Here is a 41,964-nt window from a genome sequence, read left to right on the forward strand (position 1 = left end):
GGCCGGCCAGATGTTCGACGCGCTGGTGCCCAACATCCGCAAGACGTCGGACCTGGTACAGGAAATCACGGCGGCGTCGGAGGAGCAGAGTTCCGGCGTACGGCAGATCAACAGCGCGGTGATCCAGCTGAGCGAGACCACGCAGCTCAACGCGGCCAGCTCGGAGGAACTGGCCGCGACGTCGGAAGAGATGAGCGCCCAGGCCGAGCAGTTGGGCGCCCTGATGGCGGTGTTCAAGCAGTACGCGGTCGACGAGGCCCCGCGCGGCACGCGCTCGACGCGTCCGACGATGCTGCGGCCGGGCGTCGCCTCGGCGCGCGCCGCCCGCCCGCGCAACCTCGGCCTGGTCGCCGACGGTTCGCCGGACGAGACCAAGTTCACCCGGTTCTAGGCTGGCGGCGGGGCGCTAGGCGAGCAGGGCGACTTGATGCAAGCCCGGCCGCAGCCCCTGCCGCGGCGCCTGCGCGGCCGGCGTCAGCTGGAACACGCTGACGGTGCCGAGCAGGCTGGCGGCCTGCTCCTGCAGCGATTGCGCGGCGGCCGCCGCCTCCTCCACCAGCGCGGCGTTCTGCTGCGTGACTTCATCCATTTGCGCGACGGCCTGGTTGATCTGGTCGATGCCCAGCGTCTGTTCGCGGCTGGCGTCGCTGATCTCGGCCATGATGCCGCTGACGCGCTCCACGCTGGCGACGATGTCGGACATGGTGGCGCCGGCCTGCCGCACCAGGCGGCTGCCGGTATCGACCTTCTCCAGCGAATCGCCGATCAGCGCCTTGACCTGGCGCGCCGCGTCGGCGCTGCGCTGGGCCAGGCTGCGCACCTCGGTGGCCACCACGGCAAAGCCGCGTCCCTGCTCGCCGGCGCGCGCCGCCTCGACCGCCGCGTTCAGCGCCAGGATATTGGTCTGGAACGCGATGCCGTCGATGACACCGATGATGTCGACGATCCTGTCGGAGCTGTGCTTGATGTCGTCCATGGTGCTGACCACCTGGCCGACCACGCCGCCGCCCTGCGCCGCCACCTCCGACGCGGATGCCGCCAGCTCGTTGGCGCGGCGCGCGTTGTCGGCGTTTTGCCGCACGGTGGCGGTCAGCTGTTCCATCGAGGAGGCGGTTTCCTCCAGCGAGGCGGCCTGCTGCTCGGTGCGCGCGGACAGGTCCAGGTTGCCGGCGGCGATCTGGCTGGACGCGGTGGCGATGCTGTCGGTGCCGCTGCGCACCTGGCCGACGATGCCCACCAGGTCCTGGTTCATGGTGCGCAGCGCCTGCAGCAGCTGGCCGGTTTCGTCGTTGCTGCGCACGGCGATGTCGCGGGTCAGGTCGCCGGCGGCGACGCTGCGCGCCACGCTGACGGCGTGCGCCAGCGGCCGCGTGATGGCGCGCACCAGCCACCAGCCGATGCCGCCCGCGAGCAGCAGGCCGAGCGCGATGACGCCGGTGGCCAGCGCGCGCCGCACGCCGTAGTTGTCCTGCGACTGTTGATACTCGGCCTTGGCGACGTCGAGCTGCAGCGCGATCAGGTCGTTGAGCGGCGCGCGCAGGCTGTCGTACATGGGCAGCATGGTGCCGCGCACCAGCTGGTCGGCCAGTTCCGGCTGGCCGTGCTCCAGCGCAGCCAGCGTGGTGGCGATGGCCTGCGTCTCGAAAGCGGCGCGGCGCGCCACGAACAGCGCGGCCAGTTCCTTTTCGCGCGGCGTCAGGTAGGTGGCCGCGTAGGCGGTCCAGTTGTCGCGCTCGCGCTGCAGCGTCTCGCGGATCGCCGCCAGCTGCGGCGGCGCGCCGGCCTTGGCGGCCAGCGCGATCTGCAATTGCGCCCGCACCAGCGAGCGCGCCACCTGGTCGAGCTGGCCCAGCGCGACCAGGCGGTCGTCGTACACGGTCTTCAGCGAAGCGTTGACCTGCGCCATGCCAGACAGGCCGTAGACGCCGATGGCGACAAGCTGCAGCGACAGCAAGGCGAGAACAAAAATCAAACGGGCGCGGATGCTGAGATTGCGTAGCATGGTTTCCTTCAAAGGCTAATTTCCGACTGGAAATAAACGCCTGAGTGTAGGACCGGCCCTATCGACAGGATATTAACTAGTGACTGACTTCAGCAAAAAATTTGCGGCATCAAGGCTTGACGAACTTGAGCGTCATGCGGTCGCTCTCGCCGATGGCCTGGTATTTGGCGCGGTCTTCATCCTTGTTGGCGTAGGTCGGCGGCAGCGCCCACACGCCGCCCTTGTGGTCGGCGTTGTCCTTGGGATTGGCGTTGATTTCCGACTTGGCCGCCAGCTTGAAGCCGGCCGCTTCGGCCAGGCCGATCACGTATTTCTCGTGCATGTAGCCGGAGCTGGCGTCGGCGTCCTGGGTTTTGCCTGCCGGCAGGCGGTGCTCTTCCACGCCAAGTATGCCGCCCGGCTTCAGGCTGGTGTAGAGGCTGGCGAACAGCGTCTTCATATTGTCGGGCCCGGTTTCCATCCAGTTGTGGACGTTGCGGAAGGTGACCACCATGTCGACGCTGCCGGCCGGCGCGAACTCGTATTTGCGCGGCGGCGAGAACACGCCCAGCGCCACCTTGTTGTAGACGGCCGGATTGGCGTTCAGGCGCGCCATGAAGCGCTCGGCCGCCTTGCGCTCGTTGGCGTCGGGCGAGGCCAGGTCGTTGCCGCCGGTGATCAGCTTGCCGTGGTCGCGCAGGTAGGGCGCCAGGATCTCGGTGTACCAGCCGCCGCCCGGCGCCAGCTCCACCACCGTCATGGTCGGCTTGATGCCGAAGAAGGCCAGCGTCTCGTACGGATGGCGGTAGACGTCGCGCGCGACGTTGGCCGGCGTGCGCGACGGCGCGGCGATGGCGGCCTTCAGCGCGGCGTCTTCGGCGGCGACAGCGGCGCCGGCGCCAAGCAGCATGGTGGTGGCCAGCGCGGCCAGTATGGTTCGTTTCATGCAAAGTCTCCTGAAGGTTCGTGGGCTCGGGGCGACGCGGGGACGGTCGCCCTGCCGGATCATCTGTCAAGCTTGCAGGGAGGTCAAGCTAATTGGCTGCGGACACCGGCCGGACACTTTGCGGACACTTGCCGGACAGATGAGCGGACACTTCGATCCGTTCCGCTCTGCTTTGGTCTTGCATATCAGTCACTTGCATAATGATTTCGGTGGCACGTATTTTGCTCTTATTGCCTCTTCGGGCGGCTGGCCCGCAATCCTGTTGGAGATACTATGGAACGACGTGCATTCCTCAATGTGAGTAGTCTGGCGCTGGGCACGATGCTGCTGCCCGCCTTCGGCCGCGCGATCGCGGCGGAAGAGTTGTTGAAGCCGGTCGCCCTGCAGTTCAAGAAAATGCTGGCCGATACCGCGATGACGGCGGCGACCCAGGCCGGCGCCTCCTATTGCGACGTGCGCGTGGGCCGCTACCTGAACCAGTTCATCACCACCCGCGACCTGAACGTTGAGAACGTCACCAACACGGAATCGGCCGGTGTCGGCGTGCGCGTGATCGCCGGCGGCGCCTACGGCTTTGCCGCCACCAACGACATGACGCCGGACGGCGTGGCCGGCGCCGCGCGCCAGGCGGTCGCCATCGCCAAGGCCAACGCCAAGCTGCAGACCGAGCCGGTGATCCTGGCGCCGGTCAAGGGCGTCGGCGAAGTGGCGTGGGCCACGCCCATCGTCAAGGACTGGCGCACCGTCGCCATCAAGGAGAAGGCCGAACTGCTGATCGCCGCCAACAAGGCCGGCATGGAAGGCGGCGCCAGCTTCATGCAGTCGCTGCTGTTCCAGGTCAACCAGCAGAAGTACTTCGCCTCCACCGACGGCTCCTACATCGACCAGGACGTGCACCGCCTGTGGATGCCGGTGTTCGCCACCGCCGTCGACCAGAAGACCAACAAGTTCCGCTCGCGCCAGGGGCTGTCGTCGCCGGTCGGCATGGGCTATGAATACCTCGACGCCCGCCCCGAGCACAAGATCAAGGCCGCCGGCGGCGTGACCACGCTGTACACCAAGTCCTACGACCTGATCGAGGATGCGCGCGCGGCCGGCAAGCAGGCCAAGCAAAAGCTGACCGCCAAGTCGGTCGAGCCGGGCAAGTACGACCTGGTGCTGTCGCCGGAACACCTGTGGCTGACCATCCACGAATCGGTCGGCCACCCGACCGAACTCGATCGCGTGCTGGGCTACGAGGCCAACTACGCCGGCACCAGCTTCGCCACGCTGGACAAATGGCAGAGCAAGAAATTCAAGTACGGCTCCGACCTGGTCAACATCGTCGCCGACAAGACCACCCCGGGTTCGCTGGCCAACGTCGGCTACGACGACGAGGGCGTCAAGTGCAAGCGCTGGGACATCATCAAGGACGGCATCCTGGTCAACTACCAGGCCACGCGCGACCAGGCGCACATCATCGGCGAGAAGGAATCGCACGGCTGCTCGTACGCGGACAACTGGGCCAACGTGCAGTTCCAGCGCATGCCCAATGTCTCGCTGCAGGCGGGCAAGAAGAAGATGACGCCGGACGAAATGGTCAAGGACGTCAAGAAGGGCATCTACATCGTCGGCGACGGCTCCTTCTCGATCGACCAGCAGCGCTACAACTTCCAGTTCGGCGGCCAGCTGTTCTATGAAATCAAGAACGGCAAGATCGGCGCCATGCTGGAAGACGTGGCCTATCAGTCGAACACCCAGGAGTTCTGGAATGCCTGCGTCGGCATCTGCGACGAGCGCGATTGGCGCATGGGCGGTTCCTTCTTTGACGGCAAAGGCCAGCCGCCGCAAGTGTCCGTGGTATCGCACGGCGCTTCGACGACGCGCTTCAACGGCATCAACGTCATCAACACCGCGCGCAAGATCGCCTAAGCCCTGGAGACCACGAGATGAAGAATTTGAGTCAAGATGAAGCAAAACGTATCTGCGACAAGGTGCTGTCCTATTCCAAGGGCGATCAGTGCGAAGTGAACATCACCGGCAGCCGCAAGGGCAATATCCGCTATGCGCGCAACGCCGTGTCGACCGCCGGCCTGATCGAGGACATGCAGCTGGCGGTGTCGGTCGCCTTCGGCAAGAAGCAGGGCGTCGCCACCATCAACGAGTTTGACGACAAGTCGCTGGAAAAGGCCGTGCGCCGCGCCGAGGACCTGGCGCGCCTGGCGCCGGAAAACCCGGAGTTCATGCCGACGCCGACCAAGCAGGAATACAAGGCCAGCGACACCTTCTCGCAGAAGACCGCCGACATCGATCCTGAATTCCGCGCGCAGGTGGCGGCCTACAGCATCGAGAACAGCAAAAAGAACAAGCTGGTGGCGGCGGGCTTCTTCACCGACAGCTCGCAGTTCACCGCCATCGCCAACTCGAACGGCGTGTTCGGCTTCCAGCGCGACACGGGCCTGGACTTCACCGTCACCGTGCGCACCGAAGACGGCCGCGGTTCCGGCTGGGCCAAGCGCAGCGTCGGCGACGTCAGCAAGTTCGACCCGCGCGAAGCGTCCAACGTGGCGATTGAAAAAGCGCTGCGCTCGGTGGACGCCAAGGCGCTGGAACCGGGCCGCTACACCGTGATCCTGGAGCCGGCGGCGACCTCGGACGTCCTGGCCTATATGTTCAACGGCTTCGACGCGCGCCAGGCCGACGAGGGCCGCAGCTTCCTGTCGAAGAAGGGCGGCGGCAACCGCATGGGCGAGAAGCTGTTCGACGAGCAGGTCAACGTCTGGACCGACCCGTGGGACAAGGACGTCGCCGTGCTGCCGTGGGATGCGCAAAACATGCTGGCGCGCGAACGCCAGGACATCATCAAGGGCGGCAAGATCGCCAACCTGGACTACTCGATGTACTGGGCCAGGAAGCAGGGCAAGCGCGCCATCGGCTCGCCGGGCAACATCATCATGGCCGGCACCAACAAGTCGACCGAGGAGCTGATCGCCAATACCAAGAAGGGCGTGCTGGTCACCCGCACCTGGTACATCCGCATGGTCGATCCGCAATCGGTGCTGCTGACCGGCCTGACCCGCGACGGCACGTTCTACATCGAGAACGGCAAGATCAAGCATCCGATCAAGAACTTCCGCTTCAACGAAAGCCCGGTGACGATGTTGAACAACATCGAGGAACTGGGCAAGCCGGAGATCCTGTCGGGCGACGAGTCGCAGTACCAGCTGCTGATCCCGGCGATGCGGGTGCGCGACTTTAACTTCACGTCGCTGTCGGACGCGGTGTAAAGTAACCCCCGTCGTTCCCGCGCAGGCGGGAACCCATGCTGAGCCTCCTGGCCGGCGAAGTATGGATTCCCGCCTGCGCGGGAATGACGGCGCAAAGGCCTGCTGTATTTCAGGAGACGCAAGTGGAACGACGTTCATTTCTGAAGGTAGGCGCGGCCGCCGGCGGCAGCTTGCTGATACCGGTATTCGGCAACGCCATCGCAGCTGAAGAGCTGATGAATCCCATGGCGGTGCAGTTCAAGAAGTCCCTGGCCGACGCCGCGATGAACGCGGCCACCAAGGCCGGCGCCAGCTACTGCGACGTGCGCATCGGCCGCTACATGAACCAGTTCATCACCACGCGCGACCTGAACGTGGAAAACATCGTCAACACCGAATCGTCCGGCGTCGGCGTGCGCGTGATCGCCGGCGGCGCCTACGGCCTCTGCTCGACCAACGTCATGACCTTGGACTCGGTGGCCGCCGCCGCGCAGCAGGCCGTCGCCATCGCCCGCGCCAACGCCAAACTGCAGACCGAACCGGTGCAGCTGGCGCCGGTCAAGGGCGTGGGCGTCGTGGCCTGGGCCACGCCGTTCAAGAAGGATTGGCGCACCGTGCCGATCAAGGAAAAAGCCGAGATGCTGATCGCCGCCAACAAGGCCGGCATGGAGGCGGGCGCCAGTTTCATGTCGTCCAACCTGTTCCAGGTCAACCAGCAGAAGTACTTCGCCTCCACCGACGGCTCCTACATCGACCAGGACATCCACCGCCTGTGGGCGCCGCTGACGGCCACCGCGGTCGACAAGGCCAGCAACCGCTTCCGCACGCGCGACGGCCTGTCGTCGCCGGCCAGCATGGGCTATGAATTCTTCGACGCCCTTGCGGCCAACAAGGTCAAGGCCGCCGGCGGCGTGACCACGCTGTACAAGGGCGCCTACGATTTGATCGAGGACGCGCGCGCGGCCGGCCGCCAGGCCAAGGAAAAGCTGACGGCGAAAACCGTCGAGCCGGGCAAGTACGACCTGGTGCTGTCGCCGGAGCACCTGTTCCTGACCATCCACGAATCGGTAGGCCACGCCACCGAGCTGGATCGCGTTCTGGGCTACGAGGCCAACTACGCCGGCACCAGTTTCGCCACGCTGGATAAATGGCAGAGCAAGAAATTCAACTACGGTTCGGAGCTGGTCAACATCGTCGCCGACAAGACCACGCCGGGATCGCTGGGCTGCGTGGGCTACGACGACGAAGGCGTGGCATCGAAGCGCTGGGACCTGATCCGCAACGGCATCCTGGTCAACTACCAGGCCACGCGCGACCAGGCGCACATCATCGGCGAGAAGGAATCGCACGGCTGCTCGTACGCGGACAGCTGGAGCAGCGTGCAGTTCCAGCGCATGCCGAACGTGTCGCTGGAAGCGGGCAAGAAGCCGCTGACGCCGGACGACATGGTCAAGGATGTCAAGAAGGGCATCTATATCCTCGGCCGCGGCTCGTACTCGATCGACCAGCAGCGCTACAACTTCCAGTTCGGGGGCCAGCTGTACTTCGAAATCAAGAACGGCAAGATCGCCAATCAGCTGGAAGACGTGGCCTACCAGTCGAACACGCAGGAATTCTGGAACGCCTGCACGGCGTTGTGCGATGAACGCGACTGGCGCATGGGCGGCTCCTTCTTCGATGGCAAGGGACAGCCCAGCCAGGTCAGCGCCGTGTCGCACGGCTCGCCGACCACCCGCTTTAACGGCATCAACGTGATCAACACCGCTCGCAAGATAGGATAAACAATGAAGATGCTGAACCAGGAAGAAGCAAAACGCATTTGCGACAAGATCATGTCGCTGTCCAAGGCCGACGAGTGCCGTGTGCAGATCAGCGGCAGCCGCAACGGCAATATCCGCTATGCGCGCAACGCGGTGTCGACCGCCGGCTTGATCGAGAACACGCAGCTGTCCGTCAGCGTCGCCTTCGGCAAGCGCCAGGGCACCGCGTCGATCAATGAGTTCGACGACAAGTCGCTGGAAAAGGCCGTGCGCCGCGCCGAAGACGTGGCGCGCCTGGCGCCGGAAAATCCGGAGTTCCAGCCGGCGATCAAGAAGCAGGAATACAAGCTGTCCAATACCTACAGCGACGCTACCGCCGCCATCGATCCGGACTACCGCGCCGAAGTGGCCGCCGTCAGCATCAACGCCTGCAAGAAGCAGGGCCTTGTCGCAGCAGGCTTCTTCAGCGACACCACCGGCTTTGAAACCATCGCCAACTCGAACGGCGTGTTCGGCTACCAGACCTTGAGCAATCTGGGTTTCACCGTCACCACCCGTACCGAGGATGGGCGCGGTTCCGGCTGGGCCACGCGCTCGGCCAACGATGCGAAGAAATTCGATGCGCGCGAAGCGTCCGAGATCGCCATCGAGAAGGCGTTGAAGTCGGTCGAGGCCAAGGCGCTGGAGCCGGGCCGCTACACGGTGATCCTGGAGCCGGCGGCGACGTCGGAAATCATCGGCCGCATGTTCGGCGCCTTCGACGCGCGCCAGGCCGACGAGGGCCGCAGCTTCCTGTCGAAGAAGGGCGGCGGCAACCGCCTTGGCGAGAAGCTGTTCGACGAGCAGGTCAACGTCTGGGCCGATCCGTGGAATCCGGACGTGCCGGTGCTGGCCTGGGACGGCGCTTCGATGCTGGCGCGCGAGCGCACCGACGTGATCAAGGGCGGCAAGATCGAATCGCTGGACTACACCCGCTACTGGGCCGAGAAGCAGGGCAAGCGCGCAGCAGGCCGTCACGGCAACATGATCATGGCGGGCGGCGGCAAGTCCACCGAAGAGCTGATCGCCTCGACCAAGAAGGGCGTGCTGGTCACCCGCACCTGGTACATCCGCATGGTCGATCCGCAATCGCTGCTGCTGACCGGCCTGACGCGCGACGGCACGTTCTACATCGAGAACGGCAAGATCAAGCATCCGATCAAGAACTTCCGCTTCAACGAAAGCCCGGTGTCGATGCTGAACAATATCGATGAACTGGGCAAGCCGGTGGTGATCGGCGGCGACGAAGTGCGCTTCCAGATGCTGATACCGCCGATGAAGGTGCGCGACTTTAACTTCACGTCCTTGTCGGACGCGGTTTAAGGGGCGGGGCAAAGGGAACAGGGAACGGCGTGGCCAACTACGATTTTTATTTCACCCGCCTGACCTACGAGTCGGGCGACTGGGACGTCGATATCCGCATGCCCAGCAACGTGCTCAACTCGCTGGTCGAATATACGACCTTGCGGGTCGATCCCGTCGAGCGCATCGTCGCGCTGTCCGATCCGAAGATGCTGGAGGCGCCGTTCTGCTATTTCGCCGGCCATAAGCTGGTGCAGTTCACGCCTGCGGAGCGCAAGAACCTGGAGCGCTACATCAAGGGTGGCGGCTTCCTGTTCGTTGACGACTGCAATCACGATATCGACGGCCTGTTCTCGAAATCGTTCGAGGCGGAGATCGCCCGCATCTTCGGGCCCAAGGCGCTGCACAAGATCCCGAACAACCATCCGGTGTATTCGAGCTTCTTCCATTTCGACGGACCGCCGAACACCAGCGTGGAGCTGAACGGCTGGGGCGACGACCTGGTGCACGACTACCTGAAGGCGGTGGAAGTCGGCGGCCGCGTGCGGCTCTTGTACAGCAACAAGGACTACGGCTGCGAGTGGGACTACGACTTCCGCAACAAGCGGTGGCTGGTGGTCGACAACACCCGCTTTGCGGTCAATATCATTCAATATGCGTTGGGAGCTTGATCTTGGATAGTGCAATCGCCTGGAGCGAAAATGAAATCGGCGCGCTAAGCGCCAAGGTGGCGGCGCTGAAGAAGAGCATGTCCCGCGTGATCATCGGCCAGGAAAACGTGATCGATTCGCTGATCATCTGCCTGCTGGCCGGCGGCCATGCGCTGGTGGAGGGCGTGCCGGGACTGGGCAAGACGCTGTTGGTGAAGTCGTTGTCGCAGGCGACCGACATGGACTTCCATCGCGTGCAGTTCACCCCGGACCTGATGCCGTCGGATATCGTCGGCACGGAGATCCTGGAAGAGGACCATGCGACGCGCAAGCGCGAATTCCGCTTCCAGCAAGGGCCGGTGTTCACGCAGGTGCTGCTGGCCGACGAGATCAACCGCGCGCCGCCTAAAACCCAGTCGGCGCTGCTGGAGGCGATGCAGGAGCGCAGCGTGACCTTCGCCGGTCAGACGCACAAGCTGCCCAAGCCGTTCTTCGTGCTGGCGACGCAGAACCCGATCGAGCAGGCCGGCACCTATCCGCTGCCGGAGGCGCAGCTGGACCGCTTCCTGCTGCGCATCGACGTGGTCTATCCGACCGAGGAGGAAGAGATCGCGATGGTCTCCGCCACCACGCACACCGGCTTGAAAGATGCGGAGCCGGTGATGGACGTGGCGACCCTGCTGCGGCTGCAGCAGCTGGTGCGCGACATCGAGATCGGCGATCATCTGCTGGCCTACGCGACGCGGCTGGTGCGCGCCACGCGTCCGGCGCTGACGACGGTGCCGGCGGTGAAGAAGCATGTGGGCTGGGGCGCCGGTCCGCGCGCCGGACAGGCGCTGGTGCTGGCTTCCAAGGCGCGCGCGTTGATGCACGGACGGCTGGCCGTCACGCGCGAGGACATCGCCGAGATGCTGCTGCCTGTGCTGGCGCATCGCGTGATCCGCAATTTCGAGGCCGAGGCGGACGGTGTCGCGATCGCCGACATCCTGCTGGCGCTGCGCGAGCATATCCGTCCCGACTAAGCTGTTATGCAAGCGACTTCGACATCGTCCGCGCCAGGTTCGGCGACGGCCGCCATGACTGCGATGATGGCCCAGACCAAGGATCTGGAGCTGGTCATCCGTCACGTGCTGGCAGGGCTGGGCCATGGCTTGCATGCGGGGCGCGAGCGCGGCGCCGGCGTGGAGTTCTCCGAGTACCGGGCCTACGCGCCGGGCGACGAGTGGCGCCGCGTCGACTGGAAGCTGCTGGCGCGCGCCGACCGCTATTTCGTCCGCGAGGCGGAGCGCGACAGCCACGTCGCCACCTGGCTGTGGCTGGACGCCAGCGCGTCGATGGCGGAGCCCAGCCGCGAAATCAACGGTGTCGACAAACTCTGGTTCGTCCGCACCTTGCTGGCCTGCGTGGCGGCCATCGCGCAGCGGCAGGGCGATGCGTTCGGGCTGGTGATATGCGGCGGCGGAAAAGTCGAATTCACGCAAGCCTCGCGCGGGCCGCGCCAGTTGCAGCGGGTGCTGGCGCAGCTGTCCAAGGCCAAGCCGGAAGGCAGTTTGCCGAGTGCCGAGGTGCTGCGGGCGAATCTGCATTTCGCGCGTTCGCCAAGCCTGATCTTCGTCGCCAGCGACTTCCTCGACTGGCCGTCGCCGTTGAGCGAAGCGTTGGTGCGCCTGCGCAGCCTGCGGCATGACGTTCGATTGCTGACCTTGCGCACACAGGCGGAGGTGGATGCCAGCTTCAAATCCGGCACGGCTTACCGCGATCCCGAACAAAGCGACGGCTTGCATCGTTTGAGCAACGCCGACCGCGAGAGCTACAAGCAGCAAAGCCGCGCGCACTTCGATGGCGTGTCGGCCAGCTGCCGTCAAAACAATATCGTCCACTACGAGGCGCGCATCGAGCAGCCGCTGCATGCAGTGCTGCGCAGCTGGCTGCAGTTGGCGGGAGCGCGGGCAAAATGATGTTGAGTTCCTATCCCTTCTGGTGGCTGGCGCTGCCGGTTTTGCTGCTGCCGATCTGGTGGCATCGGCAGAAGCGCCAACGACTGAAAGCCGAGCCTTTGGCCACCGCGCGCTTCCTGCCTTCCGCCGCACCCGAGCAGCTGCGGGTGTGGCAGTGGCGGGATCGCTTGCTGTTGCTGGTGCGCTGCCTGATGCTGGTGGCGCTGATCGCGTGGCTGGCGGCCACCATCTTCCCGTGGCGCGGCGATACCGTGCTGGTTGATGCCGGCGCCGACAAGGCGTGGATGGATCAGCAGATCATTGCTGCCGGCATGAACGCGGCGCAGCGCATTGAGCTGCCGGCCACTGGTCAGCAAGGTTCGCATGGCCTGCAATGGCTGCGCGAGCACGAACGCGACTGGCGCCCCGGTGCGCGCCTGCTGGTGGTCGCCCGCGCCGACCAGATAGCGATGCCGGCCCGCGTGCCGCAATTCAGCCATCAAGTTGAACTGCGCACCAAGTTGTCGCCCGTCGCTGCCGCCGCGCCGGTCCAGCATCGCGTTGCGCTGACCGCCGTTGCGGAGCGCGCTGCCACATGGCGCTCGCTGTTCACCGCCTTTGACAGCGCCGGCACTGGCGCCAGCCGTTACATCATCGCTGCCCAGCCGGACGCCATCACAGAGCTGATTGTCTGGGATTCCCCGGACGCGCCGCCAGCCAACTGGCGCGCCCCACACTGGTGGATCGCCGCCCCGGCCGCTGCCGCCTTCCCCGAATTGGCAAAGGCCTCGACGCTGGTCATCAACGGCATCGCGCTGAAATACGCCGACTCGCCTCGCGGCCGCCTGTGGGTCTCGGACGCCTGGCCCGCGCGCGATGCCGACACCGCGCGCGCCATCTACGACGCCTGGCAACTGCTGGCCGCATCTCCCGCGCCAGCCTACCCGACGCCGTCGCAAACCTTCGGCGCCGCCCGCAGCGCGCTGCCGGCCATCACCGACGCAAAGCCAGCAACCTGGCTCGCTCTCGCTCTGCTCGCGCTTTTTGCATTAGAACGGATACTGACCCATGCACGGCGAAACTAAGCATTTGCTCAGCCGGTTGTGGTCCGCTGTCCTGCGCCGCCGAGCGCCGCAGTGGCTTGCCGCCGTGGCACCGCTGGTCATCGCCGCGGCCTTGCTCCCGGTCGCGCGCCCGATCGTCCTGACGGCGGTCGCGCTGTGGGCCATCTGGCTGGCCGCCGACATTTACCGCTGGCGCCGGCGTGTCGACGCCGAATGGACATCGTGGCTGAACGCCGCCATCCCCGCGCTGGAAGACAGCAGCATGTTGCTGGCGGCCGACGCCAACACACCCATCGCCAAACTCCAGCAACAGCGACTGCAAACCCGTCTTGCTGCTGTTCTGGGCGAAGGCGACTATCGCGGCATCGCCCGCAGCCGTGTGCGCATCGGCATCCTGCCTGTTCTGCTCAGCCTTGCGGCGGCTGGCGTCGCCTGGGGCTACCACGGCAAGCAATCCGCCTCCGCACCGGTTGCGAGCGCGCCGGCCAACAAGCCGATCGTCGATGGTGAAATTTATCTGCGCGTTACGCCGCCGGCTTACACCGGCGTCAAATCGTTCGACACCGCCGCCCGCGACATCCAGGTGCCGGAATTCTCCGAGGTGCGCTGGTGCGTGCGCAACCCGAGTGGCGCGCAGCCGGTGGTGGAACTGGGCGACGGACAGACGCTCCCCGTTACCGAAGCCTGCGCATCGCAGCGCGTGAAAGAATCGCTGTTCTGGCGCGCGCGCGGCAAAGGGGGCTCGCGCTACAACATCCGCGTCACGCCCGATCAGCCGCCGCAAGTCACGATCATCGAGCCGACCGAACTGATACACATCCTGCCGAAGGAAACCAAGACCGTGCAGCTGTCCGTCATGGCACGCGACGACTACGCCATCGCGCGCGCCAGCCTGCACATGACGTTGGCGCGCGGCAGCGGCGAGAACATCCGCTTCAGCGACCGCGAAGTGCCGTTGCCGCAGTCGGCGGACCCGAAGACGCGCAACTGGAAAAAACAGTGGACGCTGGCGGAACTCGGCATGGAGCCGGGCGACGAGCTGTACTTCTTCGTTCGCGCCACCGACAACGCGCCGGACAATCCGCACACCACGCAATCCCCGACCTACACGCTGCGCCTGCCGGCGCCGGAGGCGGAGAGCCTGGATTCGACCGCGCTGCCGTCGATGGTCAAGCCGGAAAACCTGCGCAGCCAGCGCCAGATCATCATCGACACCGAACAACTGGTCGCCGACATGAAGGCCAATCCGAACATGGCTGCCGCCACGGTGCGCTCGCGCAGCGAAGGCATCGCTTCCGACCAGGCCAAGCTGCGGCTGCGCTACGGCCAGTTCCTCGGCGAGGAATCGAGCCTGTTCGGCGACGAGCATGAACACGAAGGCGAAGAGCACCACGGCGGCGGCATGGCGGGCGGCGGCGAGATCGCCGTCATGAAGGAATTCGGCCACGCGCACGACCAGGAAGACAATGCCACCATCTTCGATCCGAAGACCAAGGCCGTATTGAAACGCGCGCTGTCGGCGATGTGGGATGCGGAGAAATCGCTGCGCGCCGTCGAACCCAAGCCCGCACTGCCGCCGGAGTACAAGGCGCTGGATGCGATCAAGGAATTGCAGGCGGCCGAACGTATCTACCTGCATCGTACTGCTTTCGTTCCGCCGGCGCTGAAGGAAGAGAAGCGCATGAGCGGCGATATCGTCGGCGTGCTGAGTTACAAGCGCGAGCAGGGCGCCGCCGGCGATACGGTGCCGGCCGAAGTGCGCGAGTTGGTGCAGGCGCTGGCGCAGGACGGTGCGCTGCCCGCATTGTGGAGCAAGGCGGCGCGCGAGACCATCGCCGCGCGCATCGGCGACCAGGAACAGAAGTTGAGCGCCCAGCGCGCGGTGCAGGATGTGCAGGATGGCTGCGTCGCTTGTCGCGGTGAGCTGCGCGCCTGGCTGCGCGGCACGCTGACGGATGCGCCGGTGCTGCTGCAGGCGCGCCCTTCGACGGATACGCCGTTCCGTCAGGCCTGGAGTGGCAAGGAGCAGTCGAAATGAGTATCGCAGTGAATTCGTCGATGGATCTGGCGGCGGTTGCCCTGCCATTGACTGCGCTGGCTGTTGGCGTCGTGAGTGCCGCCATGCTGTACGCCCGCAGCCATAAATGGATCGATGTGGCGCTGGCTGCGGCGGCCGGCGCATCGCTGGCGGTGGCGCTGGCGGACATACGCTTGCTGGAGGCCGGCGAGAACACTCTGACGGTGACCACCAACGCGTCGGGCGGAATCAGCGAGGCTGACTGGCTGGCCATTCCGCGCGCGCAAGGCATCTCGCTGGTTGGCGACGGCTTGCGCGAGGCGGAGTGGCGCGATCTGCCTGCGCGGCCTTTGCAGTGGAAGCCTGCGGCCGCCGATTTGTTGTGGCTGGATTTCCCGCGTTCGATGTCGCTGGGCCGGATTTTTACGCTGTCGGTGCGCCGCTCGCAGGCGCAGGCCGGCTGGCGCTTGCAGCTGCTGGCGGAAAACAAGCAGGGGCTGGCGGAGTCCTCGACGATCGCCGCCGCGTCGCAGTTGAGCGTGCAGTGGCTGCCGCCGGTGGCGGAGGCCATGGTGCTGCAGGCGCGTTTGCTGGACGCCGCCGGCGCCGTGATCGCCCAGGGGCCGATTCCCCTGCAGGTGAAGGATGCGCTGCCTTTGCAGATACAGGGCCGCTTCGATGCGCCGTCATTCGATGCGCGGGCGCTGAATCAGCTGCTGGCCGATGGCGGCGCGATCCTGGACTGGAGCGTCACGCTGGGCAAGGCGGTGGCGCGCAGCGAAACGGCGCGTGTGCCGTTGACCGCGCCAAACGCAGTCGTCGTGGATGCGGCTTACGTGGAGCATTTGAATCCGTCGGCGCGCGATGCGTTGTTGGCGCAGGTGCGGCAGGGCGTTCCGCTGGTGGTCTTGGGCGGTAATGCGGCCGACGCGTCGTTGTGGCAGCGTCAGTTCGACTTGCGCTTGCACCCGCAGTCGCCAACCACCGAGAAGGAAGACACGCGGCAGTTCAGCGTTGCCGGTGCGTCGTTGGCGATGCCGCCGGCCGGCTTGAATCCTGATGATCGTGCCGGAGGACCATGGTCGGTACTGGCGCGCGACGGCAAGAAGCAATCGTGGCTCTGGCAGCGCGATTTGCAGCAAGGGCGCGTAGTATGGATCGGCGTGTCGGACTGGCACAAATATGCGATCAGCGCGCCTCAGGCGCTGGCCCTGTGGTGGCAGGGGGCGATGGATAGTATCGCGCTGGCCAGCGTACAAAAGGCGGGCTGGCAGATGGTTGATCCGATGCCGCTGCCGGGTTTGCGCAGCGAAGTGTGCGCACAGGGCGTGAAGCCGGGGACGATGGTTGGCTTGGTCGGTGCAGCGGAACTTCAATTGCAGGCGCGCGCAGACAAGGCGGACGCTGTGTGTGCGGCGCTGTGGCCGCAGAAGGCGGGATGGCTGGCATTCAAGGCGGCTGGCATGGGGGAGGCGGGGGCCGAGTATGTCTACGCGCGCGGCGACTGGCCGGCGTGGCAGAAGGCGCTGCGGCGCGATGCCACCGCGTTGTATGCGGCCCGCTCGCCAGGCACCACCACGAAGAGCGGCGTCACCGGCAGCAGTCGTCCGCTGCCGGTGGCGCCATTTGGCGCGCTGTTCGCGCTTTGCATGCTCGGCCTGTGGTGGCGCGAGCAGCGCAAGACGTAGCGCTTATTGCGGTCAGCCCGCCCTTACCACTTCTGCCATCCGATGACGTAGGCCGGCGCGTCGATGATGCAGGCCGGATCGACGACAGGCTTCATCGGCACGCGGGCGAACGGCAGCACGCCCGCCCACGCCGGCCAGCTCAGGTCTTCCTCATCATCGGTCGGGCCGCCGGAGCGCACCTTGCAGGCGGCTTCGTCGAGCGCGATGCGCATGATCGTGGTGGCCGCGTATTCCTTGTCCGAACCGGGACGTACCTCCGCCTGCCTGCCTGGCGCCAGCTTCTCCATGAACGCTTCCATCGTGCGATGGCGCTCGGCCTCGTCGGTCACCACCTCGAAGCGCCCATAGATCATCGCCGACCGGTAGTTCATCGAATGGCTGAAAGCCGAACGCGCCATCACCAGTCCATCCAGGTGCGTGATCGTCACGCAGGTCTCGCTTTCGGTCAGGCGCTTGAGCATGCGGCTGCCGTTGGAGCCATGGATGTACAGGTGTCCGTCCTCACGCCAGCAGGCGGTGGGAATGCAGTGCGATCCATGGTCGTCGGTGAAGGCGATGTGGCACAGGTAAGCGTCGTCGATGATCGCATGCAGCGTTGCGGTGTCGTAGTGCGCGTTGGTTGAGACGCGGCGCATGCGGGTGCGTGCGCTCGGTGCGGCTGGGGTTGCTGGTTCGGTCATGATCTCCATCCAAAAAGGTTGAAATGACAATATAATGGGATGCTGGCTCCTTAAACAGATCCAGTAATCGTTAATTTTATGGAGCCACGAATGGATTTCACGCTGCTGATCGACGGCTATGCCGCGCAAAACGCCCATCGCGGCTGGCCGCGCCAGCGGTTGCTGCACGAATGCCTGCGCAACGCGATCCGTAGCGGCACGCTGGCTGCCGGTACCCGGCTGGCCGCATCGCGCGTGCTGGCCGAGGAATTGGGACTGGCGCGCAACACCGTGCTGTACGCCTATGAGCAACTGGCCAGCGAGGGCTACGTGACCACCGACCGGCGCGGCACCGTGGTCGCGACGCTGGCGCCGGATCGCAAGCCGGCCGATGGGCCGGCCGAAGCTGCGACCGCAGGCGGGCATACGTCGAAGCCGCCGCAGGCCGGCCTGTCGCAGCGTGCCCGCGCGCTCAGGTCCTTGCCGGGACCGGCCGAGATGATGGGCGCCTTTGTTCCCGGCGTGCCGGCGCTTGAGCACTTTCCGCTGACGCTATGGCGCCGCATGCTGGAGCGCGCGTTGCGCGGCATGACCGTGGCGCAGCTGAACTACGGCGATCCGGCCGGCGAGCCGCTGCTGCGCGAAGCCATCGCCGACCACCTGCGTGCCGCGCGCGGCGTGGTATGCGACGCCGCGCAAGTGTTCATCACCGACGGCACCCAGAGCAGCCTGACTGTCTGCGTGCAGGCCTTTGCCGACCAGGGTGACACTATCTGGATCGAGAATCCCGGCTACGGCGGGGCGCTGGCCGCGTCGCGCGCGGGCGGGCTCAATGTCGCCGGCATCGATGTCGACGATGACGGCATCGCCCCCAGGCCGGACGACTGGCTATTGCGTCCGCCGCGCCTGATCTACACCACGCCGTCGCACCAATACCCGACCGGCAGCGTGCTCAGTTTGCGCCGCCGGCTGGCGCTGATCGAGGCGGCGCGCGGTGCGGGCGCCCTGATCGTCGAGGACGACTACGACAGCGAATTCCGCCACGACGGCCCGCCGTTGCCGGCCATGCAGGGATTGGCGCCGGATGCGCCGGTGATCTATCTCGGCACCTTCAGCAAGACCATGTTCCCGTCGCTGCGGATCGGTTTCGTGGTGGTGCCGCCGGCGCTGGCCGAGCCGTTCGCGCTGATGCGCGCGCAGTCGTCGGCACGCGGACGCGTGGCCGAGCAGCTGGCACTGGCGGAGTTCCTGCGCAGCGGCCAGTTCGCGCTGCATCTGCGGCGCATGCGGCGCCTGTACCGGCAGCGGCGCGACGCGCTGGTGGCGGCGCTGGAAAGACATCTGGGATCGGTGGCGAAGGTGCATGGCGGTTCGGCCGGCATGCATCTGGCGCTGCGCTTCGACGACGCGGCCATCGATGACGTGGCGGTCGCCGCGCAAGCGCTGGAACACGGCATCGTGGTCAATGCCCTGAGCAGGCACGATACGCAAGGGGAGTCCGGGTGGAAGGGACTGATGCTCGGCTACGCGCAGGTGCCGGCCGAGCGGATGGAAGGGCTGGTCAAACAGTTGGCGGCGATCGTGCACCTTGCGGCCTACGCCGCCAACCGTTCAAACGCTAAGCGAAGAGCCGCTTAGAACGCCGTATCGGCGCGGATATACATCGAGCGGCCGTTGACGCCGATCGGGCAGGTTTCCCAGCAACGGGTGAAGCCCAGTTTCGGGAAGTCGCCGCCGTTGGTCCATTCCGACGGCAGCTGGTTGAACATATTGTTCACGCCCACGCTGAGGAAGGTGCGCTTGCTGAACGCATAGCGTACCGACGCATCGACCAGCCAGCGCGCATCCCACTTCTGCAACGGGCTGAAGTTTTCCGCTTCAACCTCGCCGTAGTAGTTGGCGCGGGTGTTCAGGTTCCATGCGCCCATCGTGTAGTCGGCGGCCACCACATGGTGCTTGCGCGGCTGGCCGTGTTCGATCAGCGTCACCTGCGACTTGTCGAACAGTTTCTCGCCGCTCAGCACCGTCGACGTCGAGTGGCGCTTGGTCACCTCGGTCTTGTTGAAGCCCAGCTGACCCGACAGCACCAAGGTCGACGCGGCGAACTTGCTGGTGTGCTCGGCCACGATATCCAGGCCGCGGGTGCGCGTGTCGACGGCGTTGGTGAAGAACTGTGCCTGGCCTACGCCCAGCGGCTTGAGGATGTTGGCGATCGGGCCGCCGCCGGCTTCCGGTGCGATCTCGCTGGAGAAGACGATGCGGTCCTTGATCTTGATCTCGTACAGGTCGGCCGTCAGCGACATGTTCCTGGCCGGACGGATCACGGTGCCGATGCTGCCGCTGGTCGAGGTTTCTTCCTTCAGCGGCGCGATGCCGAAGGCCTGGGTCACGGCGCTGCCCTGGCGCGCGGTCAGCGTCTCGGTCAGCACGCCGTTATTCAGGTTGGTCGACACGGAGCTGTAGAACTCCTGCTGCACGCTCGGCGCGCGGAAGCCGGTGGACAGGCTGCCGCGGAAGCCGATCTGCTTGGTCGGGTCGAAGCGGGCGCTCAGCTTGCCGGTGACGGTGCTGCCGAAGTCCGAGTATTTTTCATAGCGCACGGCGCCGCCCAGGGTCAGCGTGTCGACCGGCTTGTGTTCGGCGTCCAGGAACAGCGCGATGTTGTGGCGGCCCGAATCGACGGCGGTGGCCGGCGTGTAGCCGGGGAAGCCCTGGATGCCCGCGCCGGCGGTGGCGCCGCTCGGCGTGGTGATCGCGATGGCCGGGTTGTTGGTGCGGCCGTACTGGTAGGAGACCGGATCGCCGGCGATGATCTGGTAGTTGTCGGCGCGGTACTCGAAGCCGGTGGCCAGGAAGATGCTGCCGTCGCCGAACTTGACCGGCCCCTTGATGTCGGCGTTGAAGGTGGTCTGCGAGAACTTCAGCTTGCCGGTGTCGGCTTCGCGCGGCGATTCGGCGTAGATGCCGCCGCCGGGCTTGGGCTCGTACCAGTAGCTGGTGTTGAGGCTGTTCGATTCGTGGAAGCCCAGTTCGCTGTTGCCCTGGTTGATGCTGATGTCGGCCTTCCAGTCGTTGGCCAGGTCGCGGCGGTAGCCGAAGGCGAACGAGGCGTCCTTGATGTCGGTGTGGATGGCCGGCAGGAAGCCGTTCGGGTACACCGACGGCACGGTGCGGTCGTCGCCGGCCGAGCGGAAGAAGCCGAAGGAATCGCTCTTGCGCTTGGACAGGCCGCCGAAGGCGTAGAACTCGCTGGCCTTGTCGATCGGCAGCGCGGCGTTCCACCACAGGTAGACATCCTTGGTGTTGCTGTCGCCGATGTGCTGGGTCACGCGCGGCGGGTTGACGCGCAGCGAATCGGGACCGGCGCGGTTGGTCTCGCCGCGCTTGCGGGCTTCGACGGTGAGGTTGAGGAAGCCGCCGTCCTGGCCCAGCGCGAAGCCGGTGTTGGCGCTGCCCGAATAGAGGTCGCCGTCGCCTTCGGAGGTGGTGCCCAGGCTGCCGCTGAGCGAGGTCTCGTTGACGTTCGACTTGAGCACGATGTTGATCACGCCGGCGATGGCGTCCGAGCCGTATTGGGCGGCGGCGCCGTCGCGCAGCACTTCGATGTGGTGGATCGCGGCCAGCGGAATGGCGTTGATGTCGGTGCCCGCCGAGCCGCGGCCGATGGTTTGCTGCACGTTGACCAGCGCCTGCTGGTGGCGGCGCTTGCCGTTGATCAGCACCAGCACCTGGTCTGGGCCGAGCGAGCGCAGCGTCGCCGGGCGGATGCTGTCGGTGCCGTCGCTGATGAAGGTGGACGAGAAGTTGAACGACGGGTCCAGCGTTTGCAGCAGCTTGCCCAGCTCCAGCGGGCCGGCGGTTTGCATGTCTTTCAGGCTGATCAGGCCGACCGGCGCGGAAGTGTCCAGCGCGGTCTTGGCGACCGAGCGCGAGCCCAGCACCACGACGGTTTGTTCTTCGGGCTTGGCTGCGGGCGCGGCGTCGGCGCCCGATTGCGCCCGGCCCTGGCCGGCCGCCAGCAGCAGGATCGCGCTGGCCAGCAGGGTACGTTTGAATTGCGGTGCTCTTGTCATATTTTCTCTCTCATTGTTTTACGGCTGCGGATGGCGCCGTGGAGAAAATACTAGCTTGCGGGCTTGAAGAGCTACAACGCGGCTTGCACCATTTTGTTGCGTTTTATGTACATTTGATAATATTGCGTGCTTTGTATCCGAATGTACCGTAATCTGACCAACCGTCGGTATCAATCTTGCTGCATAAGGGTGCAAAAGTGTGGTGCGCACGCATCACCATGGCCAGTTTATTGCTGGTCCAGCATCCAGCCCTTGAGGCCGTTGACCCAGGCCTTGGCCGGCAGGTTCAGGCTTTTCTTGATGGCGCCGGCGCGCTCGTACAGCACGCTGAAATCCAGCACCGGCGACTGCTTGAACGCGATCACGACGATGTTGGCGTCGTGTACTTCCGGCAGCCAGACCACGGCGTCGAACACCAGTTCCATTGCCTGCAGGTTCTTGTCGTAGTTGGAAAAATCGCCGAACACGTTGGTGGTCATGATGCCGCCGTCACGCAGGCAGTCGAAGCAGGCCTGGTAGAACTCGGGCGAGTCCAGCACCGGGCCGCGCGCCTCCTCGTCGTACAGGTCCACCTGCAGCACGTCGACCGTGTTGCGGTTGGCTGGATCGAGCACGAAATCCATGGCGTTCATTTCCCGCACACTGAGGCGCTCGTCGTCGGACGGCAGCGCGAACTGCGCGCGGCACATGGCGATCACGTTGGGATTGAGCTCGACGGCCGTGACGCGCGCGCCGGGCAGGCGGCGGTAGCAGAACTTGGTCAGCGCGGCGCTGCCCAGGCCGAGCTGGACGACGTGCCTTGGGTTGTCGTTGAAGAGCAGCCACATCATCATCATCTGCACGTACTCGAGCTCGATGTTGTCGGGCTTGGCGATGCGCATCGCGCCCTGCACCCAGGAGGTGCCGAGGTGCAGGCTGCGCACGCCCTGGTATTCGGTGATGGTGGCGGGAGGGTGGCCGGGCTGGTCGTAGCGGGTTGGAGTTTTTGCGGACATGGCGCCAGTTTACCAGCCGGCGAAAAAAAAGACGCCGCAGCGTCTTTTCAGGGTGAGCGCCGGAGCGGTCAGGACTGTTTGCGGCGGCGCGCGACCACGCCCAGCAGCGCCAGGCCACCCAGCATCATGCCGTAGGTGGCAGGCTCCGGCACGGCCGTCAGCACGCTCAGCGTACCGCTGTACGAAGCCGGTGCGTCGAGGGTCTTGCCCTTGATGAGCAGTTCGATTGTGCCGGAAACCGGTACGTTGAAGAAGGCGGAACCCGACAGCGGACCGAAGTTGGCAGCCGGAATCGTCGTGCCGTCCAGCTTGGCCCAGTTGAAGTTGATGTCGCCGACCGGATTCTTGATGTTGAGGAAGAAGCCGTAAGCGGTGCTGGGCAGGCCGGAGTAAGTGAACGTGTAAGTATCGGTGAAGGTTCCCGTCACCGTGTGCGTATGGCCGAAGTCGATCGACCATTCCATCGGCCCACCGTTGAGCGCCACCACCGGTGCCGTCCAGTTGTCCGTGGCCGCATGCGCTGCGCCGAGCGACCCTGCGGCCAGCATGGCCGCGAATAAGATTGATTTTAATTTCATAGTTTTCCCCAAAAGAAGACCCAAAGTACCTTTTCGGTTGCTGGGTGTCCATTTGCTATTTTCTTATCATGTAGCTAATTATCATAACTAAATGCTATCGAACGGGCTGAGCAGTACTGGAATTGCCAAAATTCAATTTCCTTGCATAAATTCTAAAATTCATTTCTCTTGATGCAAGGCGACTTAGTTGTTGGCGGACGACACCGGCAAGATCAAGGTCACGGTCAGGCCGCCGCCGTCGCGGTTGGCCAGCGTGATGCGGCCGCCGTGCGCCTCGGCTATTTCGCGTGCCAGCGCCAGACCCAGGCCGGTGCCGCTGCGCTTGGTGGAATAGAAGGGCACCAGCGCGTTGGTCAGCACCGTGTCGCTCATGCCCGGGCCGCGATCCTGGACGTCGATGCGCACCGCGCCGTGCAGCCGCCGTACTTCCAGGCTGACGTCGCCGGCCGGTGAGCCGGATTCGTGGGCGTTCTTCAGCAGGTTCAGCAGCGCCTGCTCCAGCTGGGACGGATCGAAGGCGCAGGCTTCGGCCGGCGGCTCGCCGCTGACCGTGAAGTCCACCTGCGCCGACAGCTGCGCCAGGAACTCCGGCCAGGTGTGCAGCTCGAGCCGCGGCGTCGGCAGCTTGGCGAAGCGGGCGTAGCCGAGGATGAAGCTTTCCAGGTGGCGCGTGCGCTCCTCGATGGTGGCGAGGATTTGCGGCAGCCGCTCGGTCTGGCCGCGCCGCACCAGCTCGGCGCCGGAGTGTGCCAGCGAGGTCAGCGGCGCCAGGGAATTGTTCAGTTCATGGCTGATCACGCGGATGACTTTTTTCCAAGTCTGCACTTCCTGCCGGCGCAGCTCCATGGTCAGCTGGCGCAGCAGCAGCAGCTCGTGCTTGCGGCCGTTGAGGTTGAAGCTGCGCCGCGCCAGGTGGTACACCTCTTCCTCGTCGATCGCTTCTTTGTCGCCGCCGCCGGCTTGCTTGGTGGTGAACAGGCCGTCGCCGCCGCGCGCCATCGCCTCCACCAGCGCCGGCGCGGCGTGGCTGAGCACATCGTCCAGCCGGTGGCCCTCCAGCTTGCGGCCCTGGTTGAGCAGCTGGCGCGCGGCGATGTTGGCGTAGACGATGGGACCGGCCTCGTTCACCAGCAGCATCGCCACCGGCGTGTTCTGCACCATGGTGTCGAGCAGCAGTTCGCGCTGCACCAGGTCCAGCCGCTGCTGGCGCAGCACGTTGCCCAGCGCGTTGTGGGCGGCCACCAGGTCGGTGAGCTCGTCGTTTTGCGGCCAGTGCAGGCTGAACGAGAAATCGCCATCCTTGTAGCTGGTGACGGTGCCGGTCAGCGCGCGGAACAGCGACAGCATGTATTCCAGCTGCGCGCGGATGGTGATGATGGAGATCGGCAGCACGCACAGCAGGCACACCGCCAGCACCATGCCGGGATGGTCGGGGAAGAAGTGGGTCAGGGTCAGCGCGATCAGGATGCCGACCGTCAGCAGGGTGCCGACCATCGCCGTCCAGCGCGTCAGCAGCGAAAGCCGCGTGCCCTTGCCGCGCGCCGAGGCGTTGTGCTGGTCCATCAGGAGCGGGCGATGCCCAGCCGTTCCATGCGGCGGTACAGCGCCTGGCGCGACAGGCCCAGCTCGGCCGCCGCCTGCGCCACCACGCCGCCGGCGCGGCTCAGCGCCAGGCCGATGGCGTCGCGGTCGGGCTCGCGCACGCCGTCTTCCATGGCGATGGCCGCGGCCGCCGGCAGGCCGAGGTCGCCGACCTTGATGACGTCGCCGGAGGCCAGCAGGCCGGCACGCGCCATGATGTTTTTCAGCTCGCGCACATTGCCGGGCCACGGATGGGCCAGCAGCGCAGCCTGCGCCGACGGGTGCAATTCCTTGCCGGCGCCGAGGAAGTGGCGCGCCAGCGGCAGGATGTCGGCCGGGCGGCCGGCCAGCGGCGGCAACCGTAGCTCGATCACGTTGAGGCGGTAGAACAGGTCTTCGCGGAAGCTGCCGGCCCGTATCATCGCCTGCAGGTCGGCGTTGGTGGCGCTGACCACGCGCACCTTGACCTGGCGCTCGCGGTTGGAGCCCAGCCGTTCGAAGCGGCCCGTTTCCAGCACCCGCAGCAGTTTCATTTGTCCGGCCAGCGGCAGGTTGCCGATCTCGTCGAGGAACAGCGTGCCGCCGTCGGCCGCCTCGAACTTGCCTTCGCGCGCCTTGGAGGCGCCGGTGTAGGCGCCGGCGTCGGCGCCGAACAGCTCGGCCTCGATCAGCTCGGCCGGCAGCGCGCCGCAGTTGAGCACGACGAAGGGACCGTCGCGCACCGAGGAATTGGCCTGGATGATTTCAGCGATGCGTTCCTTGCCGGTGCCGTTGGGGCCGGAGATCAGCACCGGGACGTCGGCTCGCGCCACCTGGCAGGCCAGGTGCACCACGCGCTCGGTGGCCGGATCCTGCCACACCATGCCGCGCAGGTCGTAGCCGCGTTCGAGCTCACGGCGCTGGCGCAGCTCGGTCTGCAGGCGCTGCTGCAGGGCGCGCTTGGCCTGGCCCAGCTCGATCAGGTTGTTGACGGTGGCGATCAGGCGGTTGTCGTCCCACGGCTTGGCCAGGTAGTCGGCGGCGCCGGCCTTGACCAGGTCGACCGCCGCGTCCAGGTGGGTCCAGGCGGTCAGCAGGATCACCGGCAGGTCCGGGTGCTGTTCGCGGATGGCGCGGAACAGCGCCGTGCCCTCCTCGCCGGAAGTGGTGTCGGCGCTGAAGTTCATGTCCTGGATCACCAGGTCGACGTTGTGCCGTTTGAGCAGCGCCAGGCCGGCCTCGGGGGAGGCGGCGCGCAGTGCGTCGATGTCGTGCAGCGAAAACAGCACTTCGAGGGCGATGGCGACGGCGGAGTTGTCGTCAATAATCAGTACGGTAGGCATGCCGCAAGCATAACATTGTCGCGGCATGCCGGGTGCTGCAAACATGGCGTCAGGCGCTGCGGGTGGCAGTCGCCGGCGAGATGGTGGCGGCGCGCCATGCCGGGCCGTACACGGCGGCGATGCCCAGCGCCCAGAACACGCCGGCGCCGGCCAGCAGGTAGCCGGCCGGCAGGCGCGCCATTTCCAGCTGGCTGACCAGCAGCTGGTTCAGGCCCAGCGCCAGCAGCACGCCGGCCGCCACGCCGACGCTGGTGATCATGATGTTCTCGGTGACGAAGTAGCGCAGGATGTCGACCCGGCGCGCGCCCAGGGCGCGGCGCACGCCGATCTGCTTGCGCCGCTGCGTGACCCACAGGCTGGCCATGCCGACGATGCCGCTCGAGGTGATCAACAGCAGCAGCACGCTGACCGTCACCAGCATCCACGCCAGCGCGTTGTCGGCGCGGTAGCGGTTGGTGCGCATTTCGTTCATGCTGCGGGTCCGGATGACCACCGGCGTCGGCGAGGCCGCGCGCACCGCCGCCTCGGCTTCCTTGATCACGCGGTCCAGCTGGCCAGGTTCGGCGCGCAGCGTGTAGTTGTCGGCGTCGTCGCCGGTCAGGCGCACCGGCACCAGCGACGAGAACTCGCCGGTTTCGTCGATCTGGGCGCCCGGCGTCTGCAGTTTTTCGACCACGCCGACGATGCGCGCGTCCTTGGCCTTTTCGCCGGTGCCGAAGTAGATGGTCTTGCCGACGAAGCTGCTCTGTCCCGGCCACATTTTTTCGCCCAGCTTGCGGGTGATCATGATCACCTTGGGGAATTCGTCGCTGGTGTTCTGGTCGATTTCCGGGATCTCGTTGGGCATGAAATCGCGTCCCTCGACCACCTGCAGGCCCCAGGTCTTGACCAGCGAATCTGCGCCGAAATAGGTGGTCGATTGCGCGGTCGATTTGACCTGCTTGCGGTCGACCGCCAGGCCGGTGTAGTTGCCCGAGCGGGACAGCGGCATCTGCGAGGTGCCGGCGACCGACATCACGCCGGGTACGGCGCGCAGCAGCGCGGTTTCGCGGTACTGCACCGCCAGCTTGTCCTGGTGGCTGCCGTTTTTCAGGTGGCGGATCTGCAGGGCGAACACGTCCTGCTCGTTGGCGATGCCGCTGGTGCGGGCCGACACGGCCTGGCGCACCTGCACGATGTGCAGCGCGTTGGCCAGGATCGCCAGGCTCAGGGCGACCTGCACGGCGACCAGTATCGGGCCGGTCTTATTGCGCAGCAGCGCGGAGAGAATAGGGCGGATTTCCATGGTGCGGCTCCCTTATTGTGATTTGAGTTGCAGCGCCGGCGTGACCTGGCAGGCGCGCCAGGTCGGCAGCAGGCCGGCCAGCACGGCCGACAGCACGGCCATCGCGAAGGTCGTCAGCAGCATGATCCAGTCCATGTGCGCGACCACCGTCAGCGCCTTCGACTGCATCGCGATCAGCGCCAGCGCGCCGAAGGCCAGCACCAGGCCCAGGAAGCCGCCGACCAGGCCGACCACCGTGGTCTCGATCAGGAACTGGTTGAAGATCTCGCGGCGCGAGGCGCCCAGCGCGCGGCGGATGCCCACTTCGGCGGCGCGCACCGAGAACTTGGCCAGCAGCAGGCCGATGGTGTTGACCAGGCACAGGACCAGGAAGCCGAACGCCAGCCAGGCCGACAGCTTGTTGTCGTTGCCGACCACCTTCATGTAGTCCAGCCATTCGCGCACGTCGTACAGCTTGTTGGCCGCGTTGCGTTTCAGGCGGCCCAGCTTGCGCTGTTCGATGGCGTAGCTGTCGAGGAAGCTTTGCAGCTCGCCGCGGTCGGCGCTGCTGCGCATCTCGATCCAGCCCTGGATCCAGGTGCATTCGGAATCGATGAAGGCCTGGAAGCCGGGGCCGACGTCGACGGAGCAGCTGGTGCTGCCGTTGCGCTGCATTTCGTGGCGGATGGCGCTGGTGAAGGGGATGAACAGTTCGTCCTCCTCGCTGAAGGCGCCGTCGTTGCTGCCGATGATGCGGTGGAAGCGCGGCACCACGTTCCAGGTGTCGAGCACGCCGACGATCTGGTACTGCATGCCGGCCAGGGTCATGCGCTGGCCGACCGGATCGGTGTCGCCGTACAGTTTTTCCGACAGCTTGCGGCTCAATACGACGACGTCGGCGCCGGCCTTGTCGTCGGCCGGGCTCCAGCCCTGGCCGTGCAGGAAGGGCGCCTCGAACATGTTGAAGAAATCGCCGTACGGCGCCAGGCCGCGCGCGGTGAACACGCCGATGTCCTTGCGCTGCGGCTCGATCGCCACGGCGATGCCGTAGATCGCCGTGCGGCGCTCGCCGATCTTGCTGTTCATCAGGTTGACCGCGTCGCGGTAGCTGAGCTGGCGGTCGTTCGGCTCGTCGCCCGGCTTGTAGCCCTCGGTCGGGCCGTTGTCGACCAGCGGCACGAACAGGCGCGCGCTCTTGTCCGGGATCGGGTCGCCGGACATCACGTGCAGGATGGTCAGCGTGGCCACGCTGGCGGCCACGCCGACGGCCAGGGTCAGCACCATCAGCGCGGTCAGGGCCGGGTTGCGGCGCAGGCTGCGCAGGCCCAGCAGGAAGTAATATTGGAACATGTTGCGCTCCTTAAGCGACATGGGATTTGCCGTCGGCGGCGTGGGCGTTAGCGTCGAACAAGGAAGGCGCCTTGCGCACCAGGTCCGACACCTGGCCGTCGATGATGTGGACGTTGCGCTGCGAGCGCACCGCCAGTTCTGGATCGTGGGTCACCATCAGGATCGTCGTGCCCTGGGCGTTGATCTCTTCCAGCAGCTCCATCACGCCGCGCGCCATTTGCGTATCGAGGTTGCCGGTCGGTTCGTCGGCCAGCAGCAGTTTCGGCGAACCCGCCAGCGCGCGCGCGATCGCCACGCGCTGCTGCTGGCCGCCGGACAGTTCGGCCGGGTAGTGCTTCATGCGCGAGGCCAGGCCGACCTTGGACAAGGCGTCCTCGATGCGCTCCTTGCGCTCGGCCGCGTTGAAGCCGCGATAGCGCAGCGGCACGTCGACGTTGTCGAACAGCGACAGGTCGGGAATCAGGTTGAAGCCCTGGAAGATGAAGCCCAGCTTTTCATTGCGCAGGCGCGAGCGGGCGTTGTCGTCCATGCCCTTGACGTTGATGCCGTCGAGGATGTACTCGCCGTCGGTGAATTCTTCAAGCAGGCCGGCGATGTTGAGGAAGCTGGTCTTGCCGGAGCCGGAAGGGCCGGTCACGGTGACGAACTCGCCCTGCTTGACGTTGATCTCGAAGCCGCGCAGCGCGTGGGTTTCGATCATGTGGGTACGATAGACTTTGCTCAGGTTTTGCATGCGCAGCATGGAGGGCCTCTTTGCTTGGGATGTACGTTGGATTATTGGTTGATCGAGACGCGCTCGGCGTTCTCGAACGTTTCGGTACCGGAGATGACGACCTTGTCGCCCTGTTTCAGACCGCTCAGGATCTCCACCGCGGAGACGCTGGTGGCGCCCATCTTGATCGGGGTGCGGATGGCGATGCCGTCCCGTACTACGTAAGCGAAGCGGCCGCCTTCGGATTCCACGAACGGGCCGCGCTGGATCATCAGCGTGTTGGGTTTTTCGTCGATCAGCAGGCGCGCGGTGACGCGCTGGTTCTGGCGCAGGCCGGGCGGCTGCTGGCCGGCGAAGCGCACGCGCGCCAGCACCTGGTTCTTCACCACTTCCGGCGACAGCGCCGACAGCTTGGCGGTGGCGGTGCCGGTGCCGAAGTTCACTTCCGCGTTCATGCCCAGGCCGATGTCGGACACATAGGTCTCCGGCACTTCCAGCTCGACTTCGAGGCGCGACAGGTCGACCAGGGTCATCAAAGGCGTATTGGCCGGCACCACGCTGCGGTTGGCCACCGACAGCGTGCCGATGAAGCCGTCGACCGGCGCGCGCACGGTCAGCTCGTCGACGCGGCGCTGGGCGTTGGCCAGCGACAGGCGCTGGCGGTCCAGCTCATTGATCTTGGTCTTCAGCTCCAGCGCGACGTTGTCGCTTTCCAGCTCGGCCGCCTGGCCGGCGTGCTTGGCGCGGATCTCGGCCGAGTTCAGCGCGTCCTTGGCTTTCTGGTATTCGATCTTGGCGATGATGCCTTCGTTGGACACGGCGTTGTAGCGCTCCAGCGTGCGCAGCGCGGACAGGCGGTCGATTTCGGCGGTGTCGGCGTCGCGCCGGGCCAGCAGCTTTTGTTTGCGGGCCAGGATCTGCTGGCGCGCCACTTCCGCTTCCAGCTGCAGGTAGCTCGATTGCTCGCGCTTGAGCGCGTCGGTCAGGTCGGGCGATTCCAGCACGGCGAGCACGTCGCCTTTCTTGACGGTGTCGCCGGCGGCCGCCTTCAGGGTCACGGTGGCGGGCGAGGCCGAATACAGCGTCGGGCTGATGGCGGCGACGATGCGGCCGTTGACGGCGGCGTCGCGTATCAAGGTGCCGCGTCCCACTTCGGCGATGCGCAGGCGCGAGATGTTGACCGAGTGGTCGCTGCCGCGCCAGGTGTGCACCAGGCCGTAGGCCGCGGCCAGCAAGGCGACGGCGCCGGCGGCGATGACGAGGCGGCGTCGGGTTGCCTGTCCTTTGGGCGGGGCGATGACGGCGTCTTGATTGGAGGTGTCACGTATCATGGTTGGCTGGGTAGTGTGAAAAGACAGGCAACTTTATGCAGGAAGCGTGCCACTTCTTAAGTGGCTGATTTAAAAGGAAATTGAGGCAGCTGTCCGCTGTCCGATGGGTGTCCGCTTTGTCCGCTGCGCGTCCGTCCGGACTTGATAGTTTGATATCCGGGGCCATATGCCGGGATGTCCCGTTCATCTGGCCCGCCATGACCCTGATCTCCCGTTTGTCCCGCTTCCTTTCGCCTGCCGCCGATGACGCGGCGATAGCCGATTACCCGTTCGTCCCCAGCGATGTCGCGCTGTACCAGCGCACGCTGCACGGCGAGTGCGGCGCGATCGATGCGCAGACCTGGGACGATATGCTGCTGCCGCAATACAGCGCCCACCTGGCGCGCGAGACCAGCATCTTCGGCCAGCAGGAGCTGCATCGCCGCTTGCAGGCGGGGGAGGACGGCGCCGCGTCCGCCGTCCGCGTGCGGACACTGGCCGGGGATGCCGGACAACGGCTGCAGCTGCAGGCGGCCTGCGTCGGCCTGCGCCGCAGCGATCGCGAGATCAGCGCCACCCTGTTCGGCCGCGCCATGGCGGCCGCCCCGCGCTGGACCGCTTTGCTGCCCTGGATGCCGGTGGCCTTCCTGCTGTCGGTGGCGCTGGCGCTGGTGACCGGTTTCATGCCGCTGTGGGGCGTCGCGCTGGGATTATGGCTGGCGCTGTCGCTGGTGCAGGTGCGGTTTCACGAAGCGGCCGAAGAATGGCGCCGCATACTGGAGACGCTGCAGCAGATGCTGCGCGCCCATACACTGCTGGCCGAATCCGGCTTGTCTTCGACCGCGGCCTTCAGCGAAGACGCGGCGCGTGCCGGCAAGATCAACCGAAGCCTGGCGCGCTCGCCGCTGACCGGCATGGCCGGCATGCGTGAATACGGCGACTGGCTTTGGCTGCTGAATATCCGCCACTACTTCAACAGCCGGGAGGTGGTGCGCGCGCAGGCGGACTTCCTGCGCTCCAGCTTTGCGCGCGTCGCGACGCTGGAGGCCGATCTGGCGCTGGCGCGGCACCTTGCCGGTACGCCGCGTTATTGCTGGGCCGAGCGCGGCGACAGCGTCGCGTTGACGCAGGTTGTGCATCCGCTGCTGGCGGAGGCGGCGCCGCTGTCGTTCGCGCCGCGCGAGCGGGGCGCCTTCATCTCCGGCCAGAACGGCATCGGCAAGAGCACCTTGCTGCGCACGGTCGGCCTGAACCTGATCGTCGCCCGCGCGTTCGGCTTCTGCTATGCCGATACGGCCACGGCGACCATGCTGCCCGTGTATTCGAGCATGCAGGGCGAGGACACGCTGGAAGGCGGCGAGAGTCTTTACATCGCCGAACTGCGCCGCGCGCAGGAGCTGCTGGCGCTGGCCGCGCGCGAACCGGCGGTGTTCATCATCGACGAGATTTTCCGCGGCACCAACCACCTCGAATCGATATCGGCGGCGACGGCGGTGCTGCACACGCTGGCCGAGCGCGGCACGGTGATCGTGTCGTCGCACAACCTGGTGCTGGCGCCGCTGCTGGAGGACCGGCTGGCGCCGTGGTGCGTCAGCCGCGTGGACGGACGCCTGCAGCTGTCGCCCGGCGTGCTGCGCGAGACCAACGGCATCGCCTTGCTCGGGACCCGAGGCTTCGACGACGCCATCTCGGCCAAGGCCAACCGCGTGTTCGACTGGCTGAGCGACTACATGGCGCATCCGGCCGATTGCGAAGACGTCCGAAATAGTCTTTGACTTCCGGCGCTGGGAGTTCTATTATTTCTGTAACGACAGAAATTAAGGAATTCCCCATGACGCTCGCGCCGACCATCCAGAAATACATCCTGCATTGGGGAGAGATGGGCACGCGCTGGGGTGTCAACCGCACGGTGGCGCAGATCCACGCGCTGCTGTTCCTGTCGAACCGCCCGCTGCCGGCCGAGGAAATCGCCGACACGCTGAACGTGGCGCGCTCCAACGTCAGCAACAGCCTGAAGGAATTGCAAAGCTGGGGCCTGGTGCGCATCACGCACATGGCCGGCGACCGCCGCGACCACTTCGTCGCGCTGCAGGATGTATGGGAGATCTTCCGCGTCATCGTCGAGGAGCGCAAGAAGCGCGAGATCGATCCGACGCTGACCGTGCTGCGCGAGTGCGCGCTGGAAGCCGAGGGCGATCCGGCGCTGGAGCAGGCCACCAAGGTCAAGATGGAGCAGGTGCTGGACTTCCTCGAAATGCTGACCGCGACCTACGGCGATTACAAGCACCTGCCGCCGGCCACCATGCAGCGCTTCCTGAAGATGGGCGGCAAGGTGGCCCGGCTGCTGGGCGGGGATTAAAAGCTGTATTTTTTTGAGTATTAATTTCTGTTTTTACAGAAATAACAGACGGAGACGGTATGAAAGTGCTGATACTTGGGGCGACGGGACTGATCGGCAGCCACGCCTTGCGTGCCTTGCGCGCGGCGGGCTGCGACGTGGTCGGCGCCAGCCGCCGCCGTCCGGCGGACGAGCGTGCGCAGGACTGGATCGAGGTCGATTTCGGCCGCATGACCAGCGAGAGCGACTGGCTGCCGCTGCTGTCCGGCGTGGATGCGGTGGTCAACTGCGTCGGCATTATCCGCGAAGCGCGCGACGGCGATTTCGATCGCCTGCACCGCGCCGCGCCGGTGGCCGTGTTCGCGGCCTGCGAGCGCCTCGGCGTGCGTCGCGTGGCGCAGGTGTCCGCGCTGGGCAGCCATCCGGACGCCGCCACCGGCTACTGGCGCAGCAAGGGCGCGGCCGAAGCCGACCTGCTGGCGCGCCGGCTCAGCGTCACCATCATCCGGCCGTCGCTGGTGTATGGCGAGGATGGCGCCAGCAGCGTGATGTTCCGCATGCTGGCGACCTTGCCGGTGCTGATGATGCCGATGGCGCACGGCGCCAAGGTACAGGCGATCCATGTCGACGACCTGGCGGCGGTGTTGGTCAGGCTGGTGCTGGCGGAGGGCGGCGTGCCGCGCGAGCTGGCGGTGGTGGGGCCGCGCGCGACGACGATGGCCGGTTACCTCGGCGCGCTGCGCAGCGGCATGCAGGCCGCGCCGGCGCTGGTGCTGGATTTGCCGATGCCGCTCGCGCGCGTGGTCGCCCGCGTCGCCGGCATGATTCCTTCCAGTGCGCTGACGCCGGAATCGCTGCTGATGCTGGAGCAAAGCGCCGATGGCGGCAATACCGCCGACGCCGGACCGGCCGCCGCGCTGCTGGGCCGTCCGCTGCGCGACCCTGTGCGGTTTGCTCGCCCCGACCAGCGCATCGCCGCCGCCTGGACCTGGGGCGCGCCGCTGGTGACGGTGGCGATGGCCTTGCTGTGGCTGATCACCGCCTACGTGTCCTGGTTCGGCTGGCCGCGCGCAGACAGCATGGCGTGGCTGGCGGCATGCGGCGTGCCCGCGGGTGCGCAGCAGCCGATGCTGCTGGCCGCCAGCCTGGCCGACGCGGCGGTCGGCGTGCTGTTGTTGCTGTATCCGCGCCGCTGGGTGTGGGCGCTGCAGCTGGCGCTGGTGGGCGGCTACACGGCGATCATGAGCGTGTGCCTGCCCGGCTTCTGGCTGCATCCGTTTGGGCCCCTGAGCAAGAACCTGCCCTTGCTGGCGTTGATGTTGCTGATGTGGAGAGCGAGCAGATAATGGACTACCTGGCGATCAAATGGCTGCACATCCTGTCGGCCACGCTGATGTTCGGCACCGGCTTCGGCACGGCGTTCTACATGTTCTTCGCCAACCGCAGCGGCAACGTGCAGGCGATGGCGGTGGTGACGCGGCTGGTGGCCAGGGCCGACTGGTGGTTCACCACGCCGGCCATCATCATCCAGCCGCTGTCGGGCTTGTGGATGATCCATCTTGCCGGCTTCCCGTTCACGTCCCGCTGGATCGTCTGGTCGGTGGCGCTGTATGCGCTGGCGGGCATCTGCTGGCTGCCGGTGGTCTGGCTGCAACTGAAAATGCGCGACATGGCGGCGCATGCCGCGCTGGCCGGCGAGCCGCTGCCGGCGCGCTACTGGCGCTATGAAAAAATCTGGATCGCCTTGGGCTTCCCGGCCTTCGGCGCGCTGCTGATCGTCTACTGGCTGATGGTGCACAAGCCGGCCTGATCCCCGATTATTTCTCCTGCTTCAGCGGCTTGCCCTTGTCGATCACCTCGCGGCAGTCGCCCTTGAAGCTGGCGTTGTCGTAGTTGCTCCAGCCGTAGCTGTCGACGTAGCGCTTGTGCTGTTTGAACTGCTTGTTGATGAAGCTCCATTCCAGCCGCTCGTCGGGGTACTCGATGTCGCCCAGGTCCAGCAGCGTGTGGAAGATGTTTTCCGTGGCCAGCCGCGCCTTGCGGTGGCGCATCAGCTGCTTCACTTTCTCCGGATAGCGGTCCTTGTATTCGTCCGAGTACCAGACCAGCGCCGGCACGTGGAATTCGTACTGCGTGTTGTGGCCGTGGAAAGCGAGGTTGCAGCTGTTGTCGTACAGCGTCTGGCCGTGGTCGGCCACGTAGACCATAGCCGCCAGCTGCTGCGTGCCCTTCAACTGGCCGATCACCTGCGACAGGAACCAGTCGGTGTACAGGATGGAGTTGTCGTAGCTGTTGTTGAGCTGCGGCTTGATCTTGGTGTCGGTGTAGACCGGCTTGTCGACGCCGAACAGCGACGGCTGCCATTTGTCGAATTCCTTCGGATAGCGCTGGCTGTAGTTCCAGTGGTTGCCCAGGGTGTGCAGCACGATCAGCTTTTTCGGCGATGGATCGGCGATCGCGTGCTGCAGCGGCTCGAGCAGGATCTGGTCGAAGTTGGAGTTGTTGGTGAAGCCGCCCAGGTTCATGAACTGGATCACGTCGGCCTCCTTGGCGAACACCGACACCGGCGTGTCGAACTGGCCGAACGAGATCTGGTTCGACAGCCACCAGGTCTTGAAGCCGGCTTCCTTGTAGGCGGTCAGGAAGGATTTTTCCGAGAAGCCATCCTTCAGACTCTGCGTTGCCGGCTTGCGCGAGATGATCACCGGCACCGACAGCCGTGTCGCCGACACCGCCGTGATGACGTCCGGCAGCGTGACCAGGTTGGCCTCCTTCTTCAGCAGCGGGTTGGTGTCGCGCTCGTAGCCGTTGACGCCCCAGCGGTCGTAGCGCGACGATTCGCCGATCACCATGATGACGATTTCCGGCCTGTCGTTCTTTTCCGGCTGGTGCGCCTTGAAGGTGAAGCTGCTGCTGCGCCGGCCCAGGTCGGCCAGGTATTCGCGCTCCTTGTAGAAGTCGATGCCGCGCGCGGCCAGGCCGAACGGCCACGACGAGGCGAAGTCGTCGAAGCCCAGCGGCGAGCGGGCCCACCACGGCATAGGCGACCACTTCCAGCCGCTGCGGCCGGCGCCGGGGATGGCGGCGTGCTCGGGCGCGCTGTCCTCTTCGGCGTCCTCCTCCTCCTCCTCGTCGGAGGCGTCATCGCTGGCCGATGCCGGGGCGGTGATGCCCACATGGCTGAGCGCCGAACTCAGCGCGGATCCGATGGCCGAGCCCAACGCCGAACCGGCCGGCTTGGCGCTGGCGGCCTTGGCCGCCGCCGCTTTGATCGCCGGCCTGGCGCGCACGCCGAATTCCCAGCCGTAGATCCACAGCCCGGCCAGCGCCACCAATATAAGCAGCACGCTCCAGCGGCTCTTGCCGCGCCAGGCCAGCATCGGGCTGCGCCGCGCCGCCACCTGCACGGCGATCCACCAGGCCACCACCAGCAGCATCACCAGCCCCATCAGCCAGACTTTGCGGCCGAGGAATTCCAGCGCCTCCCGCGGGCTGGTCTCGGCGATGATGCCCAGGTGGTGGGTGGAGATGCCCTGGCCGTAGTACATGAACAGGTAGAGTTCGGTCGGCAGCGCGAGGAAGGCGGGGATCAGCAGCCAGTGGAACCAGGCCGGGCGCTGCAGCACGCCCCACACCGCGGCCCAGGCCAGCAGTTCGACCGCCAATATATGCGCCAGCCCCGGCACTTGCCTTCCCAGCAAGATTGGCACGCAGGGCACCAGCGACAGCAGCAGATAGCTTGCGAGGACGAACAGGGGGGCGGGGCGCAACAGGGATCGCATAGAAACGGAGACAATGATATTGTCTGCTATTATCAAGTGTTTCTTGACCTTGCAGCGAGTTTTTACAGGCCGTCCCGGCCGCATGCTGCCGCGAAATAGATTGACTGGCGCTTCGACCACGTCTATACTCGCGAGTTCTCAATTTATTCTGCACATCGTATACGCTGTTTCAGGCCGCTCCTTGCGAGTGGCTGTTTGCGCCTCCGTCGTGAAATCAATTGGGACTAGGTTTTAGTCCCCGGACATCCGTCCGGGTTATCAACGTTGTAATTTAGTTGGGTTTAGAACGATGCCAACCATCAATCAACTGATTCGCAATCCACGTGTCGCTCTGACCGTGAAAAGCAAATCGCCGGCGCTGGAAAACAGCCCGCAAAAGCGTGGTGTTTGCACCCGTGTGTACACCACCACTCCTAAGAAGCCTAACTCGGCTTTGCGTAAAGTCGCCAAAGTGCGTCTGACCAACGGTTTCGAAGTCATTTCGTACATCGGCGGTGAAGGCCACAACCTGCAAGAGCACAGCGTGGTTCTGCTGCGCGGCGGTCGTGTAAAAGACTTGCCGGGTGTTCGTTACCACATGGTTCGCGGTGCACTGGATACCCAGGGCGTTAAAGACCGTAAGCAAGCTCGCTCGAAGTACGGTACCAAGCGTGCCAAGCAAGCCAAGAAGTAATCTGCAATAAAAGTTTTCGCTCAGTGGCAGCTAGCTAAGTGAATGTAATCGACCGTAGTGGTCGAGTAAGTGGATGGCTATGATGGCCCTCCGCGAGAGTGCGAATCCCATATCTGCGCACCTCAACTGAAGATTGAAAGGAATTGATATGCCACGTCGTCGTGAAGTACCCAAGCGCGAAATTCTGCCGGATCCAAAATTCGGTAACACGGATGTCGCCAAGTTCGTGAACGTTCTGATGCTGTCCGGTAAAAAATCGGTCGCAGAAAACATCATCTACGGTGCCTTCGAGCACATCGCCGCTAAATCCGGCAAAGACCCGCTGGAAGTGTTCGCTACCGCGATCAACAACGCCAAGCCGCTGGTTGAAGTTAAATCCCGTCGCGTCGGTGGTGCAAACTACCAGGTGCCGGTCGAAGTGCGCCCAGTGCGTCGTATGGCTCTGTCCATGCGCTGGCTGCGTGAAGCTGCCAACAAGCGCAGCGAAAAATCCATGCCACAACGCCTCGGCGGTGAGCTGATGGAAGCGGCTGAAGGCCGCGGCGGTGCGATGAAGAAGCGTGACGAAGTCCACCGTATGGCTGAAGCGAACAAGGCGTTCTCGCACTTCCGCTTCTAATAAAATCGGCCAGGTCCTTGGGGATCTGGTTGTTATCTGTTGTTCGAGGCCGGGCTCATTTTTGTCAGCAAAAATGGCGCTCGGTTTTGTCCATTCAAAGATTTAGGAATAATTATGGCCCGCAAGACCCCCATCGAGCGCTACCGCAATATCGGTATCTCCGCTCACATCGATGCAGGTAAGACCACCACCACCGAACGCGTTCTGTTCTACACGGGCGTGAACCACAAGATCGGTGAAGTTCACGATGGCGCCGCCACCATGGACTGGATGGAGCAGGAACAAGAGCGCGGCATTACCATTACCTCGGCAGCGACGACCTGCTTCTGGAAAGGTATGGCCAACAACTTCCCAGAACACCACATCAACATCATCGACACCCCGGGCCACGTTGACTTCACCATTGAAGTTGAACGCTCGATGCGCGTGCTCGATGGCGCTTGCATGGTTTACTGCGCAGTCGGCGGCGTGCAGCCGCAGTCGGAAACCGTATGGCGTCAGGCCAACAAGTACAAAGTGCCACGTCTGGCCTTCGTCAACAAGATGGACCGTACCGGCGCCAACTTCTTCAAGGTCTACGAGCAGATGCGCGCTCGCCTGAAGGCGAACCCGGTCCTGATCCAGATCCCTATCGGCGCTGAAGAAAACTTCAAGGGCGTGATCGATCTGGTCAAGATGAAGGCGATCCTGTGGGACGACGCGTCGCAAGGCATGAAGTTCGACTACGTCGATATCCCTGCGGAGCTGGCCGAATCGGCCGCCGAGTGGCGCGAGAAGATGGTTGAAGTCGCTGCTGAAGCGTCCGAAGAACTGATGAACAAGTACCTGGAAGAGGGCGACCTGTCCGAAGCCGAGATCAAGAAAGCGCTGCGCGAACGCACCATCGCTTCGGAAATCGTGCCGATGATGTGCGGTACCGCTTTCAAGAACAAGGGCGTACAGGCCATGCTGGACGCGGTCATCGAGTTCCTGCCTTCGCCGCTGGACATCGAAGACGTCGCCGGCACGGACGAAGACGACCAGCCGACCACCCGCCGTCCTGCGGACGACGAGAAGTTCTCGGCGCTGGCGTTCAAGATCATGACCGACCCGTTCGTCGGCCAGCTGGCCTTCTTCCGCGTGTACTCGGGCGCCATCAACTCGGGCGACACCGTGTACAACTCGGTCAAAGGCCGTAAAGAGCGCCTGGGTCGTATTCTGCAGATGCACGCCAACCAGCGCGAAGAGATCAAAGAAGTGCGCGCCGGCGACATCGCCGCCGCAGTGGGCCTGAAAGACGTGACCACCGGCGAAACCCTGTGCGATCCATCGTCGATCATCACGCTGGAAAAAATGATCTTCCCAGAGCCGGTGATCCAGCAGGCCGTGGAACCGAAGACCAAGGCTGACCAGGAAAAAATGGGTCTGGCACTGAACCGTCTGGCTCAGGAAGATCCTTCGTTCCGCGTCAAGACCGACGAAGAGTCGGGCCAGACCATCATCGGTGGTATGGGCGAGCTGCACCTGGAAATTATCGTTGACCGCATGAAGCGCGAATTCGGCGTCGAAGCGACCGTCGGCAAGCCACAGGTTGCCTACCGCGAAACGATCCGCAAGACCTGCGAAGAATCCGAAGGCAAGTTCGTCAAGCAGTCGGGTGGTCGTGGTCAATACGGTCACGTGGTGCTGAAGATCGAACCGCAAGAACCAGGCAAGGGCTTCGAATTCGTTGACGCGATCAAGGGCGGTACCGTTCCTCGCGAATACATCCCTGCGGTGGAAAAAGGCGTGCGCGGCACCCTGAACACCGGCGTTCTGGCCGGCTACCCAGTGGTCGACGTCAAGGTCACGCTGTTCTTCGGTTCGTACCACGATGTGGACTCGAACGAAAACGCGTTCCAGATGGCCGCTTCGATGGCATTCAAGGAAGGCTGCCGTAAAGCCAACCCGGTCATCCTGGAGCCGATGATGGCTGTGGAAGTGGAAACGCCGGAAGACTACGCCGGTACCGTGATGGGCGACCTGTCGTCCCGCCGCGGCATGGTGCAGGGCATGGACGAGATCCCAGGCGGCGGTGGCAAGATCATCAAAGCTGAAGTGCCTCTGTCGGAAATGTTCGGTTACTCGACCACCCTGCGTTCCGCAACGCAAGGTCGTGCTACCTACACGATGGAATTCAAGCACTACTCGGAAGCGCCTAAGCACGTTATCGACGCGATCGTTACCGCTAAAGCTAAGTAATTTTTGTATTTTTGCGGGCGGGGAGATCCTCCGTCCGCATATTTAAAACATTGTTCTAAGGAAGAATAAAATGGCAAAAGAGAAATTCGAACGGACCAAGCCGCACGTCAACGTCGGCACCATCGGCCACGTCGACCACGGCAAGACCACCCTGACCGCTGCTATCGCGACCGTTCTGTCGAAGAAATTCGGCGGCGAAGCTAAAGCCTACGACCAGATCGATGCTGCTCCAGAAGAAAAAGCACGCGGCATCACCATCAACACCGCGCACGTCGAGTACGAAACCGCCGGCCGTCACTACGCTCACGTTGACTGCCCAGGCCACGCCGACTACATCAAGAACATGATCACCGGCGCAGCGCAGATGGACGGCGCGATCCTGGTTTGCTCCGCAGCCGACGGCCCTATGCCACAGACCCGCGAGCACATCCTGCTGGCCCGTCAAGTTGGCGTTCCATACATCATCGTGTTCCTGAACAAGTGCGACCTGGTCGACGACGCGGAACTGCTGGAACTGGTCGAAATGGAAGTTCGTGAATTGCTGTCGAAATACGAATTCCCAGGCGACGACGTGCCTATCATCAAAGGTTCGGCCCGTATGGCGCTGGACGGCAAAGAAGGCGAAATGGGCGTTGACTCGATCATGCGTCTGGCCGATGCGCTGGATTCGTACATCCCTACGCCAGAGCGCGCAGTGGACGGCGCCTTCCTGATGCCAGTGGAAGACGTGTTCTCGATCTCGGGTCGCGGTACCGTTGTGACCGGTCGTATCGAGCGCGGCATCATCAAGGTCGGCGAAGAGATCGAAATCGTCGGCATCAAAGATACCGTCAAGACCACTTGCACCGGCGTGGAAATGTTCCGCAAGCTGCTGGACCAGGGTCAAGCCGGCGACAACGTCGGTCTGCTGCTGCGCGGCACCAAGCGTGAAGACGTGGAGCGTGGCCAGGTTCTGGCCAAGCCAGGTTCGATCAAGCCGCACAACCACTTCACCGGCGAGATCTATGTCCTGTCGAAAGACGAAGGCGGCCGTCACACCCCGTTCTTCAACAACTATCGTCCACAGTTCTACTTCCGTACGACTGACGTGACCGGTTCGATCGAGCTGCCAGCGGACAAAGAAATGGTTATGCCAGGCGATAACGTGTCGATCACCGTCAAGCTGATCAACCCGATCGCGATGGAAGAAGGTCTGCGCTTCGCAATCCGCGAAGGCGGCCGTACCGTTGGCGCAGGCGTTGTAGCTAAAATCATCGCTTAATTTTTAAGCCTGGTTGGAACAAGGCCGGCATGGTGTGATACCATGTCGGCCTTTCCTGTAATACCTCGTTCTTTTAAACATTGCTGGCGCTACAAAGTTGCCAGTTCGCTCTTTTAAGGAATCATCATGTCCGCACCAAACCAGAAAATCCGTATCCGTCTGAAAGCTTTCGACTACAAGCTGATCGACCAGTCCGCACTGGAAATCGTTGACACCGCTAAGCGCACCGGCGCCGTTGTCAAGGGCCCAGTCCCACTGCCAACCCGCATCCAGCGTTTCGACGTTCTGCGTTCGCCACACGTCAACAAGACCTCGCGCGACCAGTTCGAGATCCGTACCCACCAGCGCCTGATGGACATCGTCGACCCAACCGACAAGACCGTTGACGCACTGATGAAGCTGGACCTGCCAGCTGGCGTTGATGTCGAAATCAAACTGCAATAATTGATTCAAGCCGGCGCGCGGAGTTTTCCGCATCGCCAGCTGATGATGGGGCCGGGGCGGTTAGGGGCAGCGCACACCCCCCGCCCCCATGTTTTTTGGGGAGATCTATTTGGGTGGGGGGGTGCCGGGGGAGAGTGAAATAGATGGCCGAGAA

34 protein-coding genes (1 of these 34 cut by a window edge) are annotated in these 41,964 nt (G+C 64.7%); 21 read left to right on the plus strand and 13 right to left on the minus strand.

From position 1 onward, the window contains the following. Nucleotides 1–391: the final stretch of a methyl-accepting chemotaxis protein gene (locus ACCD07_RS11440; RefSeq protein ID WP_176655944.1), read on the plus strand. The gene continues 1,097 nt to the left of window position 1, outside the view; 391 of the gene's 1,488 nt are visible here — the last part of the coding sequence; its start codon lies off the left edge, out of view; it ends in the stop codon at nt 389–391. Nucleotides 392–406: 15 nt separating this feature from the next. Here the strand turns inward: ACCD07_RS11440 and ACCD07_RS11445 are convergent, their stop codons facing one another. Beyond that, on the minus strand, nt 407–2,002 hold the full coding sequence (locus ACCD07_RS11445) for a methyl-accepting chemotaxis protein (protein ID WP_413447410.1): 1,596 nt from the start codon (nt 2,000–2,002) through the stop codon (nt 407–409). Nucleotides 2,003–2,111: 109 nt separating this feature from the next. Continuing rightward, a complete protein-coding gene (locus tag ACCD07_RS11450) occupies nt 2,112–2,927 on the minus strand; it encodes a class I SAM-dependent methyltransferase (protein ID WP_413447411.1) in 816 nt (271 codons plus the stop codon). Between the two features lie 273 nt (nt 2,928–3,200). Between ACCD07_RS11450 and ACCD07_RS11455 the strand changes: the two genes are divergently transcribed. From ACCD07_RS11455 to ACCD07_RS11500, 10 genes are all read left to right on the plus strand, one after another. After that, nucleotides 3,201–4,838 carry a TldD/PmbA family protein gene (locus ACCD07_RS11455; protein WP_353404788.1) on the plus strand — a complete coding sequence of 546 codons (1,638 nt, stop codon included), beginning with the start codon at nt 3,201–3,203 and terminating at the stop codon, nt 4,836–4,838. 17 nt (nt 4,839–4,855) lie between these two features. Then, on the plus strand, nt 4,856–6,193 hold the full coding sequence (locus ACCD07_RS11460; RefSeq protein ID WP_413447412.1) for a TldD/PmbA family protein: 1,338 nt from the start codon (nt 4,856–4,858) through the stop codon (nt 6,191–6,193). 122 nt (nt 6,194–6,315) lie between these two features. After that, nucleotides 6,316–7,953: a TldD/PmbA family protein gene (locus ACCD07_RS11465; RefSeq protein ID WP_413447413.1), complete on the plus strand. Its 1,638-nt coding sequence runs from the start codon at nt 6,316–6,318 to the stop codon at nt 7,951–7,953. Nucleotides 7,954–7,956: 3 nt separating this feature from the next. Next, entirely contained in the window at nt 7,957–9,294 is a 1,338-nt protein-coding gene (locus tag ACCD07_RS11470) for a TldD/PmbA family protein (protein WP_353404791.1), read from the plus strand. A 29-nt stretch (nt 9,295–9,323) separates the two neighbouring features. Further along, nucleotides 9,324–9,944, plus strand: a complete 621-nt coding sequence (locus ACCD07_RS11475) for a DUF4159 domain-containing protein (RefSeq protein ID WP_413447414.1) — start codon at nt 9,324–9,326, stop codon at nt 9,942–9,944. Nucleotides 9,945–9,946: 2 nt separating this feature from the next. After that, nucleotides 9,947–10,945, plus strand: coding sequence for an AAA family ATPase (locus ACCD07_RS11480; RefSeq protein ID WP_353404794.1), 999 nt, complete (start codon nt 9,947–9,949; stop codon nt 10,943–10,945). A 54-nt stretch (nt 10,946–10,999) separates the two neighbouring features. Continuing rightward, nucleotides 11,000–11,881 (plus strand): DUF58 domain-containing protein, encoded by an 882-nt coding sequence (locus tag ACCD07_RS11485; protein WP_413447415.1) that lies wholly within the window; start codon nt 11,000–11,002, stop codon nt 11,879–11,881. Further along, the gene (locus ACCD07_RS11490; RefSeq protein WP_413447427.1) at nt 11,881–12,945 is read left to right on the plus strand and encodes a BatA domain-containing protein; all 1,065 of its coding nucleotides are present in this window, start codon (nt 11,881–11,883) and stop codon (nt 12,943–12,945) included. Before ACCD07_RS11485 ends, ACCD07_RS11490 begins: the two co-directional genes overlap by 1 nt. Further along, nucleotides 12,929–14,962 (plus strand): DUF4175 family protein, encoded by a 2,034-nt coding sequence (locus ACCD07_RS11495; protein WP_413447416.1) that lies wholly within the window; start codon nt 12,929–12,931, stop codon nt 14,960–14,962. The genes ACCD07_RS11490 and ACCD07_RS11495 overlap by 17 nt, the downstream gene beginning before the upstream one ends. Beyond that, the gene (locus tag ACCD07_RS11500; protein ID WP_413447417.1) at nt 14,959–16,629 is read left to right on the plus strand and encodes a hypothetical protein; all 1,671 of its coding nucleotides are present in this window, start codon (nt 14,959–14,961) and stop codon (nt 16,627–16,629) included. The genes ACCD07_RS11495 and ACCD07_RS11500 overlap by 4 nt, the downstream gene beginning before the upstream one ends. Before the next feature lie 23 nt (nt 16,630–16,652). Here ACCD07_RS11500 and ACCD07_RS11505 read toward each other — a convergent pair whose 3' ends face one another. Then, nucleotides 16,653–17,309, minus strand: coding sequence for a pyridoxamine 5'-phosphate oxidase family protein (locus ACCD07_RS11505; protein ID WP_176655933.1), 657 nt, complete (start codon nt 17,307–17,309; stop codon nt 16,653–16,655). A gap of 90 nt (nt 17,310–17,399) precedes the next feature. Between ACCD07_RS11505 and ACCD07_RS11510 the strand changes: the two genes are divergently transcribed. Continuing rightward, nucleotides 17,400–18,926, plus strand: coding sequence for a PLP-dependent aminotransferase family protein (locus ACCD07_RS11510; RefSeq protein ID WP_413447418.1), 1,527 nt, complete (start codon nt 17,400–17,402; stop codon nt 18,924–18,926). Here ACCD07_RS11510 and ACCD07_RS11515 read toward each other — a convergent pair. From ACCD07_RS11515 to ACCD07_RS11555, 9 genes are all read right to left on the minus strand, one after another. Then, nucleotides 18,923–21,361 carry a TonB-dependent receptor plug domain-containing protein gene (locus ACCD07_RS11515; protein WP_413447419.1) on the minus strand — a complete coding sequence of 813 codons (2,439 nt, stop codon included), beginning with the start codon at nt 21,359–21,361 and terminating at the stop codon, nt 18,923–18,925. The two genes, ACCD07_RS11510 and ACCD07_RS11515, sit on opposite strands and share 4 nt — an antisense overlap. Nucleotides 21,362–21,588: 227 nt before the next feature. Further along, on the minus strand, nt 21,589–22,356 hold the full coding sequence (locus tag ACCD07_RS11520; protein WP_353404803.1) for a spermidine synthase: 768 nt from the start codon (nt 22,354–22,356) through the stop codon (nt 21,589–21,591). A 68-nt stretch (nt 22,357–22,424) separates the two neighbouring features. Then, entirely contained in the window at nt 22,425–22,934 is a 510-nt protein-coding gene (locus tag ACCD07_RS11525) for an FxDxF family PEP-CTERM protein (RefSeq protein WP_353404805.1), read from the minus strand. Nucleotides 22,935–23,117: 183 nt separating this feature from the next. After that, the gene (locus tag ACCD07_RS11530) at nt 23,118–24,497 is read right to left on the minus strand and encodes a sensor histidine kinase (protein WP_413447420.1); all 1,380 of its coding nucleotides are present in this window, start codon (nt 24,495–24,497) and stop codon (nt 23,118–23,120) included. Next, nucleotides 24,497–25,837, minus strand: a complete 1,341-nt coding sequence (locus ACCD07_RS11535) for a sigma-54-dependent transcriptional regulator (protein WP_353404807.1) — start codon at nt 25,835–25,837, stop codon at nt 24,497–24,499. The genes ACCD07_RS11530 and ACCD07_RS11535 overlap by 1 nt, the downstream gene beginning before the upstream one ends. Nucleotides 25,838–25,886: 49 nt before the next feature. Beyond that, nucleotides 25,887–27,122, minus strand: a complete 1,236-nt coding sequence (locus ACCD07_RS11540; protein ID WP_176655927.1) for an FtsX-like permease family protein — start codon at nt 27,120–27,122, stop codon at nt 25,887–25,889. A gap of 12 nt (nt 27,123–27,134) precedes the next feature. Continuing rightward, nucleotides 27,135–28,451: an ABC transporter permease gene (locus ACCD07_RS11545; RefSeq protein ID WP_413447421.1), complete on the minus strand. Its 1,317-nt coding sequence runs from the start codon at nt 28,449–28,451 to the stop codon at nt 27,135–27,137. A gap of 10 nt (nt 28,452–28,461) precedes the next feature. Then, a complete protein-coding gene (locus ACCD07_RS11550; protein WP_176655925.1) occupies nt 28,462–29,193 on the minus strand; it encodes an ABC transporter ATP-binding protein in 732 nt (243 codons plus the stop codon). A gap of 32 nt (nt 29,194–29,225) precedes the next feature. Further along, entirely contained in the window at nt 29,226–30,494 is a 1,269-nt protein-coding gene (locus tag ACCD07_RS11555) for an efflux RND transporter periplasmic adaptor subunit (RefSeq protein WP_176655924.1), read from the minus strand. Between the two features lie 197 nt (nt 30,495–30,691). Between ACCD07_RS11555 and ACCD07_RS11560 the strand changes: the two genes are divergently transcribed. Genes ACCD07_RS11560 through ACCD07_RS11575 form a run of 4 tightly spaced genes read left to right on the plus strand, consistent with a single transcriptional unit; the run spans nt 30,692 to nt 34,621 of the window. Further along, nucleotides 30,692–32,248, plus strand: coding sequence for a MutS-related protein (locus tag ACCD07_RS11560; RefSeq protein ID WP_413447422.1), 1,557 nt, complete (start codon nt 30,692–30,694; stop codon nt 32,246–32,248). A 56-nt stretch (nt 32,249–32,304) separates the two neighbouring features. Further along, the gene (locus ACCD07_RS11565; protein WP_176655922.1) at nt 32,305–32,832 is read left to right on the plus strand and encodes a GbsR/MarR family transcriptional regulator; all 528 of its coding nucleotides are present in this window, start codon (nt 32,305–32,307) and stop codon (nt 32,830–32,832) included. Nucleotides 32,833–32,891: 59 nt separating this feature from the next. Further along, the gene (locus tag ACCD07_RS11570) at nt 32,892–34,157 is read left to right on the plus strand and encodes an SDR family oxidoreductase (protein ID WP_413447423.1); all 1,266 of its coding nucleotides are present in this window, start codon (nt 32,892–32,894) and stop codon (nt 34,155–34,157) included. Continuing rightward, nucleotides 34,157–34,621, plus strand: a complete 465-nt coding sequence (locus ACCD07_RS11575; RefSeq protein ID WP_176655920.1) for a DUF2269 domain-containing protein — start codon at nt 34,157–34,159, stop codon at nt 34,619–34,621. Before ACCD07_RS11570 ends, ACCD07_RS11575 begins: the two co-directional genes overlap by 1 nt. 7 nt (nt 34,622–34,628) lie before the next feature. On the opposite strand, the gene ACCD07_RS11580 is transcribed toward ACCD07_RS11575, so the two are convergent. Further along, a complete protein-coding gene (locus ACCD07_RS11580; protein ID WP_176655919.1) occupies nt 34,629–36,593 on the minus strand; it encodes a phosphoethanolamine transferase in 1,965 nt (654 codons plus the stop codon). Between the two features lie 289 nt (nt 36,594–36,882). Between ACCD07_RS11580 and rpsL the strand changes: the two genes are divergently transcribed. The 5 genes from rpsL (at nt 36,883) to rpsJ (ending at nt 41,810) form a co-directional block, all read left to right on the plus strand. Beyond that, complete coding sequence (gene rpsL / locus ACCD07_RS11585; RefSeq protein WP_008444270.1) at nt 36,883–37,266, plus strand: 30S ribosomal protein S12; 384 nt, start codon at nt 36,883–36,885, stop codon at nt 37,264–37,266. A gap of 148 nt (nt 37,267–37,414) precedes the next feature. Next, nucleotides 37,415–37,885, plus strand: a complete 471-nt coding sequence (rpsG, locus tag ACCD07_RS11590) for a 30S ribosomal protein S7 (RefSeq protein WP_008444271.1) — start codon at nt 37,415–37,417, stop codon at nt 37,883–37,885. A 114-nt stretch (nt 37,886–37,999) separates the two neighbouring features. Beyond that, the gene (gene fusA, locus ACCD07_RS11595) at nt 38,000–40,105 is read left to right on the plus strand and encodes an elongation factor G (RefSeq protein WP_176655918.1); all 2,106 of its coding nucleotides are present in this window, start codon (nt 38,000–38,002) and stop codon (nt 40,103–40,105) included. Between the two features lie 70 nt (nt 40,106–40,175). Beyond that, nucleotides 40,176–41,366, plus strand: a complete 1,191-nt coding sequence (gene tuf / locus ACCD07_RS11600; protein WP_209720678.1) for an elongation factor Tu — start codon at nt 40,176–40,178, stop codon at nt 41,364–41,366. A gap of 126 nt (nt 41,367–41,492) precedes the next feature. Then, nucleotides 41,493–41,810, plus strand: coding sequence for a 30S ribosomal protein S10 (gene rpsJ / locus ACCD07_RS11605; protein ID WP_005663509.1), 318 nt, complete (start codon nt 41,493–41,495; stop codon nt 41,808–41,810). Nucleotides 41,811–41,964 lie beyond the last annotated feature (154 nt).

This window comes from Duganella sp. Dugasp56 (assembly GCF_047304105.1).
GTDB lineage: Bacteria > Pseudomonadota > Gammaproteobacteria > Burkholderiales > Burkholderiaceae_D > Rugamonas > Rugamonas hordei.

Bases quoted from the DNA above. Each gene is read 5' to 3' on its own strand.
- ACCD07_RS11495 (WP_413447416.1), top strand. From the start codon at position 12,929: ATGCACGGCGAAACTAAGCATTTGCTCAGCCGGTTGTGGTCCGCTGTC.
- ACCD07_RS11470 (WP_353404791.1), top strand. From the start codon at position 7,957: ATGAAGATGCTGAACCAGGAAGAAGCAAAACGCATTTGCGACAAGATC.
- rpsG (WP_008444271.1), top strand. From the start codon at position 37,415: ATGCCACGTCGTCGTGAAGTACCCAAGCGCGAAATTCTGCCGGATCCA.
- ACCD07_RS11525 (WP_353404805.1), bottom strand. From the start codon at position 22,934: ATGAAATTAAAATCAATCTTATTCGCGGCCATGCTGGCCGCAGGGTCG.
- ACCD07_RS11490 (WP_413447427.1), top strand. From the start codon at position 11,881: ATGTTGAGTTCCTATCCCTTCTGGTGGCTGGCGCTGCCGGTTTTGCTG.
- ACCD07_RS11520 (WP_353404803.1), bottom strand. From the start codon at position 22,356: ATGTCCGCAAAAACTCCAACCCGCTACGACCAGCCCGGCCACCCTCCC.
- ACCD07_RS11570 (WP_413447423.1), top strand. From the start codon at position 32,892: ATGAAAGTGCTGATACTTGGGGCGACGGGACTGATCGGCAGCCACGCC.
- ACCD07_RS11485 (WP_413447415.1), top strand. From the start codon at position 11,000: ATGACTGCGATGATGGCCCAGACCAAGGATCTGGAGCTGGTCATCCGT.
- rpsL (WP_008444270.1), top strand. From the start codon at position 36,883: ATGCCAACCATCAATCAACTGATTCGCAATCCACGTGTCGCTCTGACC.
- fusA (WP_176655918.1), top strand. From the start codon at position 38,000: ATGGCCCGCAAGACCCCCATCGAGCGCTACCGCAATATCGGTATCTCC.
- ACCD07_RS11510 (WP_413447418.1), top strand. From the start codon at position 17,400: ATGGATTTCACGCTGCTGATCGACGGCTATGCCGCGCAAAACGCCCAT.
- ACCD07_RS11455 (WP_353404788.1), top strand. From the start codon at position 3,201: ATGGAACGACGTGCATTCCTCAATGTGAGTAGTCTGGCGCTGGGCACG.
- ACCD07_RS11565 (WP_176655922.1), top strand. From the start codon at position 32,305: ATGACGCTCGCGCCGACCATCCAGAAATACATCCTGCATTGGGGAGAG.
- ACCD07_RS11550 (WP_176655925.1), bottom strand. From the start codon at position 29,193: ATGCTGCGCATGCAAAACCTGAGCAAAGTCTATCGTACCCACATGATC.
- ACCD07_RS11530 (WP_413447420.1), bottom strand. From the start codon at position 24,497: ATGGACCAGCACAACGCCTCGGCGCGCGGCAAGGGCACGCGGCTTTCG.
- ACCD07_RS11560 (WP_413447422.1), top strand. From the start codon at position 30,692: ATGACCCTGATCTCCCGTTTGTCCCGCTTCCTTTCGCCTGCCGCCGAT.
- ACCD07_RS11460 (WP_413447412.1), top strand. From the start codon at position 4,856: ATGAAGAATTTGAGTCAAGATGAAGCAAAACGTATCTGCGACAAGGTG.
- ACCD07_RS11445 (WP_413447410.1), bottom strand. From the start codon at position 2,002: ATGCTACGCAATCTCAGCATCCGCGCCCGTTTGATTTTTGTTCTCGCC.
- ACCD07_RS11575 (WP_176655920.1), top strand. From the start codon at position 34,157: ATGGACTACCTGGCGATCAAATGGCTGCACATCCTGTCGGCCACGCTG.
- ACCD07_RS11535 (WP_353404807.1), bottom strand. From the start codon at position 25,837: ATGCCTACCGTACTGATTATTGACGACAACTCCGCCGTCGCCATCGCC.
- ACCD07_RS11450 (WP_413447411.1), bottom strand. From the start codon at position 2,927: ATGAAACGAACCATACTGGCCGCGCTGGCCACCACCATGCTGCTTGGC.
- ACCD07_RS11540 (WP_176655927.1), bottom strand. From the start codon at position 27,122: ATGGAAATCCGCCCTATTCTCTCCGCGCTGCTGCGCAATAAGACCGGC.
- ACCD07_RS11500 (WP_413447417.1), top strand. From the start codon at position 14,959: ATGAGTATCGCAGTGAATTCGTCGATGGATCTGGCGGCGGTTGCCCTG.
- ACCD07_RS11505 (WP_176655933.1), bottom strand. From the start codon at position 17,309: ATGACCGAACCAGCAACCCCAGCCGCACCGAGCGCACGCACCCGCATG.
- ACCD07_RS11555 (WP_176655924.1), bottom strand. From the start codon at position 30,494: ATGATACGTGACACCTCCAATCAAGACGCCGTCATCGCCCCGCCCAAA.
- ACCD07_RS11515 (WP_413447419.1), bottom strand. From the start codon at position 21,361: ATGACAAGAGCACCGCAATTCAAACGTACCCTGCTGGCCAGCGCGATC.
- tuf (WP_209720678.1), top strand. From the start codon at position 40,176: ATGGCAAAAGAGAAATTCGAACGGACCAAGCCGCACGTCAACGTCGGC.
- ACCD07_RS11545 (WP_413447421.1), bottom strand. From the start codon at position 28,451: ATGTTCCAATATTACTTCCTGCTGGGCCTGCGCAGCCTGCGCCGCAAC.
- ACCD07_RS11580 (WP_176655919.1), bottom strand. From the start codon at position 36,593: ATGCGATCCCTGTTGCGCCCCGCCCCCCTGTTCGTCCTCGCAAGCTAT.
- rpsJ (WP_005663509.1), top strand. From the start codon at position 41,493: ATGTCCGCACCAAACCAGAAAATCCGTATCCGTCTGAAAGCTTTCGAC.